Source organism: Paraburkholderia sp. 22099 (assembly GCF_052045835.1).
Lineage (GTDB): Bacteria > Pseudomonadota > Gammaproteobacteria > Burkholderiales > Burkholderiaceae > Paraburkholderia > Paraburkholderia terricola.
In genome coordinates, this window is record NZ_JBQEPU010000006.1 from 172331 (window position 1) to 229566 (window position 57236).

The window sequence follows — 57236 nt, forward strand, 5'->3', positions numbered from 1 at the left end:
GAAGCGTTTCAACGAAGACGTGCAAACGTATTCGCCGTACGCCTACGACGGTGCAATGGCGATGTTCGACGCGATGAAGAAGGCGAACTCGACCGATCCGGCCAAGTACCTGCCGGTGCTCGCCAAGACCTCGATGCCGGCGGTGACGTCGGCGAACCTTGCGTACGACAGCAAGGGCGACCTGAAGAACGGCGGCATCACGCTGTACAAGGTTGTCGACGGCAAGTGGACGACGCTGCAAAGCGTGGGCGGGAAGTAAGCACGGTTTTGCTGCTTGTTTCGACGGTCATGGGAACCCCGCTTCGGCGGGGTTTTTTTATGGTGGCCGGACACATGACGGGCTTGAGTTCCCGTAGGTCGCCTTCTCCCGAAAAAAAGTTCATCGACAATGCGTTGGGAGGCGCGAAATCAACACCGCGCGTTTCGTACGAGAGGCGTCGTATAATGGGAGGTGCGGTTGTCGATACCAGGCAAATACAGGCAAGTGAAGCGGGCAGTCATTGCTGCACTCAGGTCGGGGCGGTTTCAGCATGAGGCCCGATCTGGCATCAATGTGAAAAACCTTTTGTCGACTGGACAAATCAGCGCTCAGTTCGTCGAGGCCCTCATCACCCGTAGCGACGGCACGCAATATCGCTCGTCACCTCACCACAGCATTGCGTCGATTGATGTCCATATCATCGAATCCGGCGGCTGGTACGTGAAGTTTTACTTCGTGGGCGATCCGGAAACCGTGTTTATCAGCGTGCATCAGTGAGTTAAGCCATGAAGATGAAACTGTACGAGGAAGGCGACAAAAGCAGGGCGATCTGCAGCCATTGCAAGCAGCTCGTGAGCACGACGTTCGCCCGGCGTGACGTGCCATTCAGCGACGGCAAAGGCGAGGTGAAGAACATCCTCGCGGCGGTGTGCAACGTGTGCGACCGGGTCGTGGCGGTTCCCGCGCAGTCCACGCCGGCTATTCGGGAAGCGCGGCAGAAGGAAGTCAGACCGATCGAGGCCCAATTGCCGGCCATCTATCTGGACATTCTCGACCTGGCCGCTTATATGGTGGACGGCGCGAGTTCAACCGAGTTTCGCAAGGTGCTCATGACGCTTTATTTGCATCGGTTTGCATCCGGCGAATATCCGCGCGCAAGGCTGATAAAGGCGCATCGGTCGGCGTCTGAGCGTTTCAAGGAGCGCCGCGGCGCGGCACGCCGGCGCCTTTCGATGAAAGTGACGCCTCGCATCGCCGAAGATTTGAAGACGTTGATGCACGACACAGACATGAGCCAGACTGAAGTCATCAAGTCTGTCATCTATCAAATTCAAGCCGACGTGATCGAATCGCACAAGCCGGCACTGATGAAGGAACTGGGCGCGTTGTCGGTGATATACGCATAGCCCATGTGCTGTATGCCCGGGCGAAATGCCCAGCGGGTCACGTTGAGCCGCTGCGCATCCCCCACAAGCCCCCAGCCCCTCACTCGCCGCGCAGCTTCCTCCCCTGCTCCCGAATCTGCTCCAACGTCGCGCCCGGCGTGCTCGCCTCCTGCGGCATCCGAATCTCGATCAACGCCGCGCGTTTCGCCTCCATTGCCCGATGCAGCGCCGGAATGAATTCGTCGGTGCGCGTCACCGTTTCGCCATGCGCGCCGAACGAGCGCGCGAACGCCGCGAAATCCGGGTTCGTCAGCCCCGTGCCGTGCACGCGATTCGGATAGTGCCGTTCCTGATGCATGCGGATCGTGCCGAAGTGACCATTGTTCACGACGATGAAAATCACATGCAGGTCGTACTGCATCGCGGTGGCCAACTCCTGCGCGGACATCATGAAGCAGCCGTCGCCCGCAAGCGCCACCACGGCACGCTGTGGATACATCGACTTGGCCGCGATCGCCGCCGGCACGCCGTAGCCCATCGCGCCGCTCGTCGGCGCGAGTTGCGAACGATAGTGGCGATACGAAAAATGCCGATGCAGCCACGTCGCGTAATTGCCCGCGCCGTTGGTGAGAATCGCGTCTTCCGGCAGATGCGCGCGCAATTGCTCGATCACTTCGCCCATTTGCACGTCGCCGGGAATCGGGCGCGGCTTGCGCCACTCCAGATACGCGCGATGCGCTTCTTCCGCCGCTCCGCTCCACGGCAACGCATCCGCCGATGAAGGCTGCAACGCCGCAAGCATCGCCGCCAGTTCCGGCATGCCCGAGACGATCGGCAAGTCGGCGGCGTACACACGCCCCAGCTCTTCCGCGCCTTGATGCACGTGCACCAGCGTCTGCTTCGTCTTGGGAATGTCGAGCAGCGTGTAGCCGTTCGTCGTTGCCTCGCCTAGCCGCGGACCGAACGTGAGCAGCAAATCCGCATCGCGGATACGCTGCGCCAGCGCCGGATTGATGCCGAGGCCGACGTCGCCGGCATAGTTCGGGTGTTCATTGTCGAGCGTGTCCTGGAAGCGGAACGCCAAGCCGACCGGCAGCCGCCAGTTCTCGACGAAGCGTTGCAGATCCACGCACGCCTCAGGTGTCCAGCCGCTGCCGCCCGCGATCAGCATCGGCCGTTGCGCGCGTTCGAGCAACTCGCGCAGCTTCTCGATTTGCGCGGCCGACGGCGATGCCGCCACGCGTTGATAAGCCGGCGCGCCGGCGACGAGCGCACAGGCATCGCTCAATACGTCTTCCGGCAACGACAGTACGACCGGCCCGGGCCGTCCCGATGTCGCGGCATGGAACGCATGACTGAGATATTCGGGAATGCGCGTGGCATCGTCGATTTGCGCGACCCACTTCGCCATCTGACCGAACATGCGCCGGTAGTCGATCTCCTGAAAGGCCTCGCGATCCAGATGCCCGCGCGCGCACTGGCCGATCAGCAGAATCATCGGCGTGGAATCCTGAAACGCGGTGTGCACGCCGATCGACGCATGCGTCGCCCCCGGCCCGCGCGTGACGATCGCCACGCCAGGGCGGCCGGTCAATTTGCCGACGGCCTCGGCCATGTTCGCCGCGGCCGCTTCGTGACGGCAGACGATGGTTTGAATGCGCTCGGTTTCGTCGTGCAGCGAATCGAGAACAGCGAGAAAGCTCTCACCTGGTACGCAGAAAACACGTTCGACGCCGTGCGTCAGCAAGGCATCGACGATGAGACGCGCGCCGGTGGCGTGCGCGGCGGCGGAAGAGTCAGAAGCGAGCGGCATTGCGATGAAGCCTCCAGGCATTGCGATGGGTGCGATCGGGTTTGCCGCATCCGGCTTGATCAAGCCAAATGCGCGAACCGACAGCTTACGCCGAGCGCGCATGCGATGCCACGATTCGGCGCGAGCGGCGAAGCGCCGACGGCGCGGCAATAAAAACGCGGGCCGTGGCCCGCGTCGTCCTTCGCCTTAAAGCGCCGCGTTCAGCACTCGACGATATTCACCGCCAACCCGCCGCGCGACGTTTCCTTGTACTTGGTCTTCATATCCGCGCCGGTTTCGCGCATGGTCTTGATCACCGAATCGAGCGATACGTAATGACTGCCGTCGCCGCGCAAAGCCATGCGCGCCGCGTTGACCGCCTTCACCGAGGCCATCGCATTGCGCTCGATACACGGAATCTGCACCATGCCGCCGACCGGATCGCACGTCAGCCCGAGATTGTGTTCCATGCCGATTTCCGCCGCGTTCTCGACCTGCCTGGGCGTGCCGCCCATCACGGCGGCGAGCGCGCCGGCCGCCATCGAACAGGCGACGCCGACCTCGCCCTGGCACCCCACTTCCGCGCCCGAAATCGACGCGTTCAGCTTGTACAGAATGCCGATCGCCGCCGCTGTCATCAGGAAGTCGATCACGCCCTGCTGATTCGAGCCTGGCATGAAGCGCGTGTAGTAATGCAGCACCGCCGGAATGATGCCGGCCGCGCCGTTGGTCGGCGCGGTGACGACACGCCCGCCCGCCGCGTTTTCTTCGTTCACCGCGATCGCGTACAGATTGATCCAGTCGACCATCGACAGCGGATCGCGCAGCGCAAGCTCGGGATTGCCGGACAGCGCGCGATACAACTGCGGCGCGCGGCGCTTCACCTGGAACGGGCCGGGCAGATTGCCGTCGGCGTCCGGGTTGTTGATGCCGCAACCGCGCGCCACGCACGACTGCATCACGTCCCAGATCTTCAGCAGGCCCGCGCGCGTCTCTTCTTCCGTGTGCCACACGCGTTCGTTTTCCCACATCAATTGCGCGATGCTCTTGCCGGTCGACTCGCACAGCGCGAGCAACTCGTTGCCGCTGCGAAACGAATGCGGCAATTGGTCGACGGCGCTCAGCACCTTGGTATTCGGCGCGCCGGCCGTCACCACGAAACCGCCGCCCACCGACAGATACGTCGACTCGCGCAACGTCTCGCCTTGCGCATCGAACGCGCGCAGCGTCAGGCCGTTCGGATGCTCGGCCAGCGCCTGGCGATAAAACGAAATATGGTCTTTCTGCACGAACGGCACCTCGTGCGTGCCGAGCAAGGCGAGCTTGCGCGAGCTTCGCACCGCGTCGAGCCGCTCTGCGATCGTGTCCGGGTCGACGGTGTCGGGCGCGTCGCCCATCAGGCCGAGCATCACGCCGCGATCCGTGCCGTGGCCCTTGCCGGTCGCGCCGAGCGATCCATACAAGTCCACTTTCACCGAGGCGGTCGCATCGAGCAGCCCATCGCGTTCGAGCCCCTGAACGAACATCAGCGCCGCGCGCATCGGCCCGACCGTATGCGAGCTGGACGGACCAATGCCGATTTTGAAGAGGTCGAACACGCTGACTGCCATTACTGCTCCTGCTGATGGAAAGTTGGTTTAGCGCGCCGACAGCGGCAAACACACGGCGAGCCATGCGGGCGGCGTCGGTGCGAGCTGTAGCGCGATCGGCGTATAGCGTCCGTCGAGACGCGCCGCCAGGTGAAACAGTTCGGTCGCGTTCTTCGGATCCCATTGGCCCGAATAGCCCGGCAAGCCGGCCTCGCGACGTTTCGCATCGAACGGGACGCTCGAACGCACGAATTCCTCATGCGTCTTGCTGCCGTCCGCATACGGCGTGAGCCAGTTAAGCGCGGCTTGCAGCGACGCGCCGTTCAGCCCCTTCTCCGGCAGCCAGTTGCGGTTGTGGCGGCGGGCGGACAGCGCGGCCGTGACGAGCGGCTGCAAGTCGTAGGTGACGTAGTGCAGCGCGTCGCGTTCGCCGAAATCGACGGTCGATCCGTCCGGCGCGATGTTGTCGCCGATATGCTCGACGAACAGACGTTGGGCCGCGTTGATCATCTTGCGGTTGTCGAGCGTGAACGCGGCCATTGCGATCAGCTTGATCCGGTGGCTCTGCCAGTTGTTCCGGTAGGTGCCCTTCAACGGACGCGGCTGCGCGTCGATCTGCTCGATGTAGCCGTTCGCGAGTTTCGTCAGAAAGGCCATCGACGCGTTGCGCGTTTTCACGGGCAGCGCGCTCGCGGTCATGTCGTAGGCGAGGATCAGGCCTTCGAAACGCGTTTCGTCGATCGGGTTGAAACCCGGTTGATACGTCGTGACCCACGCGAACAGCAAGCGGTCGACGAGCTTGAGATAACGGTCGTCGCTGGTGGCGCGCCACGCGAGCGCGGCGTCGCGCAAAAGATCGAGATCCTTCTCCGCCTCGACGCTTTGATCGTAGATGCCTTCATGCGGCAGCGAACCTTCGGTGTGCAGCCTGGCCTGCGCATGCGGCGGGTCGTTCAGATGCGCCAGCACGTTGCTCACCAGCGCCTTCACGCCAGGATCGGCGTTCGTGCGTTCACTGGTTTGCAGCGCGGGCGCTGCACAAAAATTCATCGCGGCCTGCGCTTGCCCGAGCGGCAGCAGCACGGCTGCGCCAGCCAGCCAGAGCGCCCACGCCTGCTGCCGCATGTGGGTTCGCCTTGCTTCGGCCCGGCTTTGCATCAATCGCACCTTTCGCGCCATGCGAAACTCCTCGTTAGGCTGATTCGGTGTGTGATGTTAGCCGTTTGCGGCCATGAACGACAGAAGCGCGGACGGCGCCGCGCACCGCCCGCCTACGGCCCGCGGACAGTGCGCGGGCAACTCGCCCTTACTCGTAGTCCGCGACCGGCACGCACGAACAGAACAGATTGCGGTCGCCGTACACGTTGTCCGCGCGGCCCACCGGCGGCCAGTACTTCTTCGCGATCAGCGTGGGCAGCGGATATGCGGCGGTTTCGCGCGCATACGCATGCGTCCATTCGTTGGCGATGACCACCGCCGCCGTATGCGGCGCGTGCTTGAGCGGATTGTCCTCGCGGTCGGAGCGGCCGTCTTCGACCGCGCGGATTTCCTCGCGGATCGCGATCATCGCTTCGATGAAGCGGTCGAGTTCTTCCTTCGACTCCGATTCGGTCGGCTCGACCATCAACGTGCCCGGCACCGGGAAGCTCATGGTCGGCGCGTGGAAACCGTAGTCGGCGAGGCGCTTGGCGACGTCGTCGACGGTGATGCCGCTCGTCTCCTTGATGGGACGCAGATCGAGAATGCACTCGTGCGCGACCAGTCCACCCGGGCCCGAATACAGCACCGGATAATGCGGCGCGAGTTTCTTCGCGACGTAGTTCGCATTGAGAATCGCGGTTTCGGTGGCGGCCGTGAGATTCTTCGCGCCCATCATCGCGATGTACATCCACGAGATCGGCAGAATCGACGCGGAGCCATACGGCGCGCCCGACACCGCGCCGATGCCGTTCGGCGCGCGCTCATAACCCGACGAAATCTGGTTCGGCAGAAACTGCGCGAGATGCGCGCCGACCGCGACCGGACCGACGCCCGGTCCGCCGCCGCCGTGCGGAATGCAGAAAGTCTTGTGCAGGTTCAGGTGCGAGACGTCGCCGCCGAACTGGCCCGGCGCGGTCAAGCCGACCATTGCGTTCATGTTCGCGCCGTCCACGTAAACCTGGCCGCCGTGCGCGTGCACGATCTCGCAGATTTCACGCACGTTCTGCTCGAACACGCCGTGCGTGGACGGGTACGTGATCATGATCGCCGCGAGCTTGTCGGCGTGTTGACCGGCCCTCTTCTTCAGGTCTTCGATATCGACGTTGCCTTGCGCGTCGCAGGCGACCACCACGACCTGCATGCCGGCCATTTGCGCCGATGCCGGGTTGGTGCCGTGCGCCGAAGCCGGAATCAGGCACACGTTGCGATGCGCTTCGCCGCGCGACGCGTGATAAGCGTGGATGATCAACAGACCCGCGTACTCGCCTTGCGAACCCGCATTCGGTTGCAGCGACACCGCGGCGTAACCGGTGGCCGCGACCAGCATTGCTTCGAGCTGATCGATCATCTCGCGGTAGCCGACGGTTTGCTCGGCCGGCGCGAACGGATGGATCTGACCGAATTCGGGCCACGTGACCGGCAGCATTTCGGAGGTCGCGTTCAGCTTCATCGTGCACGAGCCGAGCGGGATCATCGAGCGGTCGAGCGCGAGGTCCTTGTCCGCCAGGCTGCGCAGATAGCGCAGCATTTCCGTTTCCGAATGATGGCGATTGAATACGTGATGCGTGAGATACGCGCTAGTGCGTTCCAGCGCGGCCGGCACCGAGGCGGCGTTCGACGCGGCGACGGCCGCATCGAGCGCATCGATTTGCGGTACGTCGCTGACGAAGGCCGCTTGCGCGAACACCGCGAGCAGGTCGGCCAGATCGCGGCGCGAAGTGGTTTCGTCGATCGACAGGCCGACTTGCGTGTCGCTCACGCGGCGCAGATTGATGCGCCTCGCGGTTGCGGCGTCGTGCAGCGCTTGCGTGCGCGCGCCGGTTTCGAACGTCAGCGTGTCAAAGAAGGTTTCGTTGACGAGCGTGTAGCCGAGTTGCTTCGCGCCCTCAGCCAGCAGCGCGGCGATGCGATTCACGCGCAGCGCGATCGTCTTGAGACCGTGCGGCCCGTGATACACCGCGTACATGCTGGCCATGATCGCGAGCAGCGCTTGCGCGGTGCACACGTTCGAGGTCGCCTTCTCGCGGCGGATATGCTGCTCGCGCGTTTGCAGCGCGAGACGCAGCGCGGGATTGCCTTGCGCGTCGACCGTCACGCCGACCAGACGCCCCGGCATTTGACGCTTGAACTCATCGCGCACCGCGAGGTAAGCCGCATGCGGGCCGCCGAAGCCGACCGGCACGCCGAAGCGCTGCGTATTGCCGACGGCCACGTCCGCGCCCCATTCGCCCGGCGGCGTGAGCACGGTGAGCGCGAGCAGATCGGCGGCGACCACCACATGGCCGCCTGCCGCGTGGATCGCCTCGGTGAGCGCGCGGTAGTCGCGCACGTCGCCGTTCACGCCCGGATATTGCAGCAGCACGCCGAACGCGTTGGCGTTCGCGGCTTCGGCGGCCGGGCCCACTTTCACTTCGATGCCGACCGGCGTGGCGCGCGTCTTCACCACTTCGATGGTTTGCGGCAGTACGTCGTCGGCGACGAAGAACACGTTCGACTTCGGCTTGCCGATGCGTTGCAGCAGCGTCATCGCTTCGGCGGCGGCGGTCGCTTCATCGAGCAGCGACGCGTTCGAGATCGCGAGACCCGTCAGGTCGACGATCATCTGCTGGAAGTTCAACAGCGCTTCCAGACGGCCTTGCGAGATTTCCGGCTGATACGGCGTGTAAGCCGTGTACCACGCCGGATTTTCGAGCACGTTGCGCAAGATCACCGTCGGCGTGTGCGCGTTGTAATAGCCCTGCCCGATGTACGAGCGGAACACCTGGTTCCTGTCCGCGAGTTCGCGCAGCGCGGCGAGCGCTTCGGCTTCGCTCTTCGGTTGCGCGAAGGGGCCGAGCGGCAGCGTTTCGGTGCGGCGGATCGTCTTCGGAATGACGGCGTCGATCAGCGCGGCGCGCGACGCGAAGCCGAGGGCTTCCAGCATCGACTGCTGGTCGGCCGAATCCGGGCCGATGTGCCGTTCGGCGAAGGCGTCGTGCACTTCGAGCGCGGCGAGCGAGAGAGGAGTGCGGTTCATCAGACGATCCGGGTGTTCGAGCTTCATGGTGTTCCTGGCGGTGCGGCGCGCCACGCCTCGTGGCCGCCGCACCTGACGGTTTAAACGAGTAGGTGTATCAGGCGCCGATGGACTTTGAGTACGCGTCGGCGTCGATCAGACGATCTTGCGCGGCGTCCGAAGCGGGCTTGATCTTGAAGAGCCAGCTTTCGTACGGCGCGGTGTTGACCGAATCCGGCGTGTCGGCCACGGCCGTATTCGCCTCGATGATCTCGCCCGAGACCGGCGCGTAGATATCGGAAGCGGCCTTCACCGATTCGATCACCGCGACGGTGTCGCCGGCGGTCACGGTCTTGCCCAGTTCCTGGACTTCGAAAAAGACGATGTCGCCGAGCGCTTCCTGCGCGTGGTCGGTGATGCCGACCGTCAGCGTGCCGTCCGCTTCGGTACGGACCCATTCGTGCGATTCGGTGTATTTCAGATCGGCCGGGATGCTCATCGGATGCTCCTATGCGGTGTGATTCGGTATGGGCTTAAAAGATATGACGCACGCGCCGGCTGCTTAAACCGCGAGCACTTTGCCGTTGCGCACGAACGGCAGTTTTACCACGCTTGCGGGAAGGGCTTTGTCGCGGATCTGCACGTGAACGGTGTCGCCTGGCTGCACGCCTTTCGGCACGCGCGCGAAGGCGATCGATTCCTGCATGGTCGGGGAAAAAGTGCCGCTGGTGATCTCGCCAACGCCCTGCGGCGTGACGACTTTTTGATGAGCACGCAGCACGCCCGCCGCCTTGCCGTTGTCCTTTTGCAGGATCAGGCCGACGAACGCCGCCTTCGAGCCCTCGGCTTCCAGCTTGCCCTTGCCGACGAAGTCGCGCGGCGAGGCCAGGTCGACCGTCCAGGCGAGGCCGGCGTCGAGCGGCGAGACGTTGTCGTCCATGTCCTGGCCGTACAGGTTCATGCCGGCTTCGAGGCGCAGCGTGTCGCGCGCGCCGAGACCGGCCGGGCGCACACCTTGCGCTTGCAGCGCGTTCCACAGCGCGATTACGTGATCGGCCGGAACGATGATTTCGAAGCCGTCTTCGCCGGTGTAGCCGGTGCGCGCGACGGTCAGCTCGCCGAACGGCGTTTCCATGATGCGCGCGGCGTTGAAGGGCTTCAGCGCTTCGGTGGCGGCGCGCGCGGCCGGCACGGTTTGCCAGGCTTTTTCGCGCGCGTTCGGGCCTTGCACGGCGACGATCGCGTAATCGCGGCGCGGCGTGATGGTGAGGCCATAGCTGCCTTCGGCGTTGAGCTGGCCGAACCAGGCGATGTCCTTGTCGGCGGTGCCCGCGTTCACGACCACGCGAAAGTGGTCCTCGCCGAAGTAATAGACGATCAGATCGTCGATCACGCCGCCATTCGGATTCAGCAGACAGGAGTACAGCGCGCGGCCCGGCGTTTGCAGCTTGCCGACGTTGTTCGCCAGCGCATATTCGAAGAAGGCGCGCACGCGCTCGCCGGTGAAATCGACGACGCACATGTGCGAGACGTCGAACATGCCGGCGTCGGTGCGCACGGCGCGGTGTTCGTCGATTTGCGAGCCGTAGTTGACGGGCATGTCCCAGCCGCCGAAATCGACCATGCGGGCGTTGAGCGCACGATGGGTGGCGTTGAGCGGGGTGTGTTTGAGTTCGGTCATGGGGCCTCTGGCATCTCGCGAAACAAAAAAGGCCATGCGGCGCGACGCCTCGCGGCGTGTGCCTGCGAGCGTGGTTCTGCATGACCCCTCTGTCCTCGATACCTGAGAGATTGCGCTGCCGCGGCCGGCTTGCCGGATCACGGTGAACGCGCGCCCCTTCGGTGGGCAGCTTGCCGAACCTGCACGCTTTAGACGATGCAGACGGCTACTGCCGCTCTCCAGAGTGCGAAAAACCTGGGCCTCGATGTTGCCTGGACGCGGGTTTTTCGACGCGGTCGGTCCTTTTGCCTGAGAGTTTGCGGGTGTGCCCCTTCGGCGGCGCGGCCTGCGGTTTTCAGCGGCCAGCGCGCTCTCCCGACGCGTGCGGCGAATGTACGCGAGGGCCGGGGGCTTGTCAAATAAAGGCCCGCAAGGGGCGTGGCGGTTGACGCGGCGGGATCCCGCGCATCAAAAAAAGCGCGCGGGAGGTGGCGCCGCGCGTGCTTGCTGCTGATTTTCATGCTCGAAGCCGAGCTGGCGCGACGGGCGCTGATCGCGCGACTATTCGCCGACGGCGCGCGCCGCGTTGTCCAGTTCCTGATTCAGCACGCGCTGTTCGTCGCCGGACAGGCCGCCGCCGTGTTGCGCGGCCATGTCGCGCGCTTCCTGGCGGATCACGTCCAGCCGGTGATGCAGCGCGCCGCCTTGCGGTGGCGGGTAGTAGCCCTGATTCACGCGGTTGTCGATGCGGCGGCCCAGGTTGTCGATGCGGCCTTCGACCTGGTGCAGACGCTGGTCCGCGATCTGCTGCGGGCTGGGACGCGGCGCCGATGCGGGTTGCGGCGCCACCACGCAGGCGGCGAGCGAACTGAGCAAGGCGCAGGCGGCAAGTGCGCGAATGAGACGGGGCATGGGCTCTCCAGAAGTCGTTGTCGTTTCTCGTACTGCTGGAGTAGCAACGGCTCACCGAAGCGTCCCGCTGACCGGGCGCGCGGCGTTATTTGTAACGTTATGTTCCTTTCGGGACCGTCAGGTTTTCTGTCCGCGCGGCGCTGCGCACGCAACCAGTCAACGAATGCGCTCGAACGGCAACCGGATGCCTTCTTCCGAACTGCGCGCCGCAAGCTCGATGATCGTCATCACGTCGACCGCGTCCTGAGGGCTGACGGGGAACTTCACGCCGTTCTGGATCGCGTCGGCCAACGCGACATAGAAACCGACGTAATCGCCATTGCGCGTCGGCACTTCGCGCTCGACTTCCCGATCGCCTTCCAGCACACGCATGATGCCCGCCGCGTTGCCCGCGCCGAAGCCGTCGTCGCCTGGCCGCAAGCCGGCCTTCAACTGGTCTTCCTGCGTGTCGAGCTCGTATTTCACATAGCTGCCGCGCGTGCCGTGGATCGCGAATCTCGGCGCGATCAGCGCGGTCAACGCGCTCGCATGCAGCACCACCTCGGACCCGCCGTACCCCAACTGAATGTGCACGTAGTCCGGCGCGCTCGCCTGGTCGCGATGCGTGCGCACCGTGGCCGACACGGTTTGCGGCGGGCCGAACAGCGCCAGCGCCTGGTCGATCAGATGCGGGCCGAGGTCGAACAGCAGGCCGCCGCCGCGCGAAGCCTCCTCGCGCCAGCGCTGCCTCACCTCCGGACGGAAGCGGTCGAAATGCGATTCGTATTGCGTGACGCGGCCCAGCTTTCCGCTGGCGAGCAGGTCTCGCACAGTCAGAAAATCGCCGTCCCAGCGGCGGTTGTGAAATGGCACGAACAGCTTGCAGTGAGCGAGTGCGATGTTGGCGAGCGTATGGGCGTCGGCGGCGCTCAATGTGACCGGCTTGTCGACCACCACGTGCTTGCCCGCTTCGAGCGTGCGGCGCGCGAGGTCGAAGTGCGTGTCGTTGGGCGTCGCGATCACGACGCACTCGATTTCGTCGAGCGCCAGCAGCGCGTCGAGATCGGCCACCACCTTGGCGTGCGGATAATCGGCGAGCGCGCGCTCGGGCTGGCCCGTGGCGATGGCCGCGACGCTCGCGCGCCCGCAGTGGTCGATCACCGGCGCATGAAAGGTCGCGCCGGCAAAACCGTAACCCATCAATCCAATCTTCAGCGATGCGGACATGCGTGTCTTCCTGCAAAAACGGCGCGCCGCTTTGCCACCGCGGCGGCGGCGCGCAACGACGTAATTGTGGCATGGGCTGCCGGGAGACGGTTGGCGGCGGGCCTGGAAGACCGGCTGAGCGCATGCGCGTCGGGGTGCCTGGTCGCTGTTTTTATCGCACTCAGCCGCCGGAGACTTCCGTGTTAACATCGCTCCTCTCGCGCGAATCGCTGCCAGCCGGAATGCCCCTCTGTCCCACACGAGGCGCCCGTTCCAGCCGCTGCGGCATGCCCCCGGGCCTCGGTCCTGACGACTCCGCAGCCAAGCGCTCCCAAACCGCCGCGCTCAACCGCATTACCCATCCACAGACGATGTCCGCAGGCCTGAACCCCGCTCAAAATGAAGCGGTCCGTTATCTCGACGGTCCGTGTCTCGTGCTCGCCGGCGCAGGCAGCGGCAAGACGCGCGTGATCACGCAGAAAATCGCGCACCTGATCGAAGCCAAGGGTTTCGAGCCGCGCCACATCGCCGCCGTCACGTTCACGAACAAGGCCGCGGCGGAAATGCGCGAGCGCGTGGGCAAGCTGCTCGAAGGCAAGACGCTCACCACGCCCGGCAAGGAAGGCCGCAAAGTGCCGGTCAACCAGTTGACGGTGTGCACCTTCCACTCGCTCGGCGTGAAGATTCTGCGGCAGGAAGCGGAACACGTCGGCCTGAAGCCGCAGTTCTCGATCATGGATTCGGACGACTGCTTCGGCATGATCCAGGAGCAGGTCGGCTCCACGGACAAGGGCTTCATCCGCAAGATCCAGTCGATCATCTCGCTGTGGAAAAACGGCCTGATCATGCCGGAAGAAGCGATCGCGATCGCCGCGAACGAGGATGAGCATCAGGCCGCGATCGTCTATCGCAACTACGTGGCGACGCTGCACGCGTATCAGGCGGTGGATTTCGACGACCTGATCCGCCTGCCCGCCGAGCTCTTCGCGAACAACGAGCCGGTGCGCGATCGCTGGCAGAACAAGCTGCGCTATCTGCTGATCGACGAGTACCAGGACACCAACGCCTGCCAGTACGAATTGCTCAAGCAACTGGCCGGACCGCGCGCGGCATTCACGGCGGTGGGCGACGACGACCAGGCCATCTACGGCTGGCGCGGCGCGACGCTGGAAAACCTCGCGCAACTCGGCAAGGATTTCCCGAAACTGCATCTGGTGAAGCTCGAGCAGAATTACCGCTCGACGGTGCGCATTCTCACCGCCGCGAACAACGTGATCGCGAACAACCCCAAGCTGTTCGAGAAGAAGCTGTGGTCCGAACACGGCATGGGCGACTCGATCACCGTCACGCCGTGCAACGACGAAGAGCACGAAGCCGAGTCCGTGGTTTTTCGTCTGTCGGCGCACAAGTTCGAACGGCGCGCGAATTTCCGCGACTACGCGATCCTGTATCGCGGCAATTTTCAGGCGCGCATCTTCGAACAGGTGCTGCGGCGCGAGCGCATTCCGTATGTGCTGTCCGGCGGCCAGTCGTTCTTCGATAAAGCCGAGATCAAGGACATCTGCGCGTATCTGCGCCTGATCGCCAACGCGAACGACGACCCGGCGTTCATCCGCGCGATCACCACGCCGCGGCGCGGCGTCGGCAATACGACGCTCGAAGCGCTCGGCGCGTTCGCGGGCCAGGCCAAGGTGTCGCTGTTCGAAGCGGTCTACATGGGCGGGATCGAAGCCCGCCTGTCGCCGCGCCAGATCGAGCCGATGCGCGTGTTCTGCGATTTCATGCAGCGCCTCACCGATCGCGCGGAAAAAGATCCGGCCGGCCCGCTGCTCGACGAACTGATGGACGCGATCCATTACGAAGCGTATCTCTACGACACCTTCGACGAACGCCAGGCGCAGTCCAAGTGGCAGAACGTGCTGGAGTTCATGGAGTGGCTCAAGCGCAAGGGCACCAAGGCCGAATCTGACGGCGCGGCGCAAGGCGAGGCCACCGGCTACGACACCGCCGACGGTCTCGGCGACACCGGCAAGAATCTGCTCGGCCTGATCCAGACCGTCGCGCTGATGTCGATGCTCGAAGGCCGCGAGGAAGATCCCGACGCGGTGCGTCTTTCGACGGTGCACGCGTCGAAGGGGCTTGAGTATCCGCACGTGTTTCTGGTCGGCGTCGAGGAAGGCATCATGCCGCACCGTGGCGGCGCCGAGGACGAACCGATCGACGACGCGCGCATCGAGGAAGAACGCCGCCTCATGTACGTCGCGATCACGCGGGCGCAGCGCAGCCTGCATCTGAACTGGTGCAAGAAGCGCAAGCGCGCGCGCGAGACGGTGGTGTGCGAGCCGTCGCGCTTCATCCCCGAAATGCTGCTCGGCGATGCTCCGCCGCCCACCGCGGAAGAAGCGCCGATGTCGCCGAAAGACCGGCTCGCGAGCTTGAAGGCGCTATTGCAGAAGCCTTGAGCGCGCACGCCGGCGCGCTCGATTTGCTCGCTTCGTTCGCTTCGTTCGCTTCGCTCGCAAGACCCCGCGCGCGGCAGGTGCTTCGGCGGTTTTGCCAGGCGCTCGCGCTACAGTGGCGCGGCTCGTCAATGAACCGTTGACGGCCGTTACCCGGAGACCGTTAGCATGACGCCGCCGCTCGCAACCTATCGCCGCGCACTCGAAACCTACATCGACGCGAAAGACAACACGCGTACTCAGCGCATCGCCGAGGCTTTCGCCGCGGACGCGGTGCTCACCATTTCGCTTGCCACTTCAGCTATCGCGTTTCCGGCGCGCACCGTCGGCGCGGGGGCGATTGCACAAACGCTCGTCAGCGATTTCGGCGCGCAATACGCGCGGTGCCGCACCTATTACGTCTGCGATGCGCTTACGGTGGACGGCGGCGCGATCGACGCGCTGCCGTGGCTCGTGCTGATGCGCGAGCGGACGAGCGGCGCGTTGCGTGTCGGTCATGGCGTGTATCGATGGCGCTTCGACCAGACGCCGGTTGTTACGGGCTTTCACATTCACATTGCGCGCATGGACGTGGTGCCGGATGCCGATGGCGGCCTGCTCGATGCGTTGCAGGAAGGGTTGAGCTATCCGTGGCTCGCTCCTGCTGAACTGCATGCGCGTTTCACGGCGCTGGCTCGTTCCACGCCGGCGCTGGCTTTCGTCGAGGGATTCAGCGTTCCCGCCGCAGTTGCGTTGCATATCGGCGCTTGAATCCCGACGCCTCGCGGATAAAAAAATCCCTGCCCGTGTCGCCACGGAGCAGGGATTTTTCGATCGGCGATATGCGCTGGAAGCGCGCTTATTTCACCGCACTGACCATGTAGTCGACGGCGGCTTTCACGTCGGCGTCGGGTGCGGTCGAACCGCCCTTGGGCGGCATGGCGCCCTTGCCGTGCAGCGCGTAGTTGTAGACGGTGTCCATCGGCTCTTTCAGGCGCGGCGCCCAGGCTTCCTTGTCGCCGAACTTCGGCGCGTTCAGCACGCCGGCCGCGTGACACGCCTGGCAAACCTGCTGATAGAGCGCCTTGCCCGCTTGCGAGGCGTCCGCGCTTTGCGCGCCGCTTGCAGCCGGCGCGGCGGTTTGCGGCACGCTGGCCAGCGCCGCCATTGCGGCGGCGGCCTGGGTCGCGGCTGCGTCCGAAGCGCCTGCCGGAGCCGCTGCCGCGGCGGTGGCGTCCGAGGTGGCGGCCGCGCCGGAGGCTGCGGCCGCACCCGCTGCCGGTTGCGCCGGTTCGGGGAAGCTTGCGCCGGAATTGTTCGCCATGTAAGCCACCGCGCGGGCGATTTCGAAGTCGCTGTAGTCGTCCGGACTGGTGCCGCCGCGCGCGGGCATCGCGCCCTTGCCGGCGAGCGCCGTGTGCAACAGCGTGTCGAAGCCTTGAGCGATGCGCGGCGCCCAGTCGGCGGTATTGGTGAATTTCGGCGCGCCCGCCGTGCCCGACGCGTGACACGCGGCGCACACGGCCTTGTAGACTTCCTCGCCGGACTTGTAGACGCGCGGCGCGTTGGCGTCGCGAATGTCGACCTGGGCGATGGGTTTGATGCGGGAGGCGACTTCGGCTTCGGAGAGACTGTCGGTGCCGGCGCCGGTGCGGGTCGAATTGTCGACGTAGTAAGCCAGCAGGACGATGATGACGATCGGCACAGCAAACCCGGCGATGACCGCGGCGATGAGCTGTCCTGGGGTTTTGATCGGGGCTCCGTGTGGTGCTTCGCTCATGCTTGTCTCGTCTCCGTGGGTATGTGAGCGGTACAGCGCGACGGCAACTTCTTCTTCTTGATCGGCCACGGAGGATTATAGACGCAAGCTTTCGCCGACGGCGAGGGCCGCGGCGAGGTGTTCAGCAGGCGTTTACCCGCATCGGACGAAGTGGCGCGAAGGCGCCGGAAAGCGCTTCACGGGCCGTCCGGTGGACGGTTTGGCCGAAACCGGGTATTCTTTCGGTCTCGCTTTGGCGTCGCATCCGTTCAGGTTGTCGCGCTTTCGTGTTGAAGCGCCCGTAGCTCAATGGATAGAGTACTGCCCTCCGAAGGCAGGGGTTGCTGGTTCGATCCCAGCCGGGCGCACCACTGAGTATTGTTTATCAAGGGCTTACGCGATTCGCGCGAAGCCCTTTTTTATTGCCTACGGCATCCGCATTCCCCCGCCCATCACCACCTTCAGCCTGGTGCTGTATCGAACCCCGCACATCACCAGTCCGAAAACAAGCGAACCCGCTCACCAGCAAAGCTGGAACACATAGACCGCCGCCCCAAACCTGCCTCTATCCTGGCTGCAACACACCAAAACACACCGCCACCTCCACCGAACGCCCGCGGTTCTTCGTTTCGCTACCGGCGCACCGACTTCGCCGTCTCCGAACCATCGACGCCCATCCACCACCCTACTATGCCCAATACATCATTGAGCGAGGGACACCATGGGTATCCGACTCAGCAGCAACGTGCGCGCGCCAGCATCCGTCGACGACCGGTCTCAAACATCCCACGGCGAAACGCACACGAAACAGCCCGGAGCGAGCGGCACGCGCTCGCGCAATGGAGTCCTGCAGCCGTTGAGCCGATTGAGCGCGGCATTGCGGCCGTCCGGCGCGGCGTCTCATCGTCCGCGTGCTGGCGAATTGCCGACCGCCTCATCGACGCAGGGCTCGCACGCCGCGTCCGATCCCAGCCGCCGACAGGCGACGAAAGGCGGCCAAGGACCAGCGCCGACGAGCGCGAATGGCGCGAATGCCACTCAACGCCGCACTATCGCGACATCGATACACGGACAATCCAACCGCCGTCCGGTCACGTTGCTGAACGTGGACGGCGCCGCGCTGGCCCACTCGATCGGCAGTGCGGGCAAGGCGGTCCGGCGCTTCGCGAGGCGGCTGACGATGCGTGCGCGGCCAGATTCGCAGCAGGCGAGACAGGCTGCGAAGCCACCGGTCGCGCTGAACGTGCCGCGCGATTATGGCTGGCCGCTCGGTCTGCTGGAACGCCAGCGGCTGGAGAAGCTGCCGCCCGATGCGGCCTATGAACAGGCTTTCAGAACCCACACGGCTCGTGTCGGCGCCGCGGTAGCTAAATCGGCCGAGCAGCGCTTCGGCCATACGCACATCGACGACGAAACGCTGCGAGCGCAATTGCACGCATGGGCGAACGGCGAGGATGGCCCCGTCGAGAACGACGACGTGCCGTGGCAGCCCGAATCCGAGTCGGAAACCGAATCGGAAACCGGATCGGAGTCCGCATCCGAGATCGGCCACGACGACATGTCGCCCGAGCGCGAACCCGAAATCCAGTCGGTGCATTCGAGTCCCGGGCAGCCTGCCGCGTCACCGGACAAAGCGGGGCCGAGCCGGACCCGGCGCGTGCAATTCGTGCCGCAAGCCGAGACGCGCGAGATCGACGACGAGAGCCATGCCTTGAAGTCGCCGGTCGCACGGCCGGTCCATGCGCCGCAGCACGCGTCGGCGAAGCTGAAGGGCCACACGCCCGAGAGCCCTGAGTCGCATCGCCTATATAGGCAACGCTCGATCAACGGGGCGGCATGGGACACGGTGCAGCTATTGAAGAGCCCCCGGGCTGGCGCCACGGAAAAGGAGATGGCCGAGAAAATGCTGAAGCAGAACAAGCTTCTCTTCACAATCAAGAACGATCACAAGCTTGCGTCCGAAGACGAACCCGCGGCGCTGAAAGTCTTTCACGCATTGGATCGCGAGACGAGACCGCCATCGTTTGCCGGCAAGATAAAAGGCCTTGTGCGGCAGCTTCAAGGCAAAGACCCCGCGCCCGGCAAGATCGCGGTACTCGGCGAAGACACCCGAGCGGAAACCTTGCAGCGAGTCAACAATCGATGAGTCACGCCCACTACACAGCGCTGATCGGCGACATCTGCAAGATCGCCGGGCTCGGCGACCCGGCCCGCCTCATCGAAAGCGGACAACTCGCCGTGAGCGGGCACGTCGTATCGCTTCGCTACGACGAGCGCACGGACCCGCTGCATGTCCGCGTTCAGGTGGAGCTAGGCGAGTTGCAAGCGGCCGAGCGCGAAGAGGTGTACCGCCTCGCCCTGGAAGCGAACCTGCATGCCGCGACCGCATGGGACGGCGCGGTAGGCCTCGATCCGGAGTCGGAGCGGTTGCACTACGTGCTCTTCTTCCCGCTCGACGGCTCGCGCGGCGCGGCCGACCTGCTCGGCACGATCGCGGAGCTGCTGGACGAGCGTGAGGACGAGGTTGTTGAAAGCGGCCCCCGCCGTTAGCCTTCGCCGATCACTGGACGCCGTGAACGCCGCGCATCGAAGCGGTGACCGGCATGTCATCACGCTTGCCGCGGCAGTATGGCTGCGGGCCGGTGAGCGCGGGCGCCTTTTGCGCTTGCGTCTTACCTCACCGGCGCGCCCGCGCTCGCGGTGGCCGCCGTGGGCTGCGTCCTGAACACCGTCTTCCAGTCATCCTTCATGTCCACGACGACCCAGCCTTTCGCGCCGGCTTCCTCGAGACCCTTGTCGAGCTTGCCGCTTTTCGAGGCACGGTCATAGGCATATTCCCGCTCCGGGTCCGTATGGTGGACGAGCGCGGCGAGGCGCGGGCCGTCGCCCGTCGAGGTCCATTCGAGCATCGGTATGTCGCCGTCCGCGTTGCCGAATGCAATCACCGGACGCCGGCCGATCACGCGATCAATTGCAAGCGGCTTGGCCGCGCCGTCCACGAGCGTGTCGACCTGCGCGAGCCGGGTCAGCGAAACCGCGCCGTTGGTCTGACCGTACTTGTACTTGACGGTGCTGCCGATCACCTGCTCCGGCGGAATGCCATACATGCGCTGTGCGATCTCGCGGGCAAACTCGACGTCGCCGCCGGTCACCAGATAGGTCTTGAAGCCGTTGGCGCGCAGATAGGCGAGCAGCTCGAGCATGGGTTGAAATGCGAGTTCGGCGTAAGGCCGGTCGAAGCGCGGATCGCTCGCGGTGTCGAGCCATTCATGCACGAGCGCAGCGAATTGATCGCTGCTCATGCCCGCGTGCGCCGCCGCCAGTACGCGCATCGAGCCGGCGTCGCCGCTCGCCGCGACGCTCTTCAGATTGCCTTTGAGGATCGAGCGGAACGGTTCCTGCCGCTTCCATTCGGGATGCCGCACCGCCACCGTCTTCACGCGCTGCAGCGCGAACACCAGTTGCACCGACGCGGGCTGCTCCGGCCATAACGTGCCGTCGTTGTCGAACACAGCGATGCGATCCGCGCGCGGGATGAAATCCTTCGACTCGGGCGTGGTGACCAGCGTGACGAAATCGACGAGCGAGCGTTTCGTCCCGGTGTCGTTCCAGGATGCGAGCGCGGCGGCCGTCGATGCGCCGGCGGGCGACTCACTGGCACTCTGACGCGGCGTGACGGCGCAACCTGAAAGGACCACAACGGTTAAAGCAACGCAATAAGCCACGCAATACCGGTGCATCGTGCGAATCATGAAAACCTCATGGAAAGCGGTGATCGGATCTTGAGCGAGCGCCAGTCTAATCGCGGAAAGCGGTTATTGCAGCCGGTGGCGAGATTTTTTTAGCTGAAAAAATGCCAATGGAATAAGGCAGAAGCGCAAGGCAGGGGCGCCGCGCGAAATACATTCAGGCCGGGAGCTGGCCGGAACCGTCCGATTCAAATCGACAAACGAACCTGATTGGTTGACTTCAATTGCGCGGCGCAAGGCAACAGGTTCGCCATGAGAAATCCGCCCGGGCACACGGGGGCGGCTAGAGATATTTGTCGCCCGGCTGACGATCGCGGATTTTCCTCGCGGGCGTTCCGTATGCAATGGAGAAAGCATCCACGGGTCCGAGCACCAGTGAGCCGGCGCCCACCACGCTGTGCTCGCCAATGGTGATCCCATGGCGCAGGACCGCGCCGATGCTCACGGCGGCATGGCTGCCGATGCGGCAATTGCCGCCGGTAGTGACGCCGGGCGCGAGGCTCGCGTAGTCCTCCATGACGCAATCGTGATCGAGCGACGCATTCGTGTTCACGATACAGAACCGCCCGACCTGGCAACACGGATTGACGACGGCGCCTGCCATGACGACCGTGCCCGCGCCGATGGCCACGTTGTTCCCGACGCTGGCGGCGGGATGGATCGCGGTGACGAACGGCAATTGCGGGCATAGGGCGGCCACTTCGGCGGCGACGCGCGCGCGAACGCTGTTGTCCCCGATCGCCACCAGAGCGCCCTTGAGATCGAACCGGGCATTCAGGGCGGGCAGATCGGACGGGCCGCCGAGCACCGGATAGCCGAGCGTCTCCTCACCCGGCGTGCGGAAGCCGTCGATCAGGCCGGCGATGCGGTAGCGCCCCGCCTTTTCGACGATATCGATAACGACCTTGGCGTGGCCTGAAGATCCGACGAGCACGATGTCTTGCATGGGATAGGTCCAGCTATCGACTGAGCGCGTTATCTCACGCCGGCAATGATGCTCACGATTCGCGCGACCTGCCCCGGATCCAGATCGGGATAGATCGGCAGGCACAAGATCCGTTTCGAAGCCGCGCTTGCCGCGCTCAGATTGTCATTGTGCGCCGACGGCAAGCCTCGATACATCGGAAACTCGGAAATCAGCGGATAAAAATAGCGGCGCGCATAGATGTCGTGCTCCTTCAGGCGGTCATACAGCGCGTCCCGGCTGATCGGAAAATCGTCCAGCACCTGAACGGGAAAGTACGCATAGTTCGCGACCTTTTCGCCCGTATCCGGCAGGCAGCGGATTCCCGGCACGCCGGCGAGCAACTCGCGGTACTGCGCGTCGATGGCCTTGCGCTTCGCCAAGGCCTGGTCGACGTGTTGCAGTTGCAGCAGCCCGAAGGCGGCATTGATTTCGCTCATCTTGCCGTTGATGCCCGCCGCCACGACGGTGACTTCGTCCACGAAACCGAAGTTCTTCAGGTGATCGATGCGCTGCTTGGTCTTTGCGTCCGGACAAATGATCGCGCCGCCTTCGAACGTGTTGAAGACCTTGGTGGCGTGGAAACTGACGATCGACAGATCGCCGTGACGGAGCACGCTGCCGCTCTCGGTGCGCACGCCGAACGCGTGCGCGGCGTCGTAAATCACCTTGAGGTTGTAGTTGTCGGCGATTTTCTGGATCGCCTCGACATCGCAAGGATGGCCGTAGCAGTGCACCGGCATGATGGCCGTCGTTTGCGGCGTGATGGCAGCCTCGATTTTGACGGGATCGAGGTTGAGCGTATCGGGGTCGACATCCACGAAGACCGGCTTGATGCCGTTCCACAGAAGCGAATGCGCGGTCGCCGCGAAGGAATAGGGCGTCGTGATGACTTCGCCGTTGATGCGCAGCGCCTGCAGCGCGGTCACGAGGGCCAGCGTACCGTTGGCGAACAGCGCGAGATGCTCGACGCCCAGGTAATCGCAGAGCGCCTTTTCGAGTTGCCGATGAAACGGGCCGCCGTTCGTGAGGATCTTGCTGTCCCAGATCTTTTCGAGGTACGGCAGGAACTCGGCCAGCGGCGGCAGATGCGGCTGGGTGACATAGATGCGTTCGTCGTCCAGTGACGCGATCGCACGAAGAGGCGCGCTTGAGCCCATGATTTCCTCACTGCTGGTTTGAGTCCGGGTCACGCGTGACTACCGCGGCGTGGCGTGGACCGGGTTGTTGCTGGCGGGTTGAGTGCCGTCGGCGCTGAACGCGGCGGGGGCGAGGCCGTCGCACCAGCGTCGCCACATCGTGCGAAGCGCGCTCGAAAGGCTGTTCGCAACCCGCTCGGGCTGAAACGCGGGCGACGCCATGCAACGCTCGCGCAACGACGTGCGCAGGCTGGCGAGCGCCGGGATGTCGGCGGCAAGCTCGACGCCCTTTGCGACGAAGTCATCCGCGTTACCGGCGACGAACGCTTGCAGGCCCGAGTGCGATAGCCATGCCGCGGCCGCCCGGCTCGCCATGGTCTTGCCGGCCATCGTCAGCGTGGGCACGCCCATCCACAACGAGTTCAGAACGGTCGTTGAACCGGTGTAGGGGAACGTGTCGAGACAAATGTCGACCTGATAGTGCTGTTGCAGGTAGACCGCAATCGTGGAGCGCGGACGAAAACTCAGGCGATCGCGTGAAATGCCTTCGTTGGCGAACCAGTTGACGAGGTTCTCGTCGCCGTCGTCGCCGGACATCGAACCGAGGACCATGCGCGCGGTGGGCAGCTCGCGAAGCAGCTTCGCCCATAGGGCGATCACGTCGGGACGCAGCTTGTTCAAGCGGTTGAAACTGCCGAAAGTGATGTAGCCGTTGTGCATGGCCGGCAAGATGTTGACCGGCGGCGCGTTCTTTTCAGGCTGGAATGGGCCGATCGCCGCGAGATGCACGAGCTTCTCGGAGAACTGACGCTCGATGTCGCCGAACGGCGTGAAGAACCTGTCGCTGAGATAGTAGTCCATGGCGTCGAGGCCGGTGGTCGCCGGGTAGCCGATCCAGCTTGCCTGGATCGGCGCGGGCTTGCGGGCGAACGCCTGCAGCCGGTTGCGACCGGTATGCCCGCTCAGGTCGATCAGGATGTCGATCTTGTCGGCGCGAACCTGGGCGATGAACGCCTCATCCGTCATGCTGGAGACGTTGCGCCATTGCTTCGCATAGCCGCGCAGGCGCTGGGTGTAGTCGTCCTCGACGATGTGGTTGTAGTAGACGTGCAGCGCCAGGCCCTCGTCTTGTGCGAGCGGCTCCATGACCGGCATCAAATAGGACGACACGGCGTGCCGGAACAGATCGCCGGAGACGATGCCCACTTTCAGCGTGCGATCCACCGCGCGGCTGTTGGTGTGGCGCGGCTTGGGCAGGCGCAGCGATGCTTCATGAACCTGCGCGTATTTGCGATGCTCCGCGTAAATTTGCTCGGTGTCGATGTCGGGGTTGTGCGCGATGCTGAACAGCAAATTGCTGCGCGTCATCGCGTTCCTGGGTTCGAGATCGAGCGCACGGCGAAAGCTCGATTCCGCCTCTTGCGAGGCGCCGTAGTCGAGCAGCACCACGCCCAGGGTGCCGTGGGACTCGCCATACTCGGGGGTCAGCTCGGCCGCGCGGCGGCACTCGGCGATCGCTTCGCGGTGCTCGCCCCGGGCGGAGAGTACGAGCCCGAGCACACGATGGCCTTCCGAATAGTCGGGATTGAGCGCAAGCAGCTTTCTGCACTCGGCTTCGGCGTCGGCATGCTGACCGGTCACTCGCAGCAGGTCGGCGACGGCCTTGCGCGCCTCGGCGTCGTCGCTGCCCAGCGATATGCCGGTTTTCAGGGCTGCAATGGCTTCGACATACTGGCCGCCGCGATGAAGCGCGATGCCGAGCGAACGCCATGCCGGACCATGCGCCGGAAATCGTTCCGCCAGGCTTCGTCCGAGTTTGATGGCGTCGGAAATGTGGCCCTTGTTGAAGAGCGTGTTGAAGCGATTCATCTCTTGCGGGGTGGGGCGGCGCGTATCGCTCGCCGCGACTTTCGCGGCCGCGGTTTCCTGATCCGCTTCAGCGGCCGCAGGCACGGTCGGCGCGGGCGCGGCAGCCACGGAAGCGACCGCGGAGGTGGCGTACCCGCCGCCGTCATGGGCCATGCGCGTAATCAGCCCGTTGACCGCCGGCCCCTTCAAGCCCCGTTGCTGTCCCATTTCGAGCGCCAGCCAGGCGGCCTGAGTCTGTCCCGCGTCGATCAACGCGTTGATATATGCCACCCAGAATTGCCCGTTATTCGGCGCGCCGCCGAGCGCGGCTTCGAGATACGGCAGGCCGTCGGCGGGACGCTTGCACTGCACGCAAAGCACGCCGAGGTTGTACAGCACGTCGCCATGGGCGGGCTTGGCTTCGAGGATCGCCTTGTACAGCGCTTCGGCGTCGTCGAACTCTCCCTTGTGATGATGCTGAAGCGCGGCCTGCAGGACCAAGGCGATGTCATGTTCGAGCTGTTGCTCGGGCGTCAGGGTTTCAGCGGTCGGCTGCTCGGTCAGGAGAGTCATGGTCTCGGCACGGAATGGTCTATGAAGGAAATTGTGCGACCGGGCGCACCTTTCCGATGCGCGGAGATGACGGTAAAAAGACCGCCTGTTTGGCGTATGGCGAACGTGGGCGGGAGCCCGAAACGCAGAAAAAAGCCCGCACGAGGCGGGCTGAGGAAGAGCGCGCCTCACTTCGGCGCCTGGTTCTTATTGTCGGGTGCCGCGGTTCGGTGTTGCGGTGCCGTCCAGCGGGGCGATCCCGCGAGCCGGTTGAATCGCTTCGGCCCGCAGCGGCTGCCGGGCAGCAAGCGGAGTCAGAGTTGCGCGACCCGCTGGTATTCGCCGGCGGCCTTGGTGCGCCCGATCGCCGCTTCGAACTCGATGTGCAGTTCGTTCTGGGTGGTCGCCGCGTCCGCGAGCAGCGCTGCGTCGATGGCCTGAACCTCGCGGATCATCTCGAGCGCGGCCGGTTCCTGGTCCGCTGTGAGCTGCATCAGCAATGGCGAGCGCGCTTCGGTCAGGCGGGCCGCTTCCAGCCAGTCGGCGAGCGACGCGGCCTGTTCGATTGCCCGTGTGATCGACAGCACCTGTTTGGCCAGTTCCGTCTGATTCATGTCGTGCGCGTCCATGTGGCTTAGCTCTTGTTGGTGGCCATCGCGCCGGCGCTGTCCTTGCCGCCGAACAGCGCGGTCAGGTAGGCCGAGTTGTTGTTCATGGTCGCCATCAACGTGTTCAGGGCGGTGAACTGCGCCTGGTACTGATCCGTCAACTGCGTGGTGTAGTCGGCGAGGGCGGTTTGCTGCGTGGTGATGCTCTTGAGGTCGGCGTTCAGCGCGGTCTTGCGCGTGTCGATAATGCCGCCGGTCTTCGTGAAGTTGGTAATGCTCGTGTTCAACTGCTCGGCAATACCGTTGGTCGTGTTGAACAGCGTGGCGACGGTAGCCGGGCTGCTCGTGAGGGCGGTGTTCAGCTTGTTGTTGTCGACCACCAGCGTGCCGTCCGCCGGGTCGTCCTTCAGCGTGATGCCGATCGCCGCCAGCGTGGCGCCGCTGCTGCCCGAGCCGACCGCGCCGCCAATGATCGTCGCCAGCGTGTTCTTGATCGTCTGCAGTGTGGAGTCGCCCAGCAGCGCGCCTTGCGACGACGATCCGGCGTTGTACGAGGTGAGCGTGGCCATCGTCGCGATGACAGTGTTGTAGAGGCTCACGAAATTGGTGATCGCGGTGTTCTGCGAGGCGGTGTCCTGCGCAATGGTCAGCGTCTGCGTGGTCCCCGCGGATGCCGCGGCCAGGTTTATCGTGACACCCGAAATGGCCCCGGTCACGGCGTTGCTCGAGCTGCTGGCCGCGATCCCGCCAACCGTGAACTGCGCGTCCTGCGCGTAGCCGCTTTGCGTCCAGGCGTTGCCGGCATTCGCCGAGACGATCGACGACTGGCCGCCGGTGGTGCTCGCGGTCGAGGTCACGCCGAGGCTCGAAAGTCCGTTGTCGCTCGTGACGTTGCTGGTCGACACGTTGATCACGTTCGACGCGCCGGTGTTCGCCGCGCGCAGCACGAGGTGGGCGCCGTCCGTGCCGGTCACGATGGTCGCCGTGACGCCGGGGTTGTTGCTGCTGGCGTTGATTGCCGACGCGATGCCCGAGAGCGTGTTGTTGGTGTTGTCGATGCTGATGTCCATCGACTTGCCGCCGAGCGCGATCGACAGCGTGCCGGTGCCCAGTTGCGCGCTGGTGCCGAAGGCCGCCGAGGACAATGCCTGCGAGCTGGCGATCTGCGTGACCGCGACCGAGTAGGTGCCGGCCACGGCGCCGACGCCGGCTGTCGCGGTCAGCCCGGTGCCGCTCGCGGTGGCCGCGAAGGACGACAGCGTGGTGCCGTTGGCGAGGTTCGTGACGCCCGACTGCAGTGCGGCGAGCGCGGAGCTCAGTGCGCCGTAAGCGGACAGCGTGGTGTTGTCCTTGCTTTGTTGCGCCGCCAGCGTCGCGGTTTGTCCCGCGGTCTTGGCGTTGACGAGTGCCGTGACGAGCGACGACACGTCCATCGACGAATTACCCGTCGAACCACTGATGATCGACTGAGCGGCCGACTGCAGCGCGGCGTTGGCGCTTGCTGTGGCAGACGAGGTTGAGATCGTGGACATGCAGAGGCTCCGGCGTCTAGGAATCTGTATTAGGTGGTGCGCGATACTACATCACTGGGTCATGCAAATGCAGAGCGGGAGGCATGCCTCCCGTTGCTTGAAACCGGCGATGCGCCGCGCTTTTCGCGCGGCGCATCACCGTTGCCGCGTCGGCTCTTACTGCAGGAGCTTCAGAACTTGCTGCGGGTTGGAGTTAGCTTGCGCCAACACCGAGATACCCGCTTGCTGCAGCACTTGCGCCTTGCTCAGGTTCGCCGTTTCCTGTGCGAAGTTGGCGTCCGTGATTTGCGACTGTGCCGACGACAGGTCCGTCGATTCAGCTTGCTGCGAGGTTGCGATTGCGGTGAAGCGGTTTTGCGCGGCACCGAGCGATGCTTGCAGGTTGTTCACCGTCTGCAGTGCATTGTCGATGGAGACCAGTGCCTGGTTCGCGCCCGTGACCGTGCTGATGTCGAGGCCCGAAACCGTCGGCGGGCTGTTGATCGCGTTGATCTGCGCAACTGCCGCAACCTGAGCAGCGGAACCCGCGCCTGCCGTCGTCGTTGCACCGGCGCTGAGCGCCAGGGTCGTGATGGCGGTGCCGGTGCCCGACTGCGTGCCCGTGCTGAAGATCGCGCCGGCGACGGTCGAGTTGATCGCCTGGTTGTTCTGGTCCGTGAACGTGTAGCCGCCCTTGCCGTCCGACAGCACGTTGACCGCGGTGATCGTCGCGCCGGTAGCCGTGTAGGCGCCAGCAGCGTCCAGGCTGACCGACACCGTGCCGACGGTTTGACCCGTTTGCACCAGACCGCCGCCGATCTTCGCAGCCGACATCGACTGGCTCAGATCCAGGCTGATCGTTTGACCGACATTCGCGCCGACCTGGAACGTCACGCTGCCTGCCGAGCCGTCCAGAATGTTCGTGCCGTTGTACGTCGTTTGCGACGCAATACGGTTCACTTCCGAGACTTGCGCGGCGACTTCCTTCTGCAGCGCGGCCTGGTCGCTCGACGACAGCGAACCGGTCGATGCCTGCACGGCCAGTTGGCGGATACGTTGCAGGCTCGAGGTCAGCGAGGACAGTGCGCTCGAGGCGGTCTGGATCATCGACACGCCGTCGTTCGCATTGGACACGCCCTGGTTCAGGCCGTTGATCTGCGTTTGCATACGCGTCGAGATCGCGAGACCTGCCGCATCGTCGGCTGCGCTGTTGATGCGCTTGCCCGACGACAGGCGGGTGATGGCTTGCGAAAGGGCGCTTTGCGAGCCATTAAGGTTTTGCTGTGCAACCAGCGAGTTGATGTTGCTATTGATTCCGAGCATGGAAAATCTCCTAAATAAGCCTTGAGCCCAGTACGCCAGGTTTGGCATCGGCGGAAGCACTCGTTCATTGCTGGCCGCCTCAGTGAAGGTTGACGGCCCCTCTAAAAAAAACTTGAGGAACTTTCTGTAATGGGGTCCCAAACGTTTGCCTTGCCTGGTGCCCCGAGCGCCGCCAGGCAAGGCTTGCGGCCCGGTCGGCACGCTTTGCTGCAGGCATCCGGGAGACGGCGTATTCTCGATTGCTCTCGTGAAAAAGCCAGGAGAAATCATGCAAAAGCGCAGGATTGGACGTTCGGAACTGGAGGTGGCGCCGCTCATGTTCGGCGGCAATGTATTCGGCTGGACGGCCGACGAAGCGACCTCGTTTTCGATCCTGGATGCGTTCGTGGATGCCGGTCTCGACTTCATCGATACCGCCGATGTCTATTCGGCGTGGGTGCCCGGCAACCAGGGCGGCGAGTCGGAGACCATCATCGGCAAGTGGCTGCGCAAGAGTGGCCGGCGCGACCGGATCGTGCTCGCCACCAAGGTGTCCAAGCATCCGCGGCGCAAGGGGTTGTCGGCGGCCAACATCCAGGCGGCGCTCGAGGACTCGCTGCGACGCTTGCAAACCGATTACGTCGACATCTACTTTTCCCACGACGACGACGCCGACACGCCGCTCGCGGAAACGCTGGGCGCCTACCAGAAGCTGATCGAGGCGGGCAAGGTGCGGGTGATCGGCGCCTCGAACTACGGCGGCGCGCGTATCGAGGAAGCGCTCGCCGTGTCCCGCCGGCACGGTCTGCCCGAATATCAACTGTTGCAGCCGGAGTACAACCTGTACGACCGCGCCGAATACGAAAGCGATATCGAACCGGTGGCGCTCGCCCGCCAACTCGGCGTGGTGGTGTACTACAGCCTTGCAAGCGGCTTTCTGTCCGGCAAGTACCGCTCGCCGGCGGATCTGGTCAATAAGGCGCGCGGCAGCCGGGTCGGGAGGTACCTCGACGAGCGCGGTCTGCGGATTCTGGGCGCGCTCGACCGCGTCGCCGAGCGGCACGGCAGCACGCCGGCTACCGTCGCGCTGGCGTGGCTGATCGCGCGGCCGAGCGTGACCGCGCCGATCGCCAGCGCGACTTCGGTCGAGCAGCTCAACAGCCTGGCGGCGGCGGTCCACCTGGTGCTGACCGGCGCCGATATCCGCGAACTGGACGAGGCGAGCGCATGATCACTCGACGGACCTGGCGGAATCCCTAAACCCCTGGTACGATGGGCGGTTTCCTGATATTATCGGGAGTGAATTGAGATCTTTGCCGGTTTCGTCAATGTTTTTCGTTGGTGAAAGCTAGGCGAAACGGCAGCAGGCGCGGCATTTTGCAATACGTCTGTCCGCGTTCCGCGGTGAGCTCCGCACCTCTCTTTTCCGGCCTCCGTGGCCGCTTTGCCTCTCGTTTCATTCATGGTTTGGCCGGGTTCTTCCCGCGTTTGCCTGTTACTGGCCATGAATCGGAGCGACCGGAGGGCCGGCGCGTGAGCGGTCTCCCGCCACGCAATCAACCCATATCAGTGATTGAGTTAGGAATTACATGACGACGATTCTTCTGAAAGAAAACGAGCCGTTCGAAGTGGCGATTCGCCGCTTTCGTCGTGCTATCGAAAAAAATGGCCTGATCGCAGAACTGCGTGAGCGCCAATCGTACGAAAAGCCGACCACGGCGCGTAAGCGCAAGAAGGCAGCTGCTGTGAAGCGTCTGCACAAGCGTCTGCGTAGCCAGATGCTGCCGAAAAAGCTGCACTAAGCACGTTTTTTCCGCACGGCCGAACGGCGGTGTGAGCTTCGAAAGAAGCCACATCGCCGTTTTGCTTTTTGGGGCATGTCGCGTTTCGAGTGCCGGCTTTTTTTGACGCTGGTTCGTGCATTGCCGTGCCGCCGCGTATTGTTGCGCTATTGCCGAGTGTTATGCGGCGCTCTTCAGTCTCTCGGCGGACAGTCCGAACTGGCGGGCGATCGAGGTCAAACGCTCACGCCATTCCCAAGTACCGAAGACGTCGTGCACGTTTTGCAGGCAACTGAGCAGATCGACGGTGGCTTGGTCGTACACGTTGATGCGCGCGCGCAAGAGCGCATTTTTCAGTGCTGATACGCCAACGTCCATATAGGCGGGCACCTCAGCGGGCGTTTTGCCGATATAGCGCACCGGGACGCCTTCCATCGCGGTCATATAGTCGCGTGGCTTGATGAAGTTGCCCACCGGGCAGCCGCCGCAATAGCCGCGGTAGGCGCCGCCGCCGCGGGGCAGCAGCGCAGCGCGTTTCTGGTCGAACAGGTGCCCCACGGCCTGGTCGAAAATGTCCTGATGCGTCAGGAAGTTAAGCGTTTTCATGGTCGTCCCCACGCGTTTGCACAGCGGTTGGTCATTGATTCAGCGCATGAGTTGAAGTATCCCGTTGGCGCCGATTTACCAACTTCGGACTAACAACGCGAAACACCTTCAATTCACGGATTCGGCTTCTGGTCCTCGACCGCGCCGCGCTCATAACCATAACGACCGATCGCGCCAGAAAGCGCAGCAGGGCTTTACCCGATGGCGCGTCGACCTCCCAGCCGCGATGAACCGCAACCGTCTCAACCCGCTTTCCGGTTGCGTTCCTTCTTGGCGAGCGCCACGCATCGCGCGCGGCACATGCAGTTCGCCTCGTGGTCGTTCACCATGCCGACAGCCTGCATGAACGCGTAACAGATAGTCGAGCCGACGAACTTGCAGCCGTAACGCTTCAACCCCTTGCTGAGCGCGTCCGACACCTCCGTCGACGCAGGCGCCTGCTTATACGACGTCCACTCGTTCTGGATCGGCGTCTGGTCGACGAACGACCAGACGAAGTTGGCGAGCGACCCATGTTCCGCCTGAATCTGCTGCACGGCGCGAGCGTTGTTGACGGCCGCTTCGATCTTGCCGCGGTGGCGGACGATTCCTTCGTCCAGCACCAGCGCTTCCACCTGTTTCGGCGTAAAGCGCGCCACCTTGTCGATGTCGAAGTCGGCAAAAGCGCGGCGATAGCCGGCCCGCTTGTTGAGAATCGTGGACCAGGACAAACCCGCCTGCGCGCCCTCCAGTACGAGCATCTCGAACAGATGCCGGTCGTCGCGCGAGGGCACGCCCCATTCGGTGTCGTGGTAGTGTGCGAGCGCTTCGCTCGACACCCAGTTGCATCGTTCAGTCACTGTCGCGCTCCTGCGTTGTGATGGCGACCGCCAGCATAGCGGAAGCCGGGCGCGCCGCAAGCTGGCCGTTTGGCCGATTGCGGGATTGAAACTGACCTGCCACGCTATGCGTTATTCCCACCCGAACCCATTCGATTCGATGAACAACGACTTTTTTCTGATCGGCATTGACGGCGGCGGCAGCGGTACGCGAGTCGTGCTCGGCGACGCGCGCGGCCGTGAACTGGCGCAGGCGGTGGGCGCACCATCGGGTTTGGGGCTCGGCGTGGAACGGGCTTGGGAGGCAATCACGGCCGGTTGCGCCGACGCATTCGCAAGCGTCGGCGCAACGCTGGACTGGTCGCGCTGCGTGCTCGGCTGCGGCTTGGCAGGAGTCAACAATCGCGACTGGTTGAGCGCCTTTCGGGCGCGGGCGCCCGCGCTAGCCGGGCTCGCCATTGAAAGCGATGCCTACACGACCTTGCTGGGTGCGCACGGCGGCGCGCAAGGCGTGATCGTCGCGCTTGGCACCGGCAGTGTCGCGGCCGCGCTCGGCGCTGACGGCAAGTGCCGGATTGTCAGCGGCTACGGTTTCCCATCGGGCGATGAGGCGAGCGGCGCCTGGCTCGGAGTGCGCGCCATCGTGCACGCGCAGCACGCGCTCGACGGTCGCGGACCCAACGACGATCTGGCGCAAGCCCTGCTCGCCCATACCGGCGCGCATGACCGCGACGGCCTCGTGGTCTGGCTATGCGAGGCCAATCAGACCGCGTATGCGAGGCTCGCGCCGATCGTCATCGCGCATCGCACGCATCCGTTCGCGGCGCGGCTGCTCGGCGAGGCGGGCGCTGAAGTGGGGAAGATGATCGCAGCGCTCGACCCGTCGGCGAGCCTGCCGATTGCGTTGTGCGGCGGGCTGGGCGCACCGTTGCGCGAATACGTGCCGCAGATTTACCAGGCGCGCTTGCGCGAACCCTTGGCCGATTCCGCGCATGGCGGCTTGCGGCTCGCGCAGCGCGAAGCGGCTCGCCTCACGGGGTGAGGATGAGCGCGTGGGGTTGGTGCATCGCGAGCGCGAGCCGGCGAACGGGGCCGGCAACGGTAAAATGCACGCTTTGACGCTGCCCGGCTGCCCGCACATGTATAAAGTCATCGCCACGGATCTCGACGGCACGCTACTCAACGCCGACCACCAGCTCGACCCGTTCACCGTCGCTACCGTGCGCAAGCTGGAAAGCGACGGCGTGCGGTTCGTGATTGCCACGGGCCGCCATTACTGCGACGTCGCGGGCATTCGCGACTTACTGGGCATCAGCCCGTATCTGATCACCTCGAATGGCGCGCGCATCCACGCGCCCGACAATACGGTCCTCCACGCGGACGATCTGCCGCCGGCAATTGTGCAACGGCTTGTCCTGCCCGAAATCGCCGGCGCGCATGGCCGTGTGATCGTCAACCTGTTCGCCGACCAGGCGTGGCTGATCGACCGCCATGCGCCGCATCTGCTGAAATATCACCAGGACTCCGGTTTCACCTACGAGGTGACGGACCTGCCGAACCACGACGGCGTCGACATCGCAAAGGCGCTCTATATCGGCGAGCCTGCCGATCTCGCGCTGGTGGCGGCGAATCTCGCGCGCGAGTTTGGCGACGCGCTCTATGTCACCTACTCGCTGCCGGACTGTCTGGAAGTGATGACGTCGAACGTGTCGAAGGGCCGCGCCTTGCAGATCGTGCTCGAGCGCCTCGGCGTCGATGCGTCGCTGTGCGTGGCGTTCGGCGACAACATGAACGATATCGACCTGCTGGAGACGGCCGGTCATCCGTTCATGATGAACAATGCCAATCCCGACCTCATCACGCGCCTGCCGAACGTGCCGCGCATCGGCAACAACTTCGAAGCGGGCGTTGCGCACCATCTGCGCAAGCTCTTCTCGATCGACGACGAATTGATAGCCTGATGACCTGAAAATGAAATCGGCCCGCATCCACCTTCGTGGACGCGGGCCGATTATTCGTCGTGTTCGGGCTGCGGCGCGCGCTGTGCCTTGATGCCTTCGCGAGCAGCCGCAACGAGCGTCAGGCCATCAAGTCGCGTCCGCCGCGACTTGCCCGGCGTGACGACCAGCCGTGCCATCCGCCGCGGCGATCGCCGTAGTCGCCTCGACCATCGCGGCCCCCAATGACAATCGTTGTGATTCCAGCCACGGTCAAACGGCCGAGCCCTGGCACCAAACAAAACGGGCGCCTTAGCGCCCGTTCCAACAGTCTCGCAAATGCACTCGCTGGTTAGTCGATTGCCAGTTTCTGCGACTTGCCGCTGCGGCTTTCCGCGATGAGCGGGTACAGCACACCTGCGATCACCGCACCGATGATCGGTGCGACCCAGAACATCCACAACTGATCCATCGCCGCGCCGCCGACAAACAGCGCCGGGCCGGTGGAACGAGCCGGGTTGACCGACGTGTTCGTGACCGGGATCGAGATCAGGTGAATGAGTGTGAGGCACAGGCCGATCGCGATTGGTGCAAAACCAGCCGGCGCGCGCTTGTCGGTCGCGCCGAGGATGACGAACAGAAAGAAGCCGGTCATTACCACTTCGCAAATGAACGCGGCCGCGAGCGAGTAATGGCCCGGCGAGCGCTCGCCATAGCCGTTGCTGGCGAAGCCGCTGGCGATCAGATCGAAGCCGGGCTTGCCGGAGGCGATCAACGACAGCACCAGCGCGCCCAGCACCGCGCCGATCACCTGCGCGACGATGTACGGCAGCAGGTCGCGAGCCGGAAAGCGGCCGGCGACGGTCAGGCCGACGCTCACCGCCGGATTCAGGTGGCAGCCGGAAACGTGGCCGATCGCAAAAGCCATGGTGAGGACAGTCAGGCCGAAGGCAAGCGACACGCCCACGAAGCCGATGCCCAAACCGTGGACCGGGCCGGCGAAGTTGGCGGCGAGAACCGCGCTGCCGCACCCGCCGAGCACGAGCCAGAAAGTGCCGAAAAGTTCGGCCGCGAGGCGCTTTGACAACTGCATGATTGGTGATCCTAAAAAGACAGACGCTCTTGGGGACACGGACGGCTACGTGCGCCCGCGCATCTTGGGAATGCGCAATTTTAGGGAAAGCCGGACAAAGCAGGTGTCAAGAATTGTCAATACCGAGACCAGCTTTACCTCTTATTGGTGAATAAAGATGTCGTTTAACAATTCAACGACGCTTAATTATTATCAGATGATATCGTCCTAAATCGGTATTGTTCGCCATTGCGAATCCGCATAATTGCAGTTAATCTTCGAGCGAATGAGTTCAGAAAGGGGAGAACCACAATGTCTCAATATGCAGACCTCAAGGCGCAGATCGCCAAATTACAGGCACAGGCTGAAGAAGCCCGTCGTACGGAAATCGACAATGTTGTCGCCGACATCCGCCAAAAGATCGCCGAATACGGTCTCACCGCGCAGGACCTCGGCTTCGCCGTGGCCGCCAAGCGCGGCCGTCCGCCCAAGAAGGCGCCGCTGCCGGCGAAGTACCAGGATCCGAAATCGGGAAATACATGGAGCGGGCGCGGCAAGCCGCCCAAGTGGATCGTCGGCAAGAATCGCGAACGTTTTCTGATTGGCGCGGCTTAAGCCGATTGGCCGCCGGTGCGAAAGCTGAATGAAGGTTGGCGTACTCGATCTTTATTCGCTTCGCTCTAATCGGACGTTGGAAGCGCATCCATGCCGCGTAAAAAAAGCCACCCTTAAGGGCGGCTTTTTTCTGGAGAAAGGGAGCGAAACTCCCGAGTTGCCGGGCGCGCAAACGATTCACATCGTGAATTCCCTGCGAATTGACCGGCGAAAAGGAAAGCGGCACAGGCGGCAGAAATAATAGCCGCCTGTTCATTGCAAAAACGCATCAACCGCTCGCGCTCCGCCTGTCAGCCCACCGCCACCTGGCGCAGCACCGGGCGGCGCGTGGCTTCGATCAGTGCCGAATAGCTGTCGACGTAGTTCTGCGCCATCGTCGTCGAACTGAAGCGGCGTTCGAACTGCGCGCGGATTTCGGTGCGCGACAGTTCGTCCAGACGCTGCAGCGCGGCCACGGCGCCTTGGACGTCCTCCACGATGTAGCCGGTCACGCCGTGGTCGATCACTTCCGGCACCGAGCCGCGGTTGAACGCGATCACCGGCGTGCCGCACGCCATCGATTCGATCATCACGAGGCCGAACGGCTCCGACCAGTCGATCGGGAACAGCAGCGCCTTGGCGCCCGACAGAAACTCGGGCTTCTGCGCCTCGTTGATCTCGCCGACGAATTCCACGTGCGCCTGCGACAGCAGCGGCTCGATCTCGCGCTTGAAATAGTCCTGGTCGACCTTGTCCACCTTGGCGGCGATCTTCAGCGGCAAACCGCTTTGTGCAGCGATCTTGATAGCTGTATCGACGCGCTTCTCCGGACAGATACGACCGAGGAACGCCAGGTACTCCGGCTTCTTGTGCGCCTGCGGCGTCAGCAATTGGTCGGGCAAGCCGTGGTAAATCGTGTTGAGCCAGTTCGCCTGCGGCAGCGGCACGCGTTGCGAATCGGAAATCGACACCACCGGCACGTTTGAAAAAGCGTCGAATACCGGTTGTAACTCCGGCAGGTCCAGCCGGCCGTGCAGCGTGGTCACGAACGGGGTGTGCATCGTCGTGAACAGCGGGAACGGCATGTAGTCGAGGTGAAAGTGAAGTACGTCGAATTCATGCGCCACCTTGCGCACTTTCTCCATCATCAGAACGTGCGGAGCGAGCGCGTCGCGGATCGTGGGATCGAGGCGCAGCGCGCGAGGCCAGCAGGCGTCGAGGTTCGCGGAGGTCACCGAGTCGCCGCTCGCAAAGAGCGTTACGTCGTGGCCGAGGTCGACCAGCGCTTCGGTCAGGTACGACACGACGCGTTCGGTGCCGCCGTACAGTTTCGGCGGGACGGCTTCGTACAACGGCGCAATTTGTGCGATTCGCATGCGTATTCTCCTATTCAGAACGGCTTCGCACAGCGGCGCTCGAGTAGAGCGAGGAGCGAATGCCTGACGGACGGTTGGGCGCGGTTAGCCGCCGCCCGGGGGTGCTCCGAACCTGCATCGGGTAATCCCTTAGCTTCATTATCGGGATTGGCCGCGCCAATTCGAGTTATTTTTCAAACGCTTAATGTTGTTACAGCGGGAAACATGGGCCGTTACAGGTTTGTCCGAAAGGCCGTACCAGCGACTCGGCGATGTTCGCGGCCGCCTTGCCCGCACGCTGTCAAAGCCGCGCAGGCCAGTAGCAAGGCGCGCGCCTGACACGCGAAAGGCGCGCCTATATCGGGCGTATTACGCAGAGGTGAAAACGTCTTATAATTGTTTTTCACCCTTCCGAGGGGCGCGCCGCGAAGCACTCGGATACCCGAGTCCGCCTCGCATCGCCGTCAAAGAAAAATTCAAATGGCATAGCGGCTTGAAGCGAATTGCCCCACTTTCCTTTCACTTCATTTCCCACTCGTGCGGTGTAGGAAAAATTCCTACATGAATGACGGATTAATCCGTCAAACAGGCTGGGTGTCTGTCCGATTTTCGTCCGCGCCCCCATTCGAGACAATGCGTGCAAGACCAGAAACGAGCCGATTCGTGCGTTTAAGTGCGCGCGTTCGAGCAAACGTTTCCGTAACGGCCTGACCAGCCAGATACACCCCGGGGGAATCATGAGCGCGACAAGCGATATGCTCAATGAGATCAGAGAAGTCAACCTGTCCTATCTCCTGCTCGCGCAGCGGCTGCTGCGCGAAGACAAGCCGATGGGCATGTTTCGCATGGGGATTTCGGACCAGCTAGCCGACGTACTTGCCAATCTGTCGTTGGCGCAGACCGTCAAGCTGGCGGCGTCCAATCAGGTGCTGTGCCGTTTCCGTTTCGATGACCATGCCGTGCTGTCCGCTCTGGCGGACAAGGGCAAATCCAGCGCCGTGGCTCAGGCGCATTCCGCGATCCTGATGGCAAGCCAGCCCGTCGAGCAACTCGGCTGATGACAGCCCGCACCTCACACGAAGCGATCAGGACGGGGGCAATGCAAGCGGATGGCCTATAAAAGCGTGGTGCTCGAAGTGAGGGAAATCACCCTCGCGATCGAACTGATCGAACTCGGCGCGCGGCTGCAATTGCTGGAGGCTGAAACCAGCCTGTCGCGCGACCGGCTCATCAAGCTGTACAAGGAACTGAAAGGGGTGTCGCCGCCCAAGGGCATGCTGCCGTTCTCGACCGACTGGTTCATGACCTGGCAGCCGAACTTTCACTCGTCGCTGTTCTACAACATCTACCGTTTCATGGCCGGCCATGGCGGCTGCGAGACGATCCAGTCGATCGTGAAGAGCTACCGGCTCTATCAGGAGCACGTCCAGTTGCACGACGACGAGCCCGTGCTCAGTCTCACGCGCGCCTGGACCCTGGTGCGCTTTTTCGACTCCGGGATGCTGCAAATGACGCCCTGCTGCCGCTGCGGCGGGCATTTTGTCGCGCATGCGCACGATCCGCAGCATGCGTTCGTCTGCGGCCTCTGCCAGCCGCCCTCGCGCGCCGGTAAGACAAAGAAATTCGCCGACGCCCGGGCCCGCGAGAGTCTCGCCGCGCTCGAAGCCTGAGTCGCGGCCCGGCCGCCAGCGCGCGGGCCGGCATCGCCGGTGGCCCGCCGCCTGGCGCCCGTCATCCGCCGCCCGCGTGCCCCGGCACCCGAGCGCACCCCGTCCCGACGCGTCCTTCCGCCAGGCCACCTAGTCCCGGCCCCAACTGCGCCGCTTTGACTTGCCTCTGGTTTACACCGGAGCGGCAGGCCGCTTTTCCGTCAAAGTTTTCTGCCCGCTTGCCGTAAACCAGTTTAACGACGGTCACCGTCGCTTCTTTGTGAGGGCTCCGCAGTGCTGATTTTCGTGGGAACACTCGTGACGCTTTTGTCCGTTTTCGGCGGTTACGCGCTGGAAGGCGGTCATCTCGGCGCGCTGCTGCAGCCCGTTGAAGTGCTGATGATCGTCGGCGCCGGGGTGGGCGCGTTCATTCTCGGCAACGGGATGAAGACGATCAAGGCGACGCTGCGCGTCATTCCAACCCTGTTCAAGGGCGCGAAGTACAACAAGGACGTGTACATGGAGCTGATGGCGCTCCTCTACGTCCTGCTGGCGAAAGCGCGCAAGGAAGGCACGCTGACGCTCGAAGCCGACATCGACGATCCGTCGAAGAGCCCGATCTTCACGCAGTATCCGAAGATCCTCGCCGACAAGCACATCATCGAGTTCCTCACCGACTATCTGCGTCTGATGGTGGGCGGCAACATGAATGCGTTCGAGATCGAAAGCCTGATGGACGAGGAAATCGAAACGCATCACCAGGAAGGCGAGGCGCCCGCGCACGCGCTGAACAAGGTCGGCGACGCGATGCCGGCGTTCGGCATCGTGGCCGCTGTGATGGGCGTGGTGCACACGATGGCCTCCGCCGACAAGCCGCCCGCGGTGCTCGGCGAGATGATCGCCCAGGCGCTGGTCGGCACCTTCCTCGGCATTCTGCTTTCGTACGGACTGATCGGGCCGCTCGCGAGCGTCGCCGAACAGCGCGTGACCGAGTCGACCAAGATGTTCCAGTGCATCAAGGTGACGATTCTCGCCAGCTTGAACGGCTATGCCCCGGCGATCGCCGTCGAATTCGGCCGCAAGGTGCTCTTCTCGACCGAACGCCCGTCGTTCGCCGAGCTGGAAGAGCATGTGCGCCGGGTCAAGGCCAAGTAACGGGCGCCGGGGACCGAAGCGATGAGCAAGGACAAAGACCGCGCCATTGTCGTCAAGCGCGCCGCGCCGAAGAAGGCGGGCCATCACGGCGGCGCGTGGAAGCTCGCGTATGCGGACTTCATGACCGCGATGATGGCGTTCTTCCTGCTGATGTGGCTGCTGAGCTCGGCCTCCACGGTGCAGTTGAAGGGCATCGCGGAGTACTTCAACCAGCCGTTGAAGATCACGCTGTGGGGCGGCGACCGCAGCGCCGAGGATTCAAGCTTTCTGAAGGGCGGCGGCCGCGACATCTCGACCGACGCGCAGGGCGTGACGCGCTCCACCGACGGCACGAACAACCGCACCGAGCGCACCGCGTCGCATGCGCCGGAAGACTCGCTCAAGCAGTTGCAGGGCGAGCTGGAGCGCCGCGAGCAGGTCCGTCTGCACGATCTGCAGGTCAAGCTGATGGCCGCGATCGAGGCGAATCCGGTGCTGCGCCAGTTCAAGCAGCAGATCCGGATCGATTCGACGCTGACCGGTTTGCGCATCGAAATCGTCGACTCGCAGAAGCGGCCGATGTTCGCCACGGCGAGAGATCAGGTGGAGCCGTACATGCGCGACATCCTGCGCGAAATCGGCCACACGCTGAACGACGTGCCGAACCGCATCATCGTGCAGGGACACACCGACGCCGCGCAGTACGCGGGCGGCGAGAAGGGCTACAGCAACTGGGAACTGTCCGCGGACCGCGCCAATGCGTCGCGCCGCGAGTTGATCGCCGGCGGCATGGACGAAGCGAAGGTGATGCGCGTGCTCGGCCTCGCGTCGACGCAGAACCTGAACAAGGCGGACCCGATGGATCCGGAAAACCGCCGCATCAGCATCATCGTGCTGAACAGAAAGTCGGAGGAGGCGCTCAACCATGACGACTCCACCACGACCACCCTGTCGGACGACGCAGCCGGCTCCAAGCCGCTGCTGCAAAGACTTGCGCAACCGGTGACGGTTGCACCGAAGGTGTCCGCGGCGACGCGGGCGACCCAGTAACAAACGGCGATCGCCTGACCGTTCACGCGCCCGACTGGCGCGAACAGCCCGGCGATCCATAGCGTAAGCGCAGCGAGGTTTTTCATGATCAGGCACATCCTGGCAATCGACGATTCAGCATCGATGCGGCAGATTCTCGCCGCGACGCTGACGACGGCCGGCTACGAAGTGACGCTCGCGGCGGACGGCAACGAAGGGCTCGAAAACGCCCTCGCCATCCCGTTCGACCTCGTGCTGACCGACCAGCACATGCCGGGCAAGACCGGCCTCGATCTGATCGCCGAACTGCGCGGCAACCCGGCTTACCAGGCGACCCCCATCCTCGTCCTCACGACGGAATCGGGCGACTCCTTCAAGGCGGCGGCGCGGGCTGCGGGAGCGACCGGCTGGATCGAAAAGCCGCTCGACCCCGACATGCTGACGGAACTGGTGGCGGCGCTCGCCGAACCGGACCCCGCCTAAGCCCCATTCATACACAGGTTATAGAAGCTTTCGACGCGGCGGCACGGCAGCCCAAGCCTAGACAGGAACTCTCGCGGTGACACAGGCATGACACTCGACATCACTCAGTTCTATCAGACGTTCTTCGACGAAGCGGACGAACTGCTCGCGCAGATGGAGCAGTTGCTGCTCAATCTGGACATCGCGCACCCCGATCCCGAAGACCTCGCGGCGATTTTCCGCGCGGCGCATTCGATCAAGGGCGGCGCGGCGACGTTCGGTTTCACCGCGCTGACGGAAACGACCCACATTCTCGAATCGCTGCTCGACCGCGCGCGCAATAACGAACTCGTGCTGCGCAAGGACATGATCGACACGTTCCTCGAAACCAAGGACGTGTTGTCGGGCCAGCTAGCCGATTACCGCGCGAGCGCCGAGCCGGATACCGCGGTCGCGAAGGCGATCTGCGCGAAGCTCGAGCAGTTGCACGCCGAAAGCCGCTTCGGCGGCGCACCGGCCGAAGCGGCGCCGGCAGCGGCTGTCGCCGTGGCGGCGCCGCTGGAAACGCAGGCAGTACAAGGCGGCACCCCGCCGGAGCACGTCGTCGAACAGGCGGTGCAGGCGGCGGGTGAATGGACTGACGGCGAACCGGCACAGACCGGGCAAGCCGCGGGCACAGGCGATGCAAACGACAACGCCGGCCCACATCTGAAAATTACGCTACGGGGCGTGGGAGAGAAGGACCAGGCACTGCTGGCTGAGGAGCTCGGCAACCTGGGCAACATCGTGGGGCAGGTCAAGAGCGGCGGCGATCTGACGCTGTGGCTCTCGAGCGACGTGCCCTCCGACGACATCATCGCCGTGTGCTGTTTCGTGATCGACGAAAGTCAGATCTCGATCGGCCGTGGCACCGCACCGGCGGGCGAGACGCAGCAAGGCGAACCTGGAACGCCCGACGCTGCCGATTCGGCCCCGGCGCAGGCAGCACAGGCGGCACAAGCAGTCGAGGTAACGCAAGCCGCGCCGGCAACCCAGACGAGCGCCGCGCACGCCCAATCGTCCGCGCAAGGCACAGCGGCCGCGGCCGCCACCGCCGCTCAACCCGCGGCGGCGAGCAGCGCACCCGCCGCCGGCCAGGCGCCGGCGGCCAGCGCCGCCGCGCCGGCCGAGAACGACCGCAAGGCGGCGCGTCCGGCCGCGGCGGCAGGCGGCGCGGAAGGCAGCTCGATTCGCGTCGGCGTCGAAAAGGTCGATCAGTTGATCAACCTGGTCGGCGAACTCGTGATCACGCAGGCGATGCTCGCGGAAACCACCAGCACGTTCGACCCGGCCTTGCACGATCGCCTCTTCAACGGCATGGCGCAGCTCGAGCGCAACGCGCGCGATCTGCAGGAAGCGGTGATGTCGATCCGCATGATGCCGATGGATTACGTGTTCAGCCGCTTCCCGCGTCTGGTGCGCGATCTCGCGGCGAAGCTCGGCAAGCAGGTGGAGCTCGTCACCTTCGGTCAGGCGACCGAACTCGACAAGAGCCTGATCGAACGGATCATCGATCCGTTGACGCACCTCGTGCGCAACAGTCTCGATCACGGCATCGAAACCGTGGAAGCGCGGCGCGCGGCGGGCAAGGATTCGACCGGCCAGTTGGTGCTGTCGGCGGCGCACCACGGCGGCAACATCGTGATCGAGGTGAGCGACGACGGTGCGGGCCTGCGCCGCGACAAGATTCTCGCGAAAGCGGCCAAGCAGGGCATGCAGGTCAGCGAAAGCATGACCGACGAGGAAGTGTGGAACCTGATTTTCCTGCCGGGCTTCTCGACGGCGGAACAGGTGACGGACGTCTCCGGCCGCGGCGTCGGCATGGACGTGGTGAAACGGAACATCCAGTCGATGGGTGGTCACGTGGAAATCACGTCGCACGCCGGCAAGGGCAGCACCACGCGCATCGTCCTGCCGCTTACGCTGGCGATTCTCGACGGTATGTCGGTGAAGGTCGGCAACGAGATCTTCATTCTGCCGCTGAACTTCGTGATGGAGTCGCTGCAGCCGCGCGCCGAGGACATCTACACGGTGGCCAACGGCGAGCGCGTGGTGCGGGTGCGCGGCGAATACCTGCCGCTGGTCGCGTTGCACGAAGTGTTCAACGTCGAGGACGCGAAGCAGGAACCGACGCAGGGCATCGTCACCATCATGCAAACCGAGGGGCGCCGCTTCGCGATGCTGATCGACGAGCTGGTGGGCCAGCAGCAAGTGGTCGTGAAGAATCTCGAAACCAATTACCGCAAGGTGCACGGCATTTCCGCCGCGACCATTCTCGGCGACGGCAGTGTCGCGCTGATCGTGGACGTGGCGGCGCTGAACCGCGAGACGCGCAACGCGCATGGCGCGATGAGCCTCGCATGACATTCACTCAATTCATTTCATCCCAACCGTTTGGGGGCTAACGTGGCAGAAGTCCAATCCATCAATTCGAGCGTCGCGAACGCGACGAATGGTCGCCGCGACGCGCAGCAGGCTGACGCCGGCGGTCAGGAATTCCTCGTCTTCACGCTCGGCGCCGAAGAATACGGCATCGATATTCTCAAGGTGCAGGAAATCCGCGGCTACGACAACGTGACGCGTATCGCGAACGCGCCCGAGTTCATCAAGGGCGTGATCAATCTGCGCGGCATCATCGTGCCGATCGTCGACATGCGCATCAAGTTCCATCTGGGTCGCGTCGAGTATGACCACCAGACCGTGGTGATCATCCTGAACGTCGCGCATCGCGTGGTCGGGATGGTGGTGGACGGCGTGTCGGACGTGCTCACGCTCGCCACCGACCAGATCATGCCGGCGCCGGAATTCGGCGCCACGCTGACGACCGAGTACCTCACGGGGCTCGGCACCGTCGACGGCCGCATGCTGATCCTGATGGACATCGAGAAGTTGATGACCAGCCGCGAAATGGCGCTGATCGAAACGCTCGGCGCCTGACGGCTGCGGCATTCAGAGTTTGTGAAGGAGCATTGAAATGCTAAGCAGGTGGTCGATTCGGACCTCCCTCACGCTGGTGGGGATCATTCTCGTCGCGCTCACCGTGGTGGTCGGCGTACTTGGGCTGACGGCGCTGAGCAGCGCCCGCCAGTCGCTCGACCGGATCGCGCGCGGCGATCTGGTGGCGATTCACGCGCTCGACGATGCGTCGGCCTATCTGCTGCGCTCGCGCCTGTCGCTCGATCGTTTCACCGCGCTGAGCGCCGCCGGCGACACTGAAACGGCGAAGAAGGTGCTGGACCGCGCGGTGGAGCTGCACGGCTTCAGCAGCAAGAGCTGGCAGACCTATCTCGACGCGCCGAAGAGCGGCATCGATCAGGCCCAGCTCGACGAACTGGTGGCCCGCCGCACGACGGTCGTGCGCGACGGCCTGGAGCCCGAATTCGCCGCGTTGCGCGCGGGCGACCTGGCCGCGTACCACGCGATCGCCGACAAGAAGATCAGCCCGATGTTCGTCGCCTACGACAACGTGGCGTCGGCGGTGGTCAAGAGCCTGCAGCAGCAGGCGGTCGACCAGCAGGCAGCCGCGCAGTCCAACATCTCCCTGATGACGACGCTGATCGCCGGCTTCGGCGCGCTTGCCTTGCTGCTGGTGGTCGGCTTGCGCTTCGCGTTGCGCGGCCTGATCGTGCAGCCGCTCGCGGACGCTACCGCCTGCTTCGAGCGCATCGCGTCGGGCGACCTGTCCGAGACGATCGCGGTGTCGAGCAGCAACGAGATCGGCCGGCTGTTCAGCGGCATCAAGCGGATGCAGGAAAGCATGGCGACGATGGTGAAGGCGGTTCGCAGCAGCACCGAATCGATCGATACCGGCGCGCGCGAAATCGCGATGGGCAACACCGATCTGTCGCAACGCACCGAACAGCAGGCCGCCTCGCTGCAGGAAACCGCGTCGAGCATGGAGCAGCTCACCGGCACCGTGCGCCAGAACGCCGAGAACGCGCGTCAGGCGAGCCAGTTGGCCGTCAACGCGTCGGACATCGCGACGCGCGGCGGCGACGTGGTGAGCCAGGTCGTCACGACGATGCAGGACATCGCGGCCAGCTCGGGCAAGGTCGTCGACATCATCGGCGTGATCGAAGGCATTGCGTTCCAGACCAATATTCTCGCGCTGAACGCGGCGGTCGAAGCCGCGCGCGCCGGCGAACAGGGCCGCGGCTTCGCCGTGGTGGCCGGCGAAGTGCGCAGCCTCGCGCAGCGCAGCGCGAGCGCCGCGAAGGAAATCAAGGAACTGATCGGCGACTCCGTCGACAAGGTGCAAAGCGGCTCGACCCTGGTGGGCCGGGCGGGCACGACGATGGACGAGATCGTCCAGGCGGTGCGCCGCGTGACCGACATCATGGGCGAGATCAGCGCGGCGTCCGAGGAGCAATCGGGCGGCATCGAGCAGGTGAATCGCGCGGTCGTGCAGATGGACGAAGTCACGCAGCAGAACGCGGCGCTGGTCGAAGAGGCAGCGGCAGCCGCCGCCTCGCTCGAAGACCAGACGCGCCAGTTGCAAACGGTGGTGAGCGGCTGGAAGGTGGCCGGCGGCCCGACGCACGGCGGCGCGCTCGCGGCGCGCGGCGCAGTGGCAGCGACAGCGGCGCCGGCAACGGCGCGCACGAGCGGCGGCAAGCACGTCAGCGCGCGTAGCGCCGGCGGCGCCCGGGCCGCGAAAGCGGCACCGCGAGCGAGCGCACCTGGCGCGGCGCATTCGGCACCTCAAGCCACCGCAAACACCGCAACGCAAGCAGCACCGGCACCGGCCACCCATGACGCATCCACCGCGCGCGTCGAACCGGCCTTGAAGCCGAAGACGACCCGCGCGGCGAGCGAATCCCCGGCACGTCCGGCCGCGAGCGCGGCCACGGCGGGCTCGGATGGCGACTGGGAAACTTTCTAGGACATGGCGGAAAAACATGCAGTCATTCGGCATCTCGCTCCCTGAGGGGCGAATCATCGAAGCACGCCTTACCGGCGTGTCGCGGGCCGACTGCATGTTGGTAAAACTCGCGGGAGTGCGCGACCCCGCGAACCCAATCCCTTCTCCGCGAGGCAATGGCCTTGGCGGCAAGCGGGATGGCTCGTATCGCAGGCAGGAACTCACATGATGGCAACGCGCGCACAGCAACGCCCCGAGCGGGCGGAACCGGCTAGATCCGGCGAGCAGGGACGGGATTTCGAATTCACGTCCGCGGATTTCGCTCGCATTCGCGACCTGATTCACCGCAGCGCGGGCATCTCGCTATCGGACCACAAGCGCGACATGGCCTACAGCCGCCTTGCGCGCCGGTTGCGCGCACGCGGCCTCGACACCTTCAAGCAGTATCTCGATCTGCTCGAGGCGGAAAACGATCCGGCCGAGTGGGAGGCGTTCACCAATGCGCTCACCACCAACCTGACCGCGTTCTTCCGCGAGGCGCATCACTTCCCGATCCTCGCCGAATTCGTGCCGCGCCGCGCGCAGCCCGTTTCGGTGTGGTGCTCGGCGGCCTCGACCGGCGAAGAGCCGTACTCGATCGCGATGACGCTGATCGAAGCGCTCGGCGAGAGCGGCGCGCGTCACGCCAGCGTGCTCGCCACCGACATCGACACGCAAGTGCTGGCGAAAGCCGAAGCCGGCATGTACCAGTTCGACCAGGTCAAGCACCTGTCGCCCGAGCGGCTCAAGCGCTTCTTTCTGAAGGGCACCGGCGCGCATGCGGGCATGGTCAAGGTGCGCCCTGAAGTGCGCTCGCTGGTGCGCTTCGAGCAATTGAACCTGACCGACCGCGATTACCAGTTGCGCTCGCAGTTCGACGCGATCTTCTGCCGCAACGTGATGATCTATTTCGACAAGCCGACGCAAGCGCAGGTGCTCGCGCGCTTCGAGCCGCTGATGAAATCGGGCGGCCTGCTGTTTGCGGGCCACTCGGAAAACTTCACGTATGTCACGCAGGCGTTCAAGCTGCGCGGCCAGACCGTCTATGAACTGACGCGCGACACGGCGGGCGGCGCGCGCGCCGCCCCGGCTCGCGAGGCCACGCCGGCGCGAACCGCGAGCCATGCTTCGACGAGCGGGGTGACAGCATGAGCAGCCGCTTGCCCATCGCCACCAATCTGTATTTCGACAATCACTTTCAACGCCCCGGCGTGAAGCTGCTGCCGAACGAGTTCTACACGACCCACGAGGACATGGTGCTCGTCACCGTGCTGGGTTCGTGCGTCGCGGCCTGCATCCAGGACCGCACTGCGGGCATCGGCGGCATGAACCACTTCATGCTGCCCGACGACGGCGCGGACGTCGGCCAGGCCGCGTCGGATTCGATGCGCTACGGGGCGTACGCAATGGAAGTGCTGATCAACGAACTCATCAAGGCCGGCGGCCGGCGCGAGCGCTTCGAGGCCAAGGTGTTCGGCGGCGGCGCGGTGCTCGCCGGCATGACGACGATGAACATCGGCGACCGCAACTCGGAATTCGTGCGCCGCTACCTGGCGCTGGAAAAAATCCGCATCGTCGCCGAGGACTTGCAGGGCTCGCACCCGCGCAAGGTCGCCTTCATGCCGCGCACCGGCCAGGTGATGGTGAAGAAATTGCGCGTGCAGCAGGAAGCGGGCGTGGCCGAGCGCGAACAGGCGCTCGTGCGGCAAAGCGCCGAGGCGCGCGCCGAGCGGCTCGCGGCCGCGCGCAAGCGGGTCGAACTGTTTTCGGCCCCGGCCGCCGCGAAGCCCAAGGTCGAACTGTTTTCATCACCCGCCGCGGCGCGGCCGAAGGTCGAGCTGTTCGGCTCCGCTTCCGGCGGCGCGGCGGGCACAGCGGCAGGCGGTTCTGGCGCGGCGGTGAAGCCGCGCGTGGAACTGTTCGGCGCGAACGCCGCGAGCGGCATGAATTCGCGCGTGATTAATTCAAACAACGCCAGAACGATAGAGGAGGCGTGAGCGCTGTGCAAAAAATCAAGGTACTGTGCGTCGACGATTCGGCGCTGATCCGCAGCCTGATGACGGAAATCATCAACGGCCAGCCGGACATGACGGTGGTGGCGACCGCACCCGACCCGCTGGTCGCGCGTGAGCTCATCAAGCAGCACAACCCCGACGTATTGACGCTCGACGTCGAAATGCCGCGCATGGACGGCCTCGACTTTCTCGAGAAGCTGATGCGCCTGCGGCCGATGCCGGTCGTGATGGTGTCGTCGCTCACCGAGCGCGGCAACGAAATCACGCTGCGCGCGCTCGAACTGGGCGCGGTCGACTTCGTCACCAAGCCGAAGGTCGGCATTCGCGACGGGATGCTCGACTATTCGGAAAAGCTCGCCGACAAGATTCGCGCCGCGGCCCGCGCGCGCGTGCGCCAGGCCGCGCCGGCGCAGCACGCGGCCGCCCACGCCGCCCATGCGCCGGTCGGCGCCGCGCCGCTCTTCAACAATCCGCTGCTCAGTACCGAGAAGCTGATCATCGTCGGCGCGTCGACGGGCGGCACCGAAGCGATCCGCGAAGTGCTGGTGCCGCTGCCGCCGGATGCGCCCGCGGTGCTGATCGCGCAGCACATGCCGCCGGGTTTCACAAAATCTTTTGCGCAACGCCTCAATGGTTTGTGCCGGATTACCGTTAAAGAGGCAGAGCATGGCGAACGCGTGCTGCCGGGACATGCCTACATCGCGCCCGGCCACGCTCACCTGTTGCTGGCCCGCAGCGGCGCGAACTACATCGCGCATCTCTCGGACGAGCCGCCGGTGAACCGCCATCGCCCGTCGGTGGACGTGCTGTTCCGCTCCGCCGCGCAGCATGCGGGCAAGAACGCGGTCGGCGTGATCCTCACGGGCATGGGGCGCGACGGCGCGGCGGGATTGCTGGACATGAGGAAAGCAGGGGCTTACACCCTTGCGCAGGACGAAGCGAGCTGTATCGTGTTCGGCATGCCGCGCGAAGCCATTGCGCTCGGCGCGGCCGACGAGATCGCGTCGCTGCCGGAGATGAGCCGACGGGTGATGGCGCGTCTGTCGTTGATGGGCGATCGCGTTCAGCGCGTGTGATGCGCGGCCTGACGGGCGAGCGGGGGGCGTGGGAGCGGAGTAAGTGTTGAAGCGCTAACTCTGGTCGATGCACGAGGCATGGGATCGGAGTAAGGCGCTAAAGCGCCAACTCCGGTCGATGCACAGGGCATGGGACCGGAGTAAGCGCTAAAGCGCCAACTCCGGTCGATGCACAAGGCATGGGACCAGAGTAAGCGCTGAAGCGCTAACTCTGGTCGACACAGATCGGGTTGGACGGTTGGACGGGCGGACGTGCGCCGTACCTTGGATCAAGCAAAGGGAATGAAATGGATAAGGGAATGAAGATTCTGGTGGTTGACGACTTTCCGACGATGCGCCGGATCGTTCGCAACCTGCTCAAGGAGCTCGGCTACGGCAACGTCGACGAAGCGGAAGACGGTCAGGCCGGCCTCGCGCGTCTGCGCGGCGGCACCTATGACTTCGTGATCTCCGACTGGAACATGCCGAACCTCGACGGTCTCGCCATGCTCAAGGAAATCCGCGCCGACGCGAACCTCACGCACCTGCCGGTGCTGATGGTGACGGCCGAGTCGAAGAAGGAAAACATCATCGCGGCGGCGCAGGCCGGCGCGAGCGGTTATGTCGTCAAGCCGTTCACGGCCGCGACGCTCGACGAGAAGCTCAACAAGATTCTCGAGAAGATGGCGAAAGCCGGGAGCTGATGTGGACCAGCCGACCCATGCGCATGGCGCCGAAGCGGTCAACGAGAGCGGCGACTTCGCGTCCGACCGCATCCTCGCCCGCATTGGACAACTCACGCGCACGCTGCGCGACTCGATGCGCGAACTCGGGCTCGACAAACATGTCGAGCGCGCGGCGGAAGCCGTACCCGATGCCCGCGACCGTTTGAAGTACATCGCGAACATGACCGAGCAGGCCGCCGAGCGCGTGCTGTCCTCGATCGATGTCGCGAAGCCGATCCAGGAGCAGTTGCAGAAAGACGCGGGCGAGCTCGACGCGCGCTGGGAGCAGTGGTACGCGGCGCCGATCGAGCGCGAGGAAGTGCGCGCTCTGATGAACGACACGCGCAGCTTCTTGCGCGGCGTGCCCGAAGCCACCAGCGCCACCAACTCGCAACTCATGGAGATCATGCTGGCGCAGGACTTCCAGGATCTGACCGGGCAGGTCATCAAGAAGATCACGGACGTCGTGTATCTGATCGAGCAGCAATTGCTCGGCGTTCTGGTCGAGAACATCGCGCTCGAACGGCGCGAGCAGTTCGCGGCGAACGCGGCTGCACTGGCGGCCGAGGTCTCGTCGACCGGCAGTCCGGAGCACCTGCTGAACGGACCGCAGATCAACCCCGAAGGCAAGGCGGACGTGGTGCAGGACCAGTCGCAAGTCGACGATCTGCTGGCGAGCCTCGGCTTTTAAGGCGCCCTTTAACGTGCTTCGAGTGCATCGGAGCACGTGGGCACGCCGGATGAATGAGTATGCGCAGCAAGCTGCGGGCCCGGATTTGCGTGCTGTCTGCCGACACAAACCACAGGCATACTAGGGCTTCAGGCGGCGGCGTCGGCTGGCTGCCGAGAAACAGGCGCCGGCCGGCGGCATGGTGAGGAACCCCTCCAGAATGCGGCCGTCACGGTGCCTATGATTGGTATAAATGCGGCCGGTTCGCGCGAGATGCGGGCCGGGCAGCAGCTCGGGAGGAGCCTCGACATGTTGAGTTGTGTACGTCGTGCCATGTACGTTGCGGCACTCGCCTTACCCTGGTCGTTCGCAGCCGTGCAGCCCGCTCATGCGGGACTTGGCGGCACGCCGATCACCCCACCTGCGGATGCGTCGGTCTCTTCACGCACCGTGCAGCCCGCCGGCGGCGCGCAGGGCGTGATGCGCTCGGCATCCGGCGCCCCTTCTTCAAGCTCGGCTTCCGCCTCCTACACCGTGCGTGAAACCACGTTCGGCAACGGCACCCTGGTGCGCGAATACCTTGCCGCCGACGGTTCGGTGTTCGGTATTGCCTGGCGCGGTCCGCAAATGCCGGATCTGAACGATCTGCTCGGCGGCTATTTCCCGCAATACGTCGCCGGCGTGAAGTCCGTGCGCGCGGCGCGCGGCGGCGGCCACGGCCCCGTCACGGTCGACCAGAGCGGCCTCGTCGTGCATTCGGGCGGCCACATGGGCTCGTTCTCCGGTCAGGCGTGGCTGCCCCCCGCTTTGCCTGCGGGCGTCAGCGGTTCCGACATCCAGTAATGCGAGGACGAACGATGCGAACCATGCGTATTGCCGAGAAGCTCAAGGGGTGGGTGCAGGCCGCCCTGGCCGTGGCGTTGCTGTCGGCGGTCGCCGCTTGCGGCGGTGGCGGCGACGACAGTCCCAGCTCCAGTTCCGGTTCCGGCACGTCGGGCTCGACGAGCGGCTTGCCGGCCAGCCCCACCCAGCAGCCGATTGCCGCGACCGCCGCGAATACCGTGGCGATCACGGTCGGCCCCGGTGCGACCGGGGTCATCAATATTCCGACGGTGAGCGTGACGCTCTGCGTGCCCGGCACGACCACCTGTCAGACCATCAACAACGTCCAGGTCGACACCGGTTCGTTCGGTCTGCGCGTGGTCAACTCGGTGCTGAACTCGACGATGCAGAGCGCGTTGCAGCCCAGCACCATAAGCGGCTCGCAACTCGCCGAGTGCGCGACGTTCGCGGACGGCTACACCTGGGGCACGGTGCGCACCGCGACCATCAAGATCGGCGGCGAGACGACGAGCACGGCGATTCCGGTGCAGATCATCGGCGACAAGGACGCGAGCACCGTGCCCGCGGCCTGCTCGAACACCGGCGGCTCGGCGGAAAACACAGTCAGCGATCTTGGCGCGAACGGCATTCTCGGTATCGGCACGGCGCTCACGGATTGCGGCTCGACTTGTGCGAACCCGGCGACTGCCGTCAATAGCAGCAATTACTTCGCGTGCCCGGGCGGTACTTCGTGCACGCGCGCCGCGGTGCCCGTCGCGCAACAGGTCGCCAATCCCGTCGCCAACTTCCCGACCGACAACAACGGCGTGATCGTGCAGATGCCGCCGATTCCCGATACCGGCGCGGCGTCGGCCACCGGCACGCTGGTGTTCGGCATCGGCACGCAGTCGAACAACGCGCTTGCCGCAGCCAACACGTTCACCACGGATGCCTTCGGCGATCTCACCAGGAGCGTCTTTAATGGCGCGACGGTGACGGCGTTCCTCGATTCGGGCTCGAACGGCTACTTCTTCGCGGATAGCTCGCTCACCCTGTGCGGCAGCAATTTCTCGGGCTTCTACTGCCCGTCGTCCGCGCAAACCCGGTCGATCACGCTGGTCGGAGCGAACAACGTGCAAGCGACCGCGAACATCGGCATTCTGAGCGCGTCCACGCTGTTCGGCAGCGGCAACAAGTTCGCGTACAACGACCTGGCCGGGCAGCTCGGCAGCAGCACGGCCTTCGATCTCGGTTTGCCGTTTTTCTACGGCCGCTACGTGTACCACGGCTTCGATAAGAGGGCGAGCGGCGGCCAGGCGCCTTACGTGGCGTTTTAACGCACTGCGCTGAAATGTGAGAAACGGTCCGGCGCCCGCGCGAAAGCGCGCGGGCGCCGGGCTTGCTTCAGTGCTGTTTCGCCATCGATGGCGTGCGGCCTTAGCCGTGATTCACCAAGGCTGCCTTGCCACTGCAACGTCGCTAGTTGGCCGCTTCACCGCCGCTGCCTTGTCGCTCACCGCCGCTGGCTTGTCGCTTCACCGCCGCCGCTTCGTCGCTTCACCGCCGTTGGCTTGTCGCTCACCGCCGCTGGCTTGTCGCTTCACCGCCGCTGGCTTGTCGCTTCACCCCCGCCGCTTCGCCGCTTCTCCCCCGCGTCCGCACGGCTTCTCCGCCGTTTCCCCACGGCGTCATCCGCCGAAATACCCCCCTTTCTCCGCCCTTATCCGCCGATCGGCCCTTGCGCCCAGCGTGAATAATCGCTCTCACTGGAAAGAGGCGCCGTGCCTCGCCCGACTGGAGAGCTTTTGTGGCAGAGGATAGCGACCTCGAAAAAACCGAATCAGCCACGCCCCGGCGCCTCGAAAAGGCGCGCGAGGAAGGGCAGATCGTGCGCTCGCGGGAACTGTCGACGTTCGCGCTGCTGGCGGCGGGGTTCTTCGGCGTGTGGGGCATGTCCGGCAGCATCGGCGAGCATCTGCAGGGCATGCTGCGCGCGGCCTTCACGTTCGATCACGGCGCGGTGTTCGAGACCCGCCGCATGCTGATCGGCGCGGGCGCGGCGAGCCGCGAGGGGCTGTACGCGTTGCTGCCGATCCTCGGCTTCACCGGCGCCGCCGCCTTGCTCGCGCCGATGGCGCTGGGCGGCTGGCAGTTGTCGGCGAAAGGCCTCGAGCCCAAGTTCGACCGCCTCAATCCGATCGCCGGCCTCGGCAAGATATTTTCGATCAACGGACCGATCCAGCTCGGCATGTCACTCGCGAAGACGCTGGTGGTGGGCATCATCGGCGGCACCGCGATCTGGAACCGCCGCGAGGAGATTCTCGCGCTGGCGACCCAGCCGTTGCACCTCGCGCTCTCCAACGCCATGCATCTGATCGCCGTCTGCTGCGGCATGACGGTGGCGGGCATGTTCGTCGTGGCCGCGCTGGATGTGCCGTATCAACTGTGGCAGTTCCACAAGAAACTGCGCATGACGAAGGAAGAAGTGAAGCGCGAACATCGCGAAAGCGAAGGCGACCCGCACGTGAAGGGCCGCATCCGCCAGCAGCAGCGCGCGATCGCCCGCCGCCGCATGATGACCCACGTGCCCAAGGCCGACGTGGTCGTGACGAACCCGACGCACTTCGCGGTCGCGCTGCAGTACACCGACGGCGAGATGCGCGCGCCGAAGGTCGTCGCCAAGGGCGTGAACCTGGTGGCCGCGCGGATTCGCGAGATCGCCGCCGAGAACAACGTGCCGTTGCTGGAAGCGCCGCCGCTCGCGCGGGCGCTGTATCACAACGTCGATTTGAACCGCGAGATTCCGGGCCCGCTGTACGGCGCGGTCGCCGAAGTGCTTGCGTGGGTGTATCAGTTGCGGCGCTTCAAGACCGAAGGCGGCGTCGCGCCGGTCGCGCCGACCGAATTCGACGTGCCCGCCGAACTCGACAAGGGCGGTGTGCCGGCCGAAGAAGCCGCGCAGGAAGCCGCCGACGCGCTCAATCCCCTCAACCCAGATAACGACGACGCTTCAGGAGCCTCCGCATGAACGCTCGCGCCGGTTTCCTCGCCCGACGGCCCGATGCCTTGAGCGGCACCAATTTGCGCGCCCTCGCCGGGCCGGTGCTGATCTGCATGATCCTCGGCATGATGATTCTGCCGTTGCCGCCGTTTCTGCTCGACCTGCTGTTCACTTTCAACATCGCGCTTTCCGTGATGGTGCTGCTCGTCAGCATGTACACGATGAAGCCGCTCGACTTCGCCGCGTTCCCGAGCGTGCTGCTGTTCTCCACGCTCCTGCGCCTGTCGCTGAACGTGGCCTCCACGCGGGTCGTGCTGCTCGAGGGCCACACCGGCCCGGACGCGGCAGGCCAGGTGATCGAGTCGTTCGGCCACTTCCTCGTGGGCGGCAACTTCGCGGTCGGTATCGTCGTCTTCATCATTTTGATGGTGATCAACTTCATGGTGATCACCAAGGGCGCGGGGCGGATCGCGGAAGTGTCCGCGCGCTTCACGCTCGACGCGATGCCCGGCAAGCAGATGGCGATCGACGCCGATCTGAACGCTGGCCTCATCAACGAGGAACAGGCCCGCAAGCGCCGCTCCGAAGTCTCGCAGGAAGCCGAGTTCTACGGCTCGATGGACGGCGCGAGCAAGTTCGTGCGCGGCGACGCGATCGCCGGTTTGCTGATCATGGTGATCAACATCTTCGGCGGGTTGATCGTCGGGATGGTGCAGCATGGGATGGACTTCGCGTCCGCGGGCAAGAACTACACGCTGCTCACGATCGGTGACGGCCTCGTCGCGCAGATTCCGTCGCTGGTGATTTCGACGGCGGCCGGCGTGATCGTCTCGCGCGTGGCCACCAACGAAGACATCGGCACGCAGTTGACCGGCCAGCTTTTCACGAATCCGCGCGTGCTGGCGATCACCGGCTGCATTCTCGTGCTGATGGGCCTGATTCCGGGCATGCCGCACTTCGCGTTTCTGATTCTCGGCGGCGGCCTGATCCAGCTTGGCCGCACGATGAAGAAGCGCGCCGAGGAACGCAAGAACACCACCGCGCTCGTCGATGTCGCGCCGGCCGCGATGGCGCCGGTCGAAAACACCGAAGCAAGCTGGGACGACGTGACGATGATCGACACGCTCGGCCTCGAAGTGGGCTACCGGCTGATTCCGCTCGTCGACAAGAACTCGGACGGCGAACTGCTCAAGCGGATCAAGAGCATCCGCAAGAAGTTCGCGCAGGAAATCGGCTTCCTGCCGCCGGTCATTCATATCCGCGACAACCTCGAATTGCGGCCGAACGGTTATCGGATCGCGTTGAAGGGCGTGGAAGTGGGCGTCGGCGAAGCGTATCCGGGCCAGTGGCTCGCGATCAATCCCGGCCAGGTGTCGGCCGCGCTGCCGGGCACGCCGACGCAGGACCCGGCGTTCGGCTTGCCGGCCATCTGGATCGATACGAATCTGCGCGAGCAGGCGCAGGTGTACGGCTACACCGTGGTCGATTCGAGCACGGTCGTGGCGACGCACCTGAATCATCTCGTCGTGACGCACGCGTCCGAACTGCTCGGCCGCCGCGAAGTGCAGGCGCTGCTCGAACGCATGCAGAAGGACACGCCGTCGCTGGTCGACGATCTGGTGCCGAAGACGCTGCCGCTCACCACGCTGCAAAAGGTGCTGCAAAACCTGCTGGAAGAAGGCGTGCCGATCCGCGACATGCGCACGATCCTGGAGGCGCTCTCCGAGCACACGCCGAAGATCACCGACGCGCACGATCTCACCGCCGCCGTGCGCCTCGCGCTCGGCCGCGCGATCACGCAGCAGTGGTTCCCCGGCACCGGCGACATGCAGGTGATGGGCCTCGACTCGAACCTGGAGCGCGTGCTGTCGCAGGCGCTCTCCACCGGTTCCAATCCGGGTCTCGAGCCGGGCCTCGCGCATACGCTGATGAATGAAACGCAGAAGGCGATGACGCGTCAGCAGAACCTCGGGCTCGCGCCTGTGCTGCTGGTGCAGCATGCGTTGCGGCCGATGCTCGCGCGCTTCCTGCGCCGCAGCCTGCCGCAGTTGAAGGTGTTGTCGTATGCGGAAGTGCCCGATACGCGCAACATCAAGGTGGTGAATCTGATCGGCGCGCAGGGTTGAGCCCGTTGCAGCGATAGTCGACCGCGGCCCGATTACCCCCGTTGCAATCAGCCGGCGCTCATCGAGCGCCGGTTTTCATTTCCGCGCCTGACTTTTCATGCGGCGAGCGGCCTGCTCGGTGCAAGCTCCATGCGCGAAAGCTCCGCTCACTTCGGCGCTGAACGAACCGTTCGACACCGCCGCGGACGTGAAGCGCGCCGCGTGTCCATCGTCCGAATTGCCCGCCTTTAACGGTCTTTATCCATCGATCGTGAGGTGACGGGTTTCGCAATAATGATCTCAATGGGAAGCGGTATATCGCCGGTCCGTTCGTCCGTTTACCTCATCGGGGGTCCAGCTTGAACATTCGTAAATTTGTCGGTGCCAACAGTCGTGATGCTTTGCGTCTGGTGCGCGAAGCCTTGGGCGCGGACGCGGTCGTCCTGTCCAATCGCACGATGGACGACGGCAGCGTCGAGATCGTCGCACTGGCCGACAGCGACCTCGCCGCCATCACGCCGAAAGCGCCGCGCGTAAGCGCAAGCGCGGGCGCGCCGCAAGCCGTGTCGATGAATGCAGCGGCGGGACGGCAGGCATCGGCAAGCGCCCCCGTCGCACCGCGCGCCATGCCGAACGCACAGCCGATGCAGCCGAATCCGTACGCGAGCGGCATGCCCGATGTGTTCTCGTCGGTGTTCGGCGCAAGCCCGGAAGCCGGGGCCGAGAACCTGGGCGGCAATTCGGCCGATAGCGGCTTGCTGAACGCGAACGCGCCGGCCGACGAAGCGCCGCCTGCCGCCGCCAAACCGGCTGCGGCTCCGTTGCTGAAAGCGGCGCTGCCGGGCGCGCCCAAAGCGCCGATCGCCGCCTCGCAGTCGCAACCCATCAGCATCGAACAG

General features: G+C 64.5%; 50 protein-coding genes, 1 tRNA gene and 2 riboswitches (2 of these 53 running past the window's edge). Of the genes, 31 read left to right on the plus strand and 20 right to left on the minus strand.

Going from position 1 to position 57236, the window contains the following annotated elements; translation table 11 throughout:
- From ACTJLC_RS08340 to ACTJLC_RS08350, 3 genes are all read left to right on the plus strand, one after another.
- A protein-coding gene (locus ACTJLC_RS08340) for a branched-chain amino acid ABC transporter substrate-binding protein (RefSeq protein WP_073427832.1) crosses the window boundary here: on the plus strand, positions 1-259 show its 3' end. The gene continues 890 nt to the left of window position 1, outside the view; the window shows 259 of its 1149 coding nt (coding positions 891-1149); its start codon lies off the left edge, out of view; its stop codon occupies positions 257-259.
- A gap of 225 nt (positions 260-484) precedes the next feature.
- Positions 485-757, plus strand: a complete 273-nt coding sequence (locus ACTJLC_RS08345) for a hypothetical protein (protein ID WP_436263790.1) — start codon at positions 485-487, stop codon at positions 755-757.
- Positions 758-765: 8 nt separating this feature from the next.
- Positions 766-1386 (plus strand): hypothetical protein, encoded by a 621-nt coding sequence (locus tag ACTJLC_RS08350; RefSeq protein WP_200799505.1) that lies wholly within the window; start codon positions 766-768, stop codon positions 1384-1386.
- 79 nt (positions 1387-1465) lie between these two features.
- Here the strand turns inward: ACTJLC_RS08350 and ACTJLC_RS08355 are convergent, their stop codons facing one another.
- From ACTJLC_RS08355 to ACTJLC_RS08390, 8 genes are all read right to left on the minus strand, one after another.
- Positions 1466-3178, minus strand: coding sequence for a thiamine pyrophosphate-binding protein (locus ACTJLC_RS08355; protein ID WP_440843569.1), 1713 nt, complete (start codon positions 3176-3178; stop codon positions 1466-1468).
- Between the two features lie 200 nt (positions 3179-3378).
- Positions 3379-4767 carry an L-serine ammonia-lyase gene (locus ACTJLC_RS08360; RefSeq protein WP_440843571.1) on the minus strand — a complete coding sequence of 463 codons (1389 nt, stop codon included), beginning with the start codon at positions 4765-4767 and terminating at the stop codon, positions 3379-3381.
- A 27-nt stretch (positions 4768-4794) separates the two neighbouring features.
- On the minus strand, positions 4795-5925 hold the full coding sequence (locus ACTJLC_RS08365; protein WP_440843573.1) for an alginate lyase family protein: 1131 nt from the start codon (positions 5923-5925) through the stop codon (positions 4795-4797).
- Positions 5926-6052: 127 nt separating this feature from the next.
- The gene (gene gcvP / locus ACTJLC_RS08370; protein WP_440843575.1) at positions 6053-8989 is read right to left on the minus strand and encodes an aminomethyl-transferring glycine dehydrogenase; all 2937 of its coding nucleotides are present in this window, start codon (positions 8987-8989) and stop codon (positions 6053-6055) included.
- 70 nt (positions 8990-9059) lie between these two features.
- Positions 9060-9440: a glycine cleavage system protein GcvH gene (gcvH, locus tag ACTJLC_RS08375; protein WP_073427827.1), complete on the minus strand. Its 381-nt coding sequence runs from the start codon at positions 9438-9440 to the stop codon at positions 9060-9062.
- Positions 9441-9503: 63 nt separating this feature from the next.
- The gene (gene gcvT, locus ACTJLC_RS08380; RefSeq protein WP_310123526.1) at positions 9504-10622 is read right to left on the minus strand and encodes a glycine cleavage system aminomethyltransferase GcvT; all 1119 of its coding nucleotides are present in this window, start codon (positions 10620-10622) and stop codon (positions 9504-9506) included.
- Between the two features lie 79 nt (positions 10623-10701).
- Positions 10702-10854: riboswitch (glycine riboswitch) on the minus strand.
- Between the two features lie 42 nt (positions 10855-10896).
- Positions 10897-10981: riboswitch (glycine riboswitch) on the minus strand.
- 181 nt (positions 10982-11162) lie between these two features.
- Positions 11163-11513, minus strand: a complete 351-nt coding sequence (locus ACTJLC_RS08385) for a hypothetical protein (protein WP_310131214.1) — start codon at positions 11511-11513, stop codon at positions 11163-11165.
- Between the two features lie 156 nt (positions 11514-11669).
- On the minus strand, positions 11670-12719 hold the full coding sequence (locus ACTJLC_RS08390; protein ID WP_440843578.1) for an oxidoreductase: 1050 nt from the start codon (positions 12717-12719) through the stop codon (positions 11670-11672).
- A gap of 350 nt (positions 12720-13069) precedes the next feature.
- Between ACTJLC_RS08390 and ACTJLC_RS08395 the strand changes: the two genes are divergently transcribed.
- Together ACTJLC_RS08395 and ACTJLC_RS08400 are read left to right on the plus strand one after the other, a co-directional pair.
- Positions 13070-15160 (plus strand): UvrD-helicase domain-containing protein, encoded by a 2091-nt coding sequence (locus ACTJLC_RS08395; protein ID WP_440843637.1) that lies wholly within the window; start codon positions 13070-13072, stop codon positions 15158-15160.
- 165 nt (positions 15161-15325) lie between these two features.
- Positions 15326-15907, plus strand: coding sequence for a hypothetical protein (locus ACTJLC_RS08400; RefSeq protein WP_073427822.1), 582 nt, complete (start codon positions 15326-15328; stop codon positions 15905-15907).
- 88 nt (positions 15908-15995) lie between these two features.
- Here the strand turns inward: ACTJLC_RS08400 and ACTJLC_RS08405 are convergent, their stop codons facing one another.
- On the minus strand, positions 15996-16916 hold the full coding sequence (locus ACTJLC_RS08405) for a c-type cytochrome (RefSeq protein ID WP_073427821.1): 921 nt from the start codon (positions 16914-16916) through the stop codon (positions 15996-15998).
- Positions 16917-17190: 274 nt separating this feature from the next.
- Between ACTJLC_RS08405 and ACTJLC_RS08410 the strand changes: the two genes are divergently transcribed.
- The 3 genes from ACTJLC_RS08410 to ACTJLC_RS08420 all read left to right on the plus strand — a co-directional run bounded on the left by ACTJLC_RS08410 (position 17191) and on the right by ACTJLC_RS08420 (position 19445).
- Positions 17191-17266 (plus strand) — tRNA-Arg (locus tag ACTJLC_RS08410).
- Positions 17267-18075: 809 nt separating this feature from the next.
- A complete protein-coding gene (locus ACTJLC_RS08415) occupies positions 18076-19041 on the plus strand; it encodes a hypothetical protein (RefSeq protein WP_440843580.1) in 966 nt (321 codons plus the stop codon).
- Positions 19038-19445 (plus strand): CesT family type III secretion system chaperone, encoded by a 408-nt coding sequence (locus ACTJLC_RS08420; protein ID WP_161553699.1) that lies wholly within the window; start codon positions 19038-19040, stop codon positions 19443-19445. The genes ACTJLC_RS08415 and ACTJLC_RS08420 overlap by 4 nt, the downstream gene beginning before the upstream one ends.
- A gap of 122 nt (positions 19446-19567) precedes the next feature.
- Here ACTJLC_RS08420 and ACTJLC_RS08425 read toward each other — a convergent pair whose 3' ends face one another.
- The 7 genes from ACTJLC_RS08425 to ACTJLC_RS08455 form a co-directional block, all read right to left on the minus strand.
- Positions 19568-20647 (minus strand): HAD family hydrolase, encoded by a 1080-nt coding sequence (locus ACTJLC_RS08425; RefSeq protein ID WP_440843583.1) that lies wholly within the window; start codon positions 20645-20647, stop codon positions 19568-19570.
- A gap of 280 nt (positions 20648-20927) precedes the next feature.
- Complete coding sequence (locus ACTJLC_RS08430) at positions 20928-21590, minus strand: acetyltransferase (RefSeq protein ID WP_073427801.1); 663 nt, start codon at positions 21588-21590, stop codon at positions 20928-20930.
- 29 nt (positions 21591-21619) lie between these two features.
- Positions 21620-22768 carry a dTDP-4-amino-4,6-dideoxy-D-glucose aminotransferase VioA gene (vioA, locus tag ACTJLC_RS08435; RefSeq protein WP_073427800.1) on the minus strand — a complete coding sequence of 383 codons (1149 nt, stop codon included), beginning with the start codon at positions 22766-22768 and terminating at the stop codon, positions 21620-21622.
- A gap of 39 nt (positions 22769-22807) precedes the next feature.
- Positions 22808-25159, minus strand: a complete 2352-nt coding sequence (locus ACTJLC_RS08440) for an O-linked N-acetylglucosamine transferase family protein (RefSeq protein ID WP_440843639.1) — start codon at positions 25157-25159, stop codon at positions 22808-22810.
- 302 nt (positions 25160-25461) lie between these two features.
- On the minus strand, positions 25462-25776 hold the full coding sequence (locus ACTJLC_RS08445; protein ID WP_440843585.1) for a flagellar protein FliT: 315 nt from the start codon (positions 25774-25776) through the stop codon (positions 25462-25464).
- 5 nt (positions 25777-25781) lie between these two features.
- Entirely contained in the window at positions 25782-27287 is a 1506-nt protein-coding gene (fliD, locus tag ACTJLC_RS08450) for a flagellar filament capping protein FliD (protein WP_440843587.1), read from the minus strand.
- A gap of 156 nt (positions 27288-27443) precedes the next feature.
- Positions 27444-28589 (minus strand): flagellin, encoded by a 1146-nt coding sequence (locus ACTJLC_RS08455; RefSeq protein ID WP_073427797.1) that lies wholly within the window; start codon positions 28587-28589, stop codon positions 27444-27446.
- Between the two features lie 268 nt (positions 28590-28857).
- Here ACTJLC_RS08455 and ACTJLC_RS08460 point away from each other — a divergent pair, with 268 nt between their 5' ends.
- Complete coding sequence (locus ACTJLC_RS08460; RefSeq protein WP_440843590.1) at positions 28858-29799, plus strand: aldo/keto reductase; 942 nt, start codon at positions 28858-28860, stop codon at positions 29797-29799.
- A gap of 358 nt (positions 29800-30157) precedes the next feature.
- The gene (rpsU, locus tag ACTJLC_RS08465; protein WP_006050883.1) at positions 30158-30370 is read left to right on the plus strand and encodes a 30S ribosomal protein S21; all 213 of its coding nucleotides are present in this window, start codon (positions 30158-30160) and stop codon (positions 30368-30370) included.
- A 159-nt stretch (positions 30371-30529) separates the two neighbouring features.
- Here the strand turns inward: rpsU and ACTJLC_RS08470 are convergent, their stop codons facing one another.
- Entirely contained in the window at positions 30530-30955 is a 426-nt protein-coding gene (locus ACTJLC_RS08470) for a hypothetical protein (protein ID WP_083085914.1), read from the minus strand.
- A 242-nt stretch (positions 30956-31197) separates the two neighbouring features.
- Positions 31198-31794: a DNA-3-methyladenine glycosylase I gene (locus ACTJLC_RS08475; RefSeq protein ID WP_440843592.1), complete on the minus strand. Its 597-nt coding sequence runs from the start codon at positions 31792-31794 to the stop codon at positions 31198-31200.
- A 139-nt stretch (positions 31795-31933) separates the two neighbouring features.
- Here ACTJLC_RS08475 and ACTJLC_RS08480 point away from each other — a divergent pair, with 139 nt between their 5' ends.
- Together ACTJLC_RS08480 and ACTJLC_RS08485 are read left to right on the plus strand one after the other, a co-directional pair.
- Entirely contained in the window at positions 31934-32815 is an 882-nt protein-coding gene (locus tag ACTJLC_RS08480) for a BadF/BadG/BcrA/BcrD ATPase family protein (protein ID WP_440843594.1), read from the plus strand.
- Between the two features lie 97 nt (positions 32816-32912).
- Positions 32913-33734 carry a Cof-type HAD-IIB family hydrolase gene (locus tag ACTJLC_RS08485; protein WP_114163590.1) on the plus strand — a complete coding sequence of 274 codons (822 nt, stop codon included), beginning with the start codon at positions 32913-32915 and terminating at the stop codon, positions 33732-33734.
- A 328-nt stretch (positions 33735-34062) separates the two neighbouring features.
- On the opposite strand, the gene aqpZ is transcribed toward ACTJLC_RS08485, so the two are convergent.
- On the minus strand, positions 34063-34803 hold the full coding sequence (gene aqpZ / locus ACTJLC_RS08490; protein WP_440843596.1) for an aquaporin Z: 741 nt from the start codon (positions 34801-34803) through the stop codon (positions 34063-34065).
- 291 nt (positions 34804-35094) lie between these two features.
- On the opposite strand from aqpZ, the gene ACTJLC_RS08495 reads away from it, so the two are divergent.
- Positions 35095-35397: an H-NS histone family protein gene (locus ACTJLC_RS08495; RefSeq protein ID WP_007179981.1), complete on the plus strand. Its 303-nt coding sequence runs from the start codon at positions 35095-35097 to the stop codon at positions 35395-35397.
- 290 nt (positions 35398-35687) lie between these two features.
- Here ACTJLC_RS08495 and ACTJLC_RS08500 read toward each other — a convergent pair whose 3' ends face one another.
- Complete coding sequence (locus ACTJLC_RS08500; RefSeq protein WP_440843598.1) at positions 35688-36752, minus strand: glycosyltransferase family 4 protein; 1065 nt, start codon at positions 36750-36752, stop codon at positions 35688-35690.
- A gap of 716 nt (positions 36753-37468) precedes the next feature.
- On the opposite strand from ACTJLC_RS08500, the gene flhD reads away from it, so the two are divergent.
- From flhD to flhF, 18 genes are all read left to right on the plus strand, one after another.
- On the plus strand, positions 37469-37789 hold the full coding sequence (gene flhD / locus ACTJLC_RS08505; protein WP_013589958.1) for a flagellar transcriptional regulator FlhD: 321 nt from the start codon (positions 37469-37471) through the stop codon (positions 37787-37789).
- 51 nt (positions 37790-37840) lie between these two features.
- On the plus strand, positions 37841-38401 hold the full coding sequence (flhC, locus tag ACTJLC_RS08510) for a flagellar transcriptional regulator FlhC (RefSeq protein WP_073427791.1): 561 nt from the start codon (positions 37841-37843) through the stop codon (positions 38399-38401).
- 273 nt (positions 38402-38674) lie between these two features.
- Positions 38675-39535, plus strand: coding sequence for a flagellar motor stator protein MotA (gene motA / locus ACTJLC_RS08515; protein ID WP_073427790.1), 861 nt, complete (start codon positions 38675-38677; stop codon positions 39533-39535).
- A 21-nt stretch (positions 39536-39556) separates the two neighbouring features.
- Positions 39557-40564: a flagellar motor protein MotB gene (gene motB / locus ACTJLC_RS08520; protein WP_440843602.1), complete on the plus strand. Its 1008-nt coding sequence runs from the start codon at positions 39557-39559 to the stop codon at positions 40562-40564.
- An 84-nt stretch (positions 40565-40648) separates the two neighbouring features.
- On the plus strand, positions 40649-41026 hold the full coding sequence (locus tag ACTJLC_RS08525; protein WP_073427788.1) for a response regulator: 378 nt from the start codon (positions 40649-40651) through the stop codon (positions 41024-41026).
- Positions 41027-41113: 87 nt separating this feature from the next.
- Positions 41114-43408 (plus strand): chemotaxis protein CheA, encoded by a 2295-nt coding sequence (gene cheA / locus ACTJLC_RS08530; protein ID WP_440843604.1) that lies wholly within the window; start codon positions 41114-41116, stop codon positions 43406-43408.
- A 42-nt stretch (positions 43409-43450) separates the two neighbouring features.
- Positions 43451-43981, plus strand: a complete 531-nt coding sequence (locus ACTJLC_RS08535) for a chemotaxis protein CheW (protein WP_028198487.1) — start codon at positions 43451-43453, stop codon at positions 43979-43981.
- Between the two features lie 37 nt (positions 43982-44018).
- On the plus strand, positions 44019-45926 hold the full coding sequence (locus ACTJLC_RS08540) for a methyl-accepting chemotaxis protein (protein ID WP_440843606.1): 1908 nt from the start codon (positions 44019-44021) through the stop codon (positions 45924-45926).
- A 204-nt stretch (positions 45927-46130) separates the two neighbouring features.
- The gene (locus ACTJLC_RS08545; RefSeq protein WP_440843608.1) at positions 46131-47096 is read left to right on the plus strand and encodes a CheR family methyltransferase; all 966 of its coding nucleotides are present in this window, start codon (positions 46131-46133) and stop codon (positions 47094-47096) included.
- Positions 47093-47941 (plus strand): chemoreceptor glutamine deamidase CheD, encoded by an 849-nt coding sequence (gene cheD, locus ACTJLC_RS08550; protein WP_310317271.1) that lies wholly within the window; start codon positions 47093-47095, stop codon positions 47939-47941. Before ACTJLC_RS08545 ends, cheD begins: the two co-directional genes overlap by 4 nt.
- Positions 47942-47946: 5 nt before the next feature.
- Entirely contained in the window at positions 47947-49035 is a 1089-nt protein-coding gene (locus ACTJLC_RS08555; RefSeq protein WP_073427920.1) for a protein-glutamate methylesterase/protein-glutamine glutaminase, read from the plus strand.
- Positions 49036-49322: 287 nt separating this feature from the next.
- Entirely contained in the window at positions 49323-49718 is a 396-nt protein-coding gene (gene cheY / locus ACTJLC_RS08560; RefSeq protein ID WP_073427783.1) for a chemotaxis response regulator CheY, read from the plus strand.
- Position 49719: 1 nt separating this feature from the next.
- A complete protein-coding gene (cheZ, locus tag ACTJLC_RS08565; protein ID WP_073427782.1) occupies positions 49720-50430 on the plus strand; it encodes a protein phosphatase CheZ in 711 nt (236 codons plus the stop codon).
- 288 nt (positions 50431-50718) lie between these two features.
- Positions 50719-51252 carry a DUF2844 domain-containing protein gene (locus ACTJLC_RS08570; RefSeq protein ID WP_310317268.1) on the plus strand — a complete coding sequence of 178 codons (534 nt, stop codon included), beginning with the start codon at positions 50719-50721 and terminating at the stop codon, positions 51250-51252.
- A gap of 14 nt (positions 51253-51266) precedes the next feature.
- Complete coding sequence (locus tag ACTJLC_RS08575; RefSeq protein WP_114163291.1) at positions 51267-52568, plus strand: DUF3443 domain-containing protein; 1302 nt, start codon at positions 51267-51269, stop codon at positions 52566-52568.
- Positions 52569-53038: 470 nt separating this feature from the next.
- Positions 53039-54259, plus strand: a complete 1221-nt coding sequence (gene flhB, locus ACTJLC_RS08580) for a flagellar biosynthesis protein FlhB (RefSeq protein WP_073427779.1) — start codon at positions 53039-53041, stop codon at positions 54257-54259.
- Complete coding sequence (gene flhA / locus ACTJLC_RS08585) at positions 54256-56358, plus strand: flagellar biosynthesis protein FlhA (RefSeq protein ID WP_073427778.1); 2103 nt, start codon at positions 54256-54258, stop codon at positions 56356-56358. Before flhB ends, flhA begins: the two co-directional genes overlap by 4 nt.
- 338 nt (positions 56359-56696) lie before the next feature.
- On the plus strand, positions 56697-57236 hold the beginning of the coding sequence (gene flhF / locus ACTJLC_RS08590; protein WP_440843612.1) for a flagellar biosynthesis protein FlhF. The gene runs 1410 nt beyond the window's last position; only the first 540 of its 1950 coding nucleotides appear in the window; the start codon lies at positions 56697-56699; the stop codon falls past the right edge of the window.

Excerpts from the sequence above, each read along its gene's own strand:
- ACTJLC_RS08350 (WP_200799505.1), top strand. The coding sequence starts at position 766 with ATGAAGATGAAACTGTACGAGGAAGGCGACAAAAGCAGGGCGATCTGC.
- ACTJLC_RS08355 (WP_440843569.1), bottom strand. The coding sequence starts at position 3,178 with ATGCCGCTCGCTTCTGACTCTTCCGCCGCCGCGCACGCCACCGGCGCG.
- ACTJLC_RS08360 (WP_440843571.1), bottom strand. The coding sequence starts at position 4,767 with ATGGCAGTCAGCGTGTTCGACCTCTTCAAAATCGGCATTGGTCCGTCC.
- ACTJLC_RS08365 (WP_440843573.1), bottom strand. The coding sequence starts at position 5,925 with ATGGCGCGAAAGGTGCGATTGATGCAAAGCCGGGCCGAAGCAAGGCGA.
- gcvP (WP_440843575.1), bottom strand. The coding sequence starts at position 8,989 with ATGAAGCTCGAACACCCGGATCGTCTGATGAACCGCACTCCTCTCTCG.
- gcvH (WP_073427827.1), bottom strand. The coding sequence starts at position 9,440 with ATGAGCATCCCGGCCGATCTGAAATACACCGAATCGCACGAATGGGTC.
- gcvT (WP_310123526.1), bottom strand. The coding sequence starts at position 10,622 with ATGACCGAACTCAAACACACCCCGCTCAACGCCACCCATCGTGCGCTC.
- ACTJLC_RS08385 (WP_310131214.1), bottom strand. The coding sequence starts at position 11,513 with ATGCCCCGTCTCATTCGCGCACTTGCCGCCTGCGCCTTGCTCAGTTCG.
- ACTJLC_RS08390 (WP_440843578.1), bottom strand. The coding sequence starts at position 12,719 with ATGTCCGCATCGCTGAAGATTGGATTGATGGGTTACGGTTTTGCCGGC.
- ACTJLC_RS08395 (WP_440843637.1), top strand. The coding sequence starts at position 13,070 with ATGTCCGCAGGCCTGAACCCCGCTCAAAATGAAGCGGTCCGTTATCTC.
- ACTJLC_RS08400 (WP_073427822.1), top strand. The coding sequence starts at position 15,326 with ATGACGCCGCCGCTCGCAACCTATCGCCGCGCACTCGAAACCTACATC.
- ACTJLC_RS08405 (WP_073427821.1), bottom strand. The coding sequence starts at position 16,916 with ATGAGCGAAGCACCACACGGAGCCCCGATCAAAACCCCAGGACAGCTC.
- ACTJLC_RS08415 (WP_440843580.1), top strand. The coding sequence starts at position 18,076 with ATGCGTGCGCGGCCAGATTCGCAGCAGGCGAGACAGGCTGCGAAGCCA.
- ACTJLC_RS08420 (WP_161553699.1), top strand. The coding sequence starts at position 19,038 with ATGAGTCACGCCCACTACACAGCGCTGATCGGCGACATCTGCAAGATC.
- ACTJLC_RS08425 (WP_440843583.1), bottom strand. The coding sequence starts at position 20,647 with ATGATTCGCACGATGCACCGGTATTGCGTGGCTTATTGCGTTGCTTTA.
- ACTJLC_RS08430 (WP_073427801.1), bottom strand. The coding sequence starts at position 21,590 with ATGCAAGACATCGTGCTCGTCGGATCTTCAGGCCACGCCAAGGTCGTT.
- vioA (WP_073427800.1), bottom strand. The coding sequence starts at position 22,768 with ATGGGCTCAAGCGCGCCTCTTCGTGCGATCGCGTCACTGGACGACGAA.
- ACTJLC_RS08445 (WP_440843585.1), bottom strand. The coding sequence starts at position 25,776 with ATGGACGCGCACGACATGAATCAGACGGAACTGGCCAAACAGGTGCTG.
- fliD (WP_440843587.1), bottom strand. The coding sequence starts at position 27,287 with ATGTCCACGATCTCAACCTCGTCTGCCACAGCAAGCGCCAACGCCGCG.
- ACTJLC_RS08455 (WP_073427797.1), bottom strand. The coding sequence starts at position 28,589 with ATGCTCGGAATCAATAGCAACATCAACTCGCTGGTTGCACAGCAAAAC.
- ACTJLC_RS08460 (WP_440843590.1), top strand. The coding sequence starts at position 28,858 with ATGCAAAAGCGCAGGATTGGACGTTCGGAACTGGAGGTGGCGCCGCTC.
- rpsU (WP_006050883.1), top strand. The coding sequence starts at position 30,158 with ATGACGACGATTCTTCTGAAAGAAAACGAGCCGTTCGAAGTGGCGATT.
- ACTJLC_RS08470 (WP_083085914.1), bottom strand. The coding sequence starts at position 30,955 with ATGAAAACGCTTAACTTCCTGACGCATCAGGACATTTTCGACCAGGCC.
- ACTJLC_RS08480 (WP_440843594.1), top strand. The coding sequence starts at position 31,934 with ATGAACAACGACTTTTTTCTGATCGGCATTGACGGCGGCGGCAGCGGT.
- ACTJLC_RS08485 (WP_114163590.1), top strand. The coding sequence starts at position 32,913 with ATGTATAAAGTCATCGCCACGGATCTCGACGGCACGCTACTCAACGCC.
- aqpZ (WP_440843596.1), bottom strand. The coding sequence starts at position 34,803 with ATGCAGTTGTCAAAGCGCCTCGCGGCCGAACTTTTCGGCACTTTCTGG.
- ACTJLC_RS08495 (WP_007179981.1), top strand. The coding sequence starts at position 35,095 with ATGTCTCAATATGCAGACCTCAAGGCGCAGATCGCCAAATTACAGGCA.
- ACTJLC_RS08500 (WP_440843598.1), bottom strand. The coding sequence starts at position 36,752 with ATGCGAATCGCACAAATTGCGCCGTTGTACGAAGCCGTCCCGCCGAAA.
- flhD (WP_013589958.1), top strand. The coding sequence starts at position 37,469 with ATGAGCGCGACAAGCGATATGCTCAATGAGATCAGAGAAGTCAACCTG.
- flhC (WP_073427791.1), top strand. The coding sequence starts at position 37,841 with ATGGCCTATAAAAGCGTGGTGCTCGAAGTGAGGGAAATCACCCTCGCG.
- motB (WP_440843602.1), top strand. The coding sequence starts at position 39,557 with ATGAGCAAGGACAAAGACCGCGCCATTGTCGTCAAGCGCGCCGCGCCG.
- ACTJLC_RS08525 (WP_073427788.1), top strand. The coding sequence starts at position 40,649 with ATGATCAGGCACATCCTGGCAATCGACGATTCAGCATCGATGCGGCAG.
- cheA (WP_440843604.1), top strand. The coding sequence starts at position 41,114 with ATGACACTCGACATCACTCAGTTCTATCAGACGTTCTTCGACGAAGCG.
- ACTJLC_RS08540 (WP_440843606.1), top strand. The coding sequence starts at position 44,019 with ATGCTAAGCAGGTGGTCGATTCGGACCTCCCTCACGCTGGTGGGGATC.
- ACTJLC_RS08545 (WP_440843608.1), top strand. The coding sequence starts at position 46,131 with ATGATGGCAACGCGCGCACAGCAACGCCCCGAGCGGGCGGAACCGGCT.
- cheD (WP_310317271.1), top strand. The coding sequence starts at position 47,093 with ATGAGCAGCCGCTTGCCCATCGCCACCAATCTGTATTTCGACAATCAC.
- cheY (WP_073427783.1), top strand. The coding sequence starts at position 49,323 with ATGGATAAGGGAATGAAGATTCTGGTGGTTGACGACTTTCCGACGATG.
- ACTJLC_RS08570 (WP_310317268.1), top strand. The coding sequence starts at position 50,719 with ATGTTGAGTTGTGTACGTCGTGCCATGTACGTTGCGGCACTCGCCTTA.
- ACTJLC_RS08575 (WP_114163291.1), top strand. The coding sequence starts at position 51,267 with ATGCGAACCATGCGTATTGCCGAGAAGCTCAAGGGGTGGGTGCAGGCC.
- flhA (WP_073427778.1), top strand. The coding sequence starts at position 54,256 with ATGAACGCTCGCGCCGGTTTCCTCGCCCGACGGCCCGATGCCTTGAGC.